Source organism: Agromyces allii (assembly GCF_009749385.1).
GTDB lineage: Bacteria > Actinomycetota > Actinomycetes > Actinomycetales > Microbacteriaceae > Agromyces > Agromyces allii.
Map to the genome: position 1 here is coordinate 230687 of NZ_WBIN01000001.1, position 57671 is coordinate 288357.

Here is a 57671-nt window from a genome sequence, read left to right on the forward strand (position 1 = left end):
CGGGCGCAGCGCCCCAGGCCTGACCCGGTCGATCGAACGACCCGCACGAAGGGGGCGGATGCCACGCGGCATCCGCCCCCTTCGTCGTCGGTCGCCTCGCCCGAGCGTCGGCTACGGCAGCACGGGCGCCGTGCCGGTGCCCTCGGCGAGGATGCGCGCCACCACGTCGGCGCGCGTGCGCTCCTCGCCGAGGCGGTTCGGCTTGCCGGTGCCGTGGTAGTCGCTCGAACCCGTGACGGCGAGGCCGAACTCGCGCGCGAGTGCGTGCAGTCGGGGCTTGGAGGCCGGGTCGTTCTCGGGGTGGTCGATCTCGAGGCCGAAGAGCCCGGCGTCGACGAGCTGCCGAAGACGCTCGGGCGACACGACGTACTCCTCGCCGCGGGCCCCGGGATGCGCGAGCACCGGAACCCCTCCGGCCGCGCGGATGAGGCGCACGCCCGTGAGCGGGTCGGGCGCGTAGTGCGGTCGGGCGTAGCCGTGACGCGGATGGAGGATGCCCGCGAAGGCGGCCGAGCGCGTGTTCGCGTGCCCACGAGCCACGAGCGCGTCGGCGATGTGGGGGCGGCCGACGGTCGCGCCGGCCGCGGTCTGGGCGACCACGTCGTCCCAGGTGAGCGGGTAGTCGCGCGAGATGCGCCGAACGATCTCCTCGGCCCGGGTGAGCCTCGACTCGCGGATGCGCGTCGTCTCGGCGAGCAGCGGCTCGTCGAACGGGTCGATGAGGTAGGCGAGCACGTGCACGCTCGTGTACTGCTCGCGCGTCGAGAGCTCCATGCCCGGAATGAGGGCGACGCCGGTGGCGGGCACGGCCGAGGCGGCCTCGGCCCACCCGGCCGTCGAGTCGTGGTCGGTGAGCGCGATGGCCGACAGGCCCGCCTCGGCCGCCTCGACGAGGAGTTCGGCCGGGGCCCCGGTGCCGTCGGAGACGGTCGAGTGCACATGCAGGTCGGCCTCGCCCATCACGAACCCGTGCGCGGATGCCGACGACGTAGCCATGCCCCCATGCTAGGCCGCGCCGCCGACCTACCAGACGCGTGCGACGCGCGATCGCCGACACGCGAACCACCCGCCGCCTCGCGGCCACGGCACAGAATCCTGCCCTAGCTTGGTGGGATGCTCCCCCGCATCCTCGGCTGGCTCGTCGTCATCGTGTCGGCGATCATCGCCGTCGTCCTGCTCTGGCCGCAGGGGTTCGGCCTGCAGAACCAGTGGATCGCCACGCACATCGTCGCGCTCCGCGGCTCCGCGGCGCTCGTCGGCATCCTCGCGGCCGCCCTCTTCGCCCTGCTGGCCATCCCCCGGCGCTCGCGCCGCTTCGCACTCGCGATGGTGATCGTGCTCGCGGTGTTCGCGGCGGGCAACGTCGCGGTGCTCGCCGTGCGCGGACTCGGAGGGTCGGATGCCGCGGCCGCCGCGTCATCCGACACGGTCACCGTGCTGTCGTGGAACACGCTCGGCGAGGTGCCCGATGCCTCGACCATCACCGAGCTCGCGCTCGCGGAGGGCGCCGACGTGGTCGTGCTGCCCGAGACGACCGAGCCGCTCGGCGAGGAGGTCGCGGTCGCGATGCGCGAGGGCGGCCGCCCGATGTGGGTGCACACCCGGGCGTTCGACGAGATCGCGAAGGCCCGTTCGACGACGATCCTCATCTCGCCCGAGCTCGGCGACTACGAGGTCGTGTCGGCCGAGGTGCCCGGCCCGCCCGGCAACACGAACACGCTGCCGTCGGTCGTCGCCGACCCCGTCTCGGGCGACGGCCCGCGCATCGTCGCGGTGCACGCCGTCGCGCCGATCCGCTGGGAGCTGCGCAACTGGCGCAGCGACCTCGACTGGCTCGCCGAGCAGTGCACGGGCGAGAACGTGATCATGGCGGGCGACTTCAACGCGACGGTCGACCACTTCGCGGGTCGCGGCATCGACGGCGGCGACCTCGGCCGGTGCGCGGACGCCGCGGTGCAGGGCGGTGCGGGCGGACTCGGCACCTGGCCGACCGACCTGCCCGAGATCCTGGGCAGCCCGATCGACCACGTGCTGGCCACGCCGGGTTGGCACGTCGACGCCTTCCGCGTGATCGGCGAGGTCGACGGCTCGGGCAGCGACCACCGCCCGGTCGTCGCGACCCTCTCGCGCACGGATTGAGGCGGGCCGCTCGACGACTCCGGTGAGAGAATGGAGCACATGGACACGAGCGACACCTCCACCACCGAGACGACGGCCGCGGCGACCTCCGCAGACGAGAGCGGGCGCAACGCGAACCGTTCGACGACGCCCGGTTCCGAGGGATTCAAGGACTTCATCAGCAACGGCTGGGCGGCGCGCGACGAGGCGCTGCCGTCGGCCCGCGAGCAGGCCTCGTTCGCCGCGGCACGTCGCAGCGCCGTCTCGGCGGCGTTCCCCGGCATCCGCCTGGTGATCCCGGCGGGCGACATGAAGCAGCGCGCCAACGACACCGACTACCCGTACCGGGCCCACTCGGCGTTCGCGCACCTCACGGGCTGGGGCTCCGACAGCGAGCCCGGCGCCGTGCTCGTCCTCGAGCCCGAGGGCGGCGAGGGCCACGTCGCCACCGTGTACTTCCGCGAGCGCGCGGGCCGCGACTCCGAGGAGTTCTACGCGAACCCGGCGATCGGCGAGTTCTGGATCGGCGCCCGCCCGTCGCTCGAGCACGTCTCGGCCGACCTGGCGATCGGCACGCGCGGGCTCGACGAGTTCGACGCCGTCGTCGGCAGGGTCGACACGTCGACGCTCGTGCTCCGCGAGGCCGACGCCGCGATCACCGAGCGCATCGACCACGCCCGCATCCGCTTCGCCGCAGAGGAGGCGCTGTCGACGAACGCGCAGGACGCGCCGTTCTCGCTCGAGTTCGGGGGCGACCACGAGCCCGACGCCGACCTCGCCCGCGTCCTCTCCGAGCTCCGCCTCGTGAAGGACGCGTTCGAGCTCGGCGAGATGCGCGCGGCCGTCGACGCGACGAAGCGCGGCTTCACCGAGGTCTTCGAGGAGCTCCCCCGCATCACGTCGGAGGTGCGCGGCGAGCGCGTGATCGAGGGCGTGTTCGCCACCCGCGCCCGCCTCGACGGCAACGACGTCGGCTACGGCTCGATCGCCGCCGCCGGCCCGCATGCGACGATCCTGCACTGGACCCGCAACGACGGCCCCGTCGTGCCCGGCGACCTCGTGCTGCTCGACGCGGGCGTCGAGATGGACTCGTACTACACGGCCGACATCACGCGCACGTTCCCGGTCAACGGCACGTTCTCCGACGTGCAGCGCCAGGTCTACGAGGCGGTGCTCGAGGCTGCGGATGCCGCGTTCGCCGTCGTGCGTCCCGGCGCGATCTTCCGCGAGGTGCACGCCGCCGCGATGGCCGTGATCGCGCGCAGGACCGCCGAGTGGGGCTTCCTGCCGGTCTCGGCCGAAGAGTCGCTGCAGCCCGAGAACCAGTTCCACCGCCGCTACATGGTGCACGGCACGAGCCACCACCTCGGCCTCGACGTGCACGACTGCGCGCAGGCCCGCCGCGAGATGTACATGGACGGCGTGCTCGAGGCCGGCATGGTCTTCACGATCGAGCCCGGGCTCTACTTCCAGCCCGACGACCTCACGGTGCCGGCGGAGTTCCGCGGCATCGGCGTGCGCATCGAGGATGACATCGTGGTCACGGCCGACGGCGCCGAGAACCTCTCGGCGGGCATCCCGCGCACGGTCGCCGAGGTCGAGGCCTGGGTGCAGGGGGCTCAGCGGGCCTGATCGCGACGGGCGGCGGCGCTCAGGCGGCGCCGCCCGCAGCGGCCTTGGCGGCACGCCGGGCCTGCCACCACGCCCAGAAGCGGGCGAGCTGGCGCTTGGCGAACACCGCGAGCCGTCGCGCCCACGCGAACTCGGAGCCGAGGATCGCGAGACCGAGGAACACGACGAGCCACCCCGGGCCGGGCAACGGCACGAGCGCGAGTCCGACGACGGCGATCGTGCCGCCGAGCACGCCGACGAGCACGCGGTAGGTGCGTCGCAGCACCGGGCGATCGTGGATGCGGCGGCGGAGTGCCCGCAGCCACCGTCGGATCGGGCGGTCGGGCCGTTCGGCCGCGACGATGTCGCGGGAGAGTTCCTGCTCGGTCACCATGCAAGACACGATATATCGCGAGTCGCCGGTCTGCGCTCGGACTCAGGGACCTCGCAGCAAGGGCGGGCACCCGTTCAGAATGCCGCGGTCAGGCGTCTCCACCCGACCGACGCCGCTCCCGCTCCTTGCGACGAGCCGCATCGAGCGCCTCGCCGTAGGTGAGCCCCTGCGGCTCGGCCGGCTCGGTCTCGGCCGGTGCGGCCTCCTCGCCGCCGGCATCGGTCGCGGCACCGTCGACCGCCGGGGCGGATGCCTCGTCGGCCCCGTCCTCGCCTGCCGGCGCCTCTGCCGCGGTCGTGGCATCCGGAGCCATCGCCCCGTACCGAGGCGCCGTCGGCGTCGAGGCCGTCGCGACCGGGACGCCGGGCGCGGGAGCCGACACGGGCGTCGGAATCGCCGGCGCCGGCGCCTCGGTCACGCCGAGCACCTGGCGCGCGCGCTCGACGTGCGCCGTCTCGGCGACGATCGAGTAGCTCGTGGCGAGCACCTGCGCGACCGACGTGAAGTCGCGGCGCCGACGGTTGACCGAGTAGGAGACGACGCTGAAGATCATGCCGAAGCCGGCGCCGATGAGCACGGCGGAGATCAGGATGCCGACCGACGACGTGGTCGGCGCGAAGATGAAGAAGAGCAGGCCGAGGAAGGTGCCGAACCACGCGCCCGAGAGCGCACCGGCGCCGGCGGCCCGACCCCACGTGAGCTTGCCCGTGATGCGCTCCACGCTCGTGAGCCCCGTGCCGACGATCGCGAGTTCCTTCAGGGGGAACTCGGCCTTGGCGAGCGCGTCGACTCCGGCCTGCGCCTCGGCGTAGGTCTCGAAGCTCGCGACCGTCTCGCCCTGCGGCAGCGTCGGGAAGACTCTGGACATGCGGCCGCCGAACGGCGATGGGGTGCTCACCCCCTCATCCTCCCACGGGCTAAGTTGGTACCGTGAGCGCAACGAGAGTCTTCGTCGCCCGTCTCGCCGGATGCGCCGTCTTCGACCCCGCCGGTGATCGGGTCGGAAAAGTGCGCGACGTTCTCGTCGTGTACCGACGCAACGACCCCCCGCGGGTCGTCGGACTCATCGTCGAGGTCCCCGGCAAACGCCGCGTGTTCCTGTCGATCGGTCGCGTGACGTCGATCGGCGGCGGGCAGATCATCACGACGGGCCTCATCAACCTGCGCCGCTTCGAGCAGCGCGGCGGCGAGGTGCGCGTGATCGCCGAGATGCTCGGCCGCAAGGTCTCCTTCAACGACGGCTCGGGCGTGGCCTCCATCGAGGACGTCTCGATCGAAGAACGCGAGCCCGGCGAGTGGGAGGTCGAGCAGCTCTTCGTGCGTCGCCCCAAGGGCGCCTCCCCGTTCTCGAAGGGCCAGTCGGCCTACGTCACGTGGCGCGAGGTGAGCGAGATCGCCGCCTCCGGCGAGGCCCAGTCGGCCGAACAGCTCATCGCGACCTACTCCGAGCTGAAGCCCGCCGACCTCGCGAACACGCTCCTCGACCTGCCCGTGGCGCGCCGCCAGGAGGTCGCCGAAGAGCTCTCCGACGACCGCCTCGCCGACGTGCTCGAAGAGATGCCCGAGTCCGACCAGGTCGAGATCCTCTCTGGCCTCGGCGACGACCGCGCCGCCGACGTGCTCGACCACATGCAGCCCGACGACGCCGCCGACCTCATCGCGCAGCTGCCCGAGGAGCGCGGCGAGCACCTCCTCGAGCTCATGGAGCCCGAAGAGGCCGAAGACGTGCGCATGCTGCTCTCGTACGGCCCCGACTCGGCCGGCGGGCTCATGACGACCGAACCGATCATCGTCTCGGCCGACGCCACCGTGGCCGAGGGGTTGGCGCTCATCCGCCGGCACGACCTGCCGCCGGCGCTCGGGGCCGCCGTGTGCGTCACCCTGCCGCCGTACGAGGCCCCCACCGGGCGGTTCCTCGGCGTCGTGCACTTCCAGCGCATGCTCCGCTACCCGCCGCACGAACGTCTCGGCACCCTGATCGACCAGGGCCTCGAACCGGTCGGAGCCGACACCTCGGCTGCCGAGGTGAGCCGCATCCTCGCGAGCTACGACCTCGTCTCGGTGCCGGTCATCGACGAGAAGCACCGACTCGTCGGCGTGGTCACGATCGACGACGTGCTCGACTACCTGCTGCCCGATGATTGGCGAAGTCATCCCGAAGACGACGACGAGGTGAGCAAACGCGCGACCGCCCGCGCACAACTGACGACGGGCAGCATCCCGATCCCGAGCAACGCAAGGAGGGCAGCAGATGGCACGCGTTAACACCGCCGACGAACGGCGCTTCGACACCCCGAAGGGCAGCCGTCGTGCACCCTTCCGCCGCGGCAACCCCGACAAGGACCGCTTCGGCCGCTTCACCGAATGGGTCGCGCGCGCGATGGGCACCCCCGCGTTCCTCGCCGGACTCTCGCTGTTCGTGCTCGCCTGGCTGCTCTGGAACACGTACGCCCCCGAGCAGTGGCGCTTCGACTCGCAGATCTACGGGTTCACGGTGCTCACGCTCGTGCTCAGTCTGCAGGCCTCGTACGCCGCACCCCTGATCCTGCTCGCGCAGAACCGTCAGGACGACCGCGACCGCGTGCAGATCGAACAGGACCGCCAGCGCGCCGAGCGCAACCTCGCCGACACCGAGTACCTCGCGCGCGAGGTCGTCGCCCTGCGGCTGGCCATGCGCGACCTCGCATCGAAGGAGTTCATCCGGTCCGAACTCCGCGCCGTGCTCGAAGAGCTCGATCGGAACCACGACGAGGATGCCGCGAATGCCGCCCCTCGCTCCTGACGAGCTCGAGGCGGCCGTGCGCCGTGCCCTCGAGTCCGTGATCGATCCCGAGATCCGCAAGCCCATCACCGAGCTCGACATGCTCGAGTCGGTGCAGGTTTCGGGCGATCGCGTGCAGGTCGTCGTGCGGCTCACGATCGTCGGCTGCCCGGCATCCGATCGCATCGAACGAGACGTGCGTCAGGCCGCAGAGACGGTCGCGGGCGAGGGCCTCGTCGACGTGACGCTCACGGTCATGACGCCAGCGCAGCGCACGGCACTGACCGAGCGCCTGCGCGGCGCCAAGGCGGGTCGTACCAACCCGTTCGGCCCCGGCACGCTGACGCGCGTCATCGCGGTCACGAGCGGCAAGGGCGGCGTCGGCAAGTCGACGCTCACGGCGAACCTCGCCGTGGCGCTCGCGGCGCGCGGGCTCTCGGTGGGGCTCATCGACGCCGACGTGCACGGGTTCTCGATCCCGGCCCTGCTCGGCCTCGTCGACGACGACGGCCTCGCGGCCCGGCCGACGCAGGTCAACGACATGATCCTGCCGCCCGTCGCGCACGGCGTGAAGGTCATCTCGATCGGCATGTTCGTCGAGCCGGCCGAACCCGGCGCCAGAGCGTCGTCGACCGCGGTCGCCTGGCGCGGGCCGATGCTGCATCGCACGCTGAACCAGTTCCTCACCGACGTGTACTTCGGCGACCTCGACGTGCTGCTCGTCGACCTGCCGCCGGGCACGGGCGACATCGCGATCTCGCTCGGGCAGCTGCTGCCGAACGCCGAGGTGCTCGTCGTCACGACCCCGCAGCCCGCCGCGGCCGACGTCGCCGAGCGGTCGGGCGTCGTCGCACGCCAGACCGGCCAGCGCATCATCGGCGTGGTCGAGAACATGGCCGGGCTCCCGGGCGCCGACGGCACCGTGCTCGACCTGTTCGGCTCCGGCGGCGGCGACGAGGTCGCGCGACGCCTGTCGGTCGGGCAGGCCGAGGCCGTGCCGCTCATCGCGAGCGTGCCGCTCAGCATCGCGCTGCGCCAGGGCGGCGACATCGGCACTCCGGTCGTGGCCGGCGCACCCGACGACCCCGCGGCCCGCGCCATCGAGCGCGTCGCCGAGGCCGTCGCGACCCGTCCGCGCCAGCTCTCGGGCCGACGGCTCGACGTCTCCGTGCGGTGATCCGGATGCCGCGCGCCGCCGTTCCCCGCACGGAGCGGCGTGTGCGCGGGCGGCTCGTGCTGCCGCGCCTGCTGTCGGCGGCGCTCGTGCTCGCCGGCGTCGCCGCGACCGCCGCCTGCACGGCGCAGCCGGGCGACCCCGCCGCATCCGGCCCGGCGGCCACCGCGGCCCTGCCCGACGGCATCACCGCGAGCGTCCTGCAGAGCCGGCAGGACGTCGTCGACGGCAAGCTCGTGGTGCAGCTCGACAACGGCACCGGCGCCGCACTGGAGTTCGGGTCGTTCGACGTCGAAGCGCCGGGCCTCGAACCCGGCCTGCACTTCGACGGCCCGCGCACCATTCCCGACGGGCGGTCGGTGCAGTACCGGGTCGAGCTGGGCGGCACCCGCTGCGAGGGCGAGGCCGGGCCGGCCGAGATCATGCTCGAAGCCGTCGTCGCCGACGGCGCCACCGCGGTCGGCACCGTCGAGGCCGACGATCCCTACGACACGCTCCCCCGGCTGCAGAACAGCGGATGCCTCGCGGGAGCCGTCGAAGACGTCGCCACGTTCACCCTCGCCGAACACCTGCGCTCGACCGGGTCGGGCACCGATCGCCGCGCCTTCCTCGACATCGCGGTCGAACCCACCGGTGCGGCATCCGGATCGGTGGATCTCTCGGAGGTGCTCGGCACGACGCTGCTGTCGGCCGAGGACGGCCTGAACTGGTCGACCACCACCGCCCACGTCGAGGCATCCGACGACCCGTCGACGTTCTCGCTCCCGGTTCGACCGGCGCGCTGCGACCCGCACGCGGGCGCGGAGGACAAGCGCGGCACGATCCTGCCGCTCGTCGTGACGACGAGCGAGGGCTGGTCGGGCCAGTACGAGGTGCGCGCGTCGGCGACGTTGAAGCAGGACCTGTTCGCGTACTTCACCGAGCGGTGCGGGCTGCCCAGCGCGCCGGTCGAATAGCGCAGCGTATCGAGACCCATCCGAGCGTCGGGCCCCGATACGGCGCTGCTGCGCCTACTCGACCGGCGAGACCGGCTCGACCACGCGCGCCAGCAGCTCCACGAGCAGGCGCCCGGTCAGCTCGGACGGCAGCGCCTCGACGAGGGCGAGCACCGGCGCGAGCTGCGACGGAAGCCCGCCGCCCTCGCCGCCGAGCAGGCCGATCGCGCCGAGGAGGCCCGCCGCGGTGTCGGAGTCGAGACCTCCGGATGCCGCGAGCAGGGGCTCGACGCCGCCGGGCAGTGCGTCGGCGAGGCCGGCCAGCACGAGCTGCCCGTCGACCTGCGGAACCCCGCGCACGGCGTCGGCCGCCGCGACGAGCGCGGTCGAGAGCTCGTCGACGACCTGCTCGGTCACGGGCGTGATCGTGAGGTGGGTGGTGTGCGGCAGCCGCGTGCCGTCGGGCTGGGCGAGCCCCGGCTGCAGCTGCAGGAACCAGCCGGAGCCGCGCGCGGCATCCGCCCAGTGATGCGGGTCGACCCGGCGCTCGGGCTCGACCGACGCATCGGTCGCGACCGCGAAGAGCGGACCGGTGGGCACGCCGACGACACGCAGGCCCTCGATGCCCTCGACGACCTCGCGCAGCGCCGTCGTGGCGCGGGCGGTCTTCGCCAAGAGCTCCGCGAATCCGTCCTCGCCGAGCACTTCGGTGATCGACCAGGCGGCCGCGAGCGGACCGGCGGGCTTCGAGCCGGTCATCGTGGGGTTGACGACCGGGTAGCCGGGCCAGCCCGTCGTGCGGAAGTACTGGTGGCGCTGACGGTCGCGCCCGCGCGTGAGGAGCACCGAGACGCCCTTCGGCGCGTACCCGTACTTGTGCAGGTCGGCCGAGAGGCTCGTGACGCCGGGCACGCGGAAGTCCCAGGCCGGCAGCTCGTCGGGCCAGAACCCGAGCGCGAAGCCGCCGATGCAGGCGTCGACGTGCAGGGCGATGCCGCGCGCACGGCAGACCGCCGCGACATCCGCGACGGGGTCGAGGCTCGCGAAGGGGTACGACGGCGCCGAGACGACGACGAGCGCGACGTCGTCGCCCAGTCGGTCCTCGATGGCGGAGGCCGCGAGCGTGCCCGTGGCCGGGTCGACGGGCACGAGGTCGAGCACGAGCCCGAAGTACTCGGCCGCCTTGTGGAACGCGGCGTGGACCGTGATCGGGGCGACGATGCGCGGCATGCGCGGGGTGCCTACGCGCGCGGCGCGCCACACGTCGCGCGCGGTCTTGACCGCGAGCAGGCAGCTCTCGGTGCCGCCCGAGGTGACCGTGCCGACGACGACCTCGGCCGAGTCCGAGCCGTCGGTCTCGCCGTGGAACACGCGTCGCGCGAAGCCCACGACTCCGGCCTCCATGGCGGCGACCGAGGTGAACGTGGTCGGGTCGAGGCCGTTCACGGGCTGCACGAGGCGCGCGGCCGCCGCGGACAGCTCGTCGAGTTCGGCCAGGCCCGAGTCGTACACGTACGAGAGCACCCGGCCGCCGTGCGTGGGCGCGTCGCCCTCGCGCAGAGCGGCGAGCTCGGCCAGCACCTCGGCGGGGTCGCGTCGGAAGTCGTTCATGGTCACACCGTCTCCTGCGTGTCGTTCCGGGGGTTCTGCGTCGACGGGGAGGCCGCCGCAGCGGGCGCGGCCGCGACATCCGCATCGATGTCGTGGCGGCGGAGCGCGTACCGCGAGAGCGGCACGAGGCTGAGAAACACGAGCAGCGCGGGCAGTGCGCTGAAGCTCACGGCGATGCCCGCGACCGCCGCCGCGGGCTGGATCACGACCGTCGACCCGGTCGACTCGAGGTAGCCGGTCAGCGCGAGCACGATCGTGAGCACGGTCGCACCAAGCGCCATGCCCGCGGTCTCCCCGGCCGTCCAGATGCCGCCGAAACTGCCGGCGCGCCCCTCGCCGTGCTCGCGGGCGTCGTGCGAGATGACGTCGGGCAGCATGGCCATGGGCAGCGTCTGCATGCCCGCGTAGGCGGCCCCCGCGAGCGCGACGGGCAGGTACACCCAGGCGCCGGGCGCCCAGATCATGCCGATCATGCTGAGCGAGGCCACTGCGAACAGCACGCTCGCCCACTGGAATGCGCGCTCCTTTCCGACCCGCCGCGAGATGCGGCTCCACAGGGGGGCGCAGAGCACGGCCGGGGCGATGAGCGCGACGAAGAGCAGCGTGAGCGCGTCTTCGCTGTCGAGCACCCAGACCGCCACGTAGTTCGCACCGGCGAGCATGACGCCCGTGGCGAGGCCCTGCAGCACGAACGTCGCGAGCAGCGCGCGGAACGGGGCGCTGCGCCGCAGTGCCGCGAATCCCTCGGCATAGGCCGCACGGATGCCGCGGCGCGGCGCCTGCACGCCCGGCAGGCCGCGCGGGGCCGTCGTGACCGCGACGAGCATGCCCGCCCCGATGACGAGGCCCGCCACGATCGCCATCACGAGGTAGCCGGTGGCCTCGTCGTCGCCCATGCGGCGCAGCATCGGACCGCCCGCGCCGAAGAGCAGGATGGCCAGGCTCAGCACCACGACGCGCCACGACAGCAGCCGCGTGCGGGCGTCGTAGTCGGAGGTCAGTTCGGCGGGCAGGGCGATGTAGGGCACCTGGAACAGGCTGAACGCCGTCGCCGTCGCGAGGAAGGCGAGGAACACCCAGACGCCGGATGCCGCGGGCGCGAGTCCGGCCGGAACCGCGAAGGTCAGCACGAACCCGACCGGCAGCGCGATGGCTCCGATGCGCATCCACGTGCGGCGCGACCCCGTACGGGCGAGCGCCCGGTCGCTGTGCTCCCCGATCCACGGATCGATGACGACGTCCCACACCTTCGCCGCCGTCACCACGAGACCGGCGAAGAGCGCGGTGACGCCGAGGGTGTCGGTCATGTAGAAGACGAGGACGAGTCCGGGCAGCGTCGCGAACCCACCGGTCCCGAGGGAACCGATGGCATACCGGGTGACGATGCCGCGGGAGAGGGGGCGCTCCAGTGCGGTCATGGAGGCATAGTGTAATCCGCTCGGCGAGACCGGTGGAACCAGAGTGGGTCAACTGTCCTAGACTGTGCCGCATGCGCGCCACCCTGGCCTCCCCCGACCTGTACGCCCGCCTCACCGCCGAGATCGTCGCTTCGGGCGACGCCACGGTCGAGGTGCCGACGCCGAGCACCGGCGAGACGCTGCACTCGCTGCCGCAGTCCAGTGCCGCCGACGTGCTCGACGCGACCGCGAGAGCCCGCATCGCCCAGCTCGCCTGGGCCCGCGCGGGCTTCGCCGAACGTCGCCGCATCCTGCTGCGCGCGCACGACCTCGTGCTCGAACGCCGCGAACTCCTGCTCGACCTCATCCAGCTCGAGAGCGGCAAGACGCGCGGGCAGGCGTTCGAGGAGGTGTTCCAGGCGGCCTCCGTCACGCGCTACAACGCGCTCGAGGCACGCCGGACGCTGCGCGGCGGCCCCCGCCGCGGCGGCATCCCGACCGTGCTCACCGCGAGCGTGCGGTACCGGCCGAAGGGCGTCGCGGGCGTCATCACCCCTTGGAACTACGCGCTCAGCCTGGCCGCCATGGACGTCGTGCCCGCGCTCGCGGCCGGCTGCGCGGTCGTGCAGAAGGCCGACGACCAGGGCGCACTGTCGATCCTCGCGCTGCGTCGGGCGTTCATCGACGCGGGTGTCCCCGAGGCGCTCTGGGCGGTCGTCACCGGCCCGGCGGCAGAGGTCGGCGAAGCGGTGACGGATGTCGCCGACTACATCTGCTTCACGGGTTCGACGGCCACCGGGCGCAAGGTCGCCGAGAAGGCCGGCCGCCGCCTCGTGGGCGCGTCGCTCGAACTCGGCGGCAAGAACGCCCTGCTCGTGCTCGACGACGCGGATCCCGTCGACGCCGCCCGCGGCGCCGCGCACGCCGCGTTCTCGGCCATGGGCCAGCTCTGCGTCTCGGTCGAGCGCCTCTACGTCGACCGCAAGGTCGCGGGCGAGTTCCAGCGCGAGCTCGTCACGCGTCTGCAGGGTGCCGCGCTCGGTTCCGCACTCGAGTTCGGGGCCGACTTCGGCTCGCTCACGAGCGCCGCGCAGCTCGCGCGCGTGCAGGCCCACCTCGACGACGCCGTCGCGAAGGGCGCGACCGTGCTCGTCGGCGGCCGGGCCCGCCCCGACCTCGGCCCGTGGTTCTTCGAGCCGACCGTGCTCACGGGCGTCACCCCCGAGATGAGCGTCTACGCCGACGAGACGTTCGGCGCCATCGCGTCGCTCTACCTCGTCGACGGCGATGCAGAGGCGATCGTCGCCGCGAACCAGAGCCAGTACGGCCTGAACGCGTCGATCTTCTCCGGTTCGCTGCGCCACGCCGGCCGCGTCGCAGACGCGCTCGAAGCCGGCAGCATCAACATCAACGAGGGCTACCGCGGCTCGTTCTCGGCCGTCTCGGCGCCCATGGGCGGCGTCAAGCAGTCGGGCGTCGGCCGTCGCAACGGCCGCGAGGGTCTGCTGCGCTTCGTCGAACCGATCACGGTCGCCCGCTCGACCGGCCTCATCCCGCTGCCGCGCACGGGCGCCGAGTACCGCACGCTCGTGCCGGTCATGGTGCTGGTGTCGCAGGCGCTCAAGGCCATCCGCCGCGCCTGACGGCTCCCCCGCGGCATCCGTCACGTTCTCAGGACGGATGCCGCGGCATCCGTCCTGCGCGAGCTCGGGTCACCGCGAGCTCAGGTCACCGCGAGCTCAGGTCGCCTCGGGGCTCAGGTCGCCTCTGAGTCGAACGGGGCCGCGTCGCCCGCGCCGAGGGCCTCGCGCTTGCGCTTGCGCTGCAGGTAGGCGGAGTTCTCGTTGACGGCGGCTCTGGCCACGACCGGCGTCGCCGGCTCGGCGAACGGGTCGGCGTCGCTCAGCGCGTCGCGGATGATGCGGCGCGGGTCGTACTGGCGCGGGTCGAGCTTCTGCCAGTCGACGTCGTCGAACTCGGGGCCCATCTCCTCGCGCATGCGGTCCTTCGCGCCATTCGCGAAGTCGCGCACCGAGCGCACGAACTTGCCGAGCATCGCTGCGTAATGCGGCAGGCGTTCGGGGCCGAGCAGGAACACGGCGATCACCCCGATGATGAGGAGTTTCTCGAACGTCAGACCGAACACCGTTACAGGATAGTCGGCGGCGAGGCGTACGAAACGCACGCTCGGCTGGCCGTAGGCTTGGCAGCTGAGAGAGTGCCGGGAGCCGCATCGTGTCCGAACGTGACCTGAACTGGAAGTACGTCGACGAATCCGTCGTCGAGAGCGAGGCCGTCGCCCGCGCGCGCCAGCAGTCCATCGAACTCGGCATCGAACCCGTCTCGCCCGCCGTCGGCGCGCAGCTCGCCGTCGTGTCCGCCGCTGCGCGGGCCGAATCGATCATCGAGATCGGCACGGGCGTCGGCGTCTCGGGCCTGTGGATGCTGCAGGCCGCCCGCGGCGCGCTGCTCACCTCGATCGACACCGAGAACGAATACCTCCAGGCCGCCCGCGAGAACTTCGCGGACGCCGGCGTGGCCGCCGCCCGCGTGCGGCTCATCGCGGGGCGTGCGAGCGAGGTCCTCCCCCGCATGAACGAGAACTCCTACGACGTCGTGTTCATCGACGCCGACGCCGGCTCCGTCATCGAGTACGTCGAGCACGGCCTGCGGCTCGCGAAGCCGACCGGCTCGGTGCTCGTGGCGCGGGCGCTCTGGCGCGGCCGCGTCGCCGACCCCGCGCGCCGCGACGACGAGGCGACGGCCTTCCGCGCCCTCATCTCCGAACTCTCCGCCTCGGCGGCCGTGGCCACGGCGGTCTCGCCGTCCGGCGACGGACTCCTGCAGATCGTCAAGCTCGGCGCCTGACCCGGAACGAACGCCCCACCGCGTTCCCGCTCGAACGCCTGCTCGCGCTCACGAGCGCCCGCGCCGCGGCATCCGGAACGCTCTGAGAACGACGGATGCCGCGTCACGACCTCGTGACGCGGCATCCGCCTTCTGCGTACTCGCCCGAGCGCCGAGGCGCTCGGCGGGCATGCCTCGAGCCGAGCACCGCACGCGGGCTCGGCTCGAAACTGGAACTGATCAGGCCGGGTTGACGACGCCGCCGAGCACGTCGTAGAGCTCCTTGGCCTCAGCATCGTTCACCGAGACGACAAGGCGTCCGCCGCCTTCGAGCGGTACCCGCACGATGATCAGACGACCCTCCTTCACAGCCTCCATAGGCCCGTCTCCGGTGCGTGGCTTCATGGCCGCCATTGAGCTACCCCTTTCGTGGCTGTATGCATCCATTATCGTTCATCGGAAGCAGTCCTGAGAAATCGCCGGGAGCCTGTGGATGACGCAGAGCGACCAACGACGCCTCGAGGCGACTCACGGCGGCGTCCAGTCGCTCCCGTCGATGCCCCACGCGATGAGGAGCCAGCCGACCTGCAGGGCCAGGAAGAGCACGACGACGCTCCAGCGGTACCACCTCGACCGCGGAATCGCCAACGCGCCCACGAGCGGGAACAACGGCGACGCGATGCGGAACACGCTCGACTGCGGGAAGAACACCGCGAGCAGGTACAGCGCGTAGCTCGCCGACCACAGCCGGATGTCGACGCCGAGCCGTCGCACGGCGGGCGTGAAGAGCAGGAGTGCGAACCCGAGCACGAGCGCCACGACGGCGATCGCGCCGAGCGGCTGCCCGAGCCACCATCCGCCCGACTCGAACCAGGCCGTGAACGGCACGAGTTCGCCGTACCCGATGTACGCGGCCCGCCAGGCGAGCTCGGTGTCGGTGTACGCGTGCAGGTCGCCGGTGCCGATCGCGGCCACGAGCAGCCAGCCGAAGCCGAAGAGCACCGCGAAGGCGGTGACGGATGCCGCGAGCACGCGTTCGCGCAGCGGGAACGGGTCGTCGCGCCGCCGCCACCAGCGCCAGAGCCAGTGCAGCCCCAGCGTCAACGCGAACGCGAGCGCACCCGGCCGGGTGAACGACCACAGTGCGATCACCGGGAACAGCCATCCGTAGCGCCGGTCGACGAGCAGCAGCAGGGCCGTGGCGAGCAGCAGGTAGCCGAGCGACTCGGCGTAGCCGAACTGCTTGATCGGCGACACCGGCGCGACGCAGAACAGCACGACGGCGAACATCGCCCGATCGGGTTCGAGGAACCGCGACATGAGGCGGTGCAGCACGAGCGCGGCCCCGAGGCCTGCGGCGAGGGAGACGACGACCGAGGCGATGTTCCACGGCACCTGGAACCAGGTGAGCATGCCGACGAACGCCGGATACACCGGCATGAACGCCCACGCGTTCTCGGCGACATGGCCGTCGACCGTCTGCGGCAGCACGCCCGGATACCCCGAGAGCAGGATGATCTGGTACCAGCGGGCGTCCCACATGTTCGCGAACTCGAAGTAGCCGGGCCTCGCGGCCGTCCAGGGGTTCGCGCCCTGCACGCTCGCGAGCGCGAGCACGAACACCGTCGTGATCGCGCGGGCGCCCACGAAGATGAGCACGACGCGCAGCCACCACGGCGCGAGACGCCACCGCACGCGCGGCGACCACCGCGTCGTCCGGAACGGGTCGGGCTCATGGCCGGGCTCCCGCTCGGGCCCGCGCTCGGTCTGCGCCGTCGTCATCGGCGGATCAGGCCCCGGTCAGCCACGACCGCAGGCCGATCTCGCACGCGAGGATCGCATCGAGGCGCACGCGCTCGTCATCTGTGTGCGCGAGGCTCGGGTCGCCCGGCCCGTAGTTGACCGCGGGCACGCCGAGGGCGCTGAAGCGCGCGACGTCCGTCCAGCCGTACTTGGGCCGCGCCTCGGCGCCCACCGCCGCGAGGAACCCCTGCACGAACGGGTCGTCGAGCCCCGGCCGGGCGCCCGCCGAGGCATCCGTCACCGTCACGTCGTACTCGGGGAACAGCGTGCGCATGGCCTGGATCGCCTCGTCGACCGTGCGGCTGGGGGCGAACCGGTAGTTGACCGTGAGCACGGCCTCGTCGGGCACGACGTTGCCGGCCACGCCGCCGCCGATGCCGACCGCGCTGAGCCCCTCGCGGTAGGCGAGCCCCTCGACGTCGACCGTCTCGGCCTCGAAGGCGGCGAGCCGCTCGAGCGCGGGGGCCAGCGCATGGATCGCGTTCACGCCCATCCACGGGCGCGAGGTGTGGGCGCGCGTGCCGGTCGCGCGGAGCTCGACGCGCAGCGTGCCGTTGCACCCGCCCTCGACCTGCCCGTTCGAGGATTCCCCGAGGATGGCGAAGTCGGCCTCGAACAGGTCGGGCCGCGCCTCGGCGAGGCGCTTCAACCCGTTCAGGTCGGCCGCGACCTCCTCGTGGTCGTAGAACATCCAGGTGACGTCGTAGACCGGGTCGGCGAGTTCGACGGCGAGCTTCAGCGCGACGGCGACGCCGCCCTTCATGTCGGTGGTGCCGCGGCCCCAGAGGTAGTCGACGCCGTCCTCGGTCTCGAACCGGGTCGGCACGTTGCCGTTGATCGGCACGGTGTCGAGGTGCCCGGCGATCACGACCCGGCGCTCGCGCCCGAGGTTCGTGCGCGCGACGATCGTGTCGCCGTCGCGGTGCAGCTCCAGGTGGGATGCCGCGGCGAGCGCCTGCTCGACGAGATCGGCGAGCACCGTCTCGTCGCCCGACACGCTCGGGATGTCGCAGATCGCCTTCGTGAGCGTCACCGAGTCGGCGGTCGGGTCGAGCGGGGCTGGCGTCTCGTCGGGCATTCCCCGAGTCTATTCGGGGCGCCCCCGTGACGCCGTGGCCGCGTCGCGAAGCCGCGCGCGTCGCCCCGCGTCATCCGCCCGCCCCGGTCGGTACCCTTGGAGCATGCCCGCGAACGAGACCGCCATCGCCCCTGCCCGCACCGCCGCCGCCACCGGTCTCACGACCGTCGCCGGCGACGGCACCGTGCTCGACGCCTGGTTCCCGGCGCCGCGCGTCGGCGCAGCGGCCGCACCGCTGGCGCCCGAGCACGCCGCGCTCGCGGGCGAGGACGCCCGCCGCAACGTCCGGATCGAGGCGATCGAGCTCGAGATCGACCTCGACGCCGCCCCGGCGAGCACGGCCGACGCGTACCTCCGCCTGCACGTGCTCTCGCACCTGCTCGCGGCGCCGAACACGATCAACCTCGACGGCGTCTTCGGGCACCTGCCCGCCGTGGTCTGGACGAACGCGGGCCCGGTGCACCCGGCCGACTTCGACCGTCTCCGCCCCGCCCTGCTGCGCGCGGGCATCCACGCGACGGGCCTCGACAAGTTCCCCCGCCTGCTCGACTACGTCACGCCCGAGCGCGTGCGCATCGCCGACGCCTCGCGCGTGCGCCTCGGCGCGCACCTCGCACCGGGCACCACGGTCATGCACGAGGGCTTCGTGAACTTCAACGCCGGCACGCTCGGCACCTCGATGGTCGAGGGGCGCGTGTCGCAGGGCGTCGTGGTCGGCGACGGCTCCGACATCGGCGGCGGCGCCTCGATCATGGGCACGCTCTCGGGCGGCGGCACCCAGCGCGTGTCGATCGGCGAGCGTGCGCTGCTCGGCGCGAACTCGGGCATCGGCATCTCGATCGGCGACGACACGGTCGTCGAGGCCGGCCTCTACGTCACCGCCGGCACGAAGGTCGCCGTGCTCGGAAGCGGCACCGACCGCACCGTCAAGGCGGTCGAGCTCTCGGGCGTCCCCAACCTGCTGTTCCGCCGCAACTCGGTCAACGGCCGGGTCGAGGTGCTCTCGCGCGACGGCCACGGCGTCACCCTGAACACGGCGCTCCACGCCTGAGTTCCGACGGGCCGTTCGCACGGCCCGCCCGCTCCATTACAGTTGTGCCTCAGGTCGCCGGGCGGCGGCCATCGCCGTGGGCGAGCACGAAGGAGTGACGTGGGCACCGACGCACCCAGAACCCGACACCACCGCTGGCTGAGAGCGCTCACCTGGACGCTCGCGGTCGTGCTGCTCCTCGTGCTCGCGGCAGGCGGCGTCGGGTGGTGGATCGTGCAGCGCTCGTTCCCCACGACGAGCGGGCGCATCGACGCTCCCGGCCTCATCGCGGCCGTGAGCGTGTACCGCGACGACGCGGGCATCCCCCAGATCGTCGCCGAGAACGACCACGACCTCTTCTACGCCCAGGGCTTCGTGCACGCGCAGGACCGGTTCTGGGAGATGGACTTCCGCCGCCACGTCACCGCCGGTCGGCTCGCCGAGCTCTTCGGGGCTTCGCAGGTCGGCACCGACACGTTCATCCGCACCCTGAACTGGCGCGGCGTCGCCGAGCAGGAGTACGAGCTGCTCGACGAATCCTCCCGCGCCTACTACGAGGCGTACGCGGCGGGCGTGAACGCCTACCTCGCCGAGCGCAGCGGCGCCGAGCTCTCCCTCGAGTACGCCGTGCTCGGTCTCCAGAACCCCGGCTACTCCCCCGAGCCCTGGACCCCCGTCGACTCGATCGCGTGGCTCAAGGCCATGGCCTGGGACCTGCGATCGAACCTCGGCGACGAGATCGACCGGGCCCTCCTCTCCTCCGCGCTGCCCGCCGAAGAGGTCGCGCGCCTGCATCCCGGCTTCGACTGGTCGACCGCGCCCACCATCATCGACGGGCTGCCCGCCGCGTCGGCGACGGCCTCGACGGGCGGTGCGACCCCCGTCGACCCCGCGCCCTCGGTGACGGATGCCGCGGACGGCGGTGCTGCGGCATCCGCGACGTCCGAGGCCACCGGGGCCAAGGCCGAGTACGTGGCCGCCCTCACTGCGCTGCGTGCGACGCTCGACGGCATCCCCGCCCTGCTCGGGCCGGAGGGCAACGACATCGGCTCCAACTCGTGGGTCGTCTCGGGAGAGCTGACCGCATCGGGCAAGCCGCTGCTCGCGAACGACCCGCACCTCGGCCCGGCGCTGCCGTCGATCTGGGCGCAGATGGGCCTGCACTGCGCCGCCCTCACCGACGCATGCACGTTCGACACCGCCGGCTACACGTTCGCGGGCCTTCCCGGCGTCATCATCGGCCACAACGAGCGCATCGCGTGGGGCTTCACGAACCTCGGACCCGATGTCGCCGACCTCTACCTCGAGCGCGTCACCGGCGACACCTACGAGCTCGACGGGGTGCAGCAGCCGCTGCAGGTGCGCGAGGAGACCATCCAGGTCGCCGGCGGTGCGCCTGTCACCGTGACGGTGCGCTCCACGGGTCGCGGGCCGATCGTCACCGACATCAGTCCGGACTTCACGGCCGTGGCCGATGAGTACCCCGCGGCATCCGGCGTCCTCGACGGCGCCTACGAACTGTCGCTGCAGTGGACCGCGCTCACCCCGGGCACGACCGCGCAGTCGATCTTCGCACTCGACCGCGCACGCGACTGGGACGAGTTCCGCGCCGCGGCGGCCCAGTTCGACGTGCCCTCGCAGAACCTGATCTACGCCGACGTCGACGGCAACATCGGCTATCAGGCGCCCGGAGCGGTGCCGATCCGGGCATCGGGCGACGGCACGCTGCCCCAGCCCGGATGGACGAGCGACGTCGGCTGGACCGGCGAGGTCGCGTTCGACGACCTGCCGAACGTGCTGAACCCGCCGCGCGGCTACCTCGTGACGGCGAACAACGCCGTGGTGAACGGCGGCCCCTTCCTCACCGCCGACTGGGACTACGGCTACCGCGCGACCGCCATCGAGCAGCTGCTGAAGGAGCGCATCGATGCCGGCGAGAAGCTCACCGCCGACGACTTCACGCGCATCCAGCTCGACACGAGTGACGCGAACGCCGCCGCGTTCCTCCCGGTCATCGCCGAGCTCGACCTCTCGGGCGACGCCGCGCGAGGTGCCGAGCTCCTCGCCGACTGGAACGGCCATGCCGACGCGAACAGCCCCGAGGCCGCGTACTTCGCCGTGTTCTGGAAGACCCTGCTCGCCGACATGTTCGAGACCCTCCCAGAGCAGACCCGCCCCACGGGCGGCGACCGCTGGTTCAGCGTCGTCGGAACCCTGCTCGGCGAACCCGACGCCGCCTGGTGGACGAACGACCGGCTCGGCGTCACCGGCCGCGACGCGATGATCGCCGATGCGCTCGGCGAGGCCTGGGGCGAGGCGACGAGCCGCATGGGCGGCAACGCCGACACGTGGCGCTGGGGTCGCCTGCACACGCTCACCCTCACCAACGCGAGCTTCGGCACCTCGGGCATCGCGCCCATCGAATGGCTCTTCAACCGCGGCCCCTACGAGCTCGGCGGCGGTTCGTCGATCGTGAACGCCATCGGCTGGGATGCGACGCTGGGCTACGGCGTCGACTGGGTGCCGTCGATGCGCATGGTCGTCGACCTGAACGACCTCGACGCCTCGACGTGGGTCAACCTCACCGGCGCATCGGGCCACGCGTTCCACCCGAACTACACCGACCAGGCGCCGCTCTGGCAGCACGGCGAGACCCGCGACTGGCCGTTCAGCCTCGACGCGGTCCGCGCTGCCACGACCGACACCCTCGATCTCCGGCCGGCGGCCGGATCCTCGCCGCCGGCCGCCACGGATCCGGCGTCGAGCGAGACGCCCGTGGCGGGGTGACCCGACCACGAGACGCACGAACGCCGAAGGGGCGCCACGCGAACGTGGCGCCCCTTCGGCGTCTCGGCGGCCGCGGCATCCGTCCGCCCGATTCAGGCGGACCGACGACGGGACCGGCGCTCAGGCGCCGGGGTAGCGGCGCTCGGGCTCGCCGATGTAGAGCTGCTGCGGGCGACCGATCTTGGTCTGCGGGTCGAGGTTCATCTCGCGCCAGTGCGCCATCCAGCCGGGCAGGCGGCCGATCGCGAACAGCACGGTGAACATGCGCGTCGGGAAGCCCATGGCCTTGTAGATCACGCCGGTGTAGAAGTCGACGTTCGGGTACAGGCGACGCTCCTTGAAGTAGTCGTCCTGCAGCGCGAACTGCTCGAGCTCCTTGGCGATGTCGAGCAGCGGGTCGGCCACGCCGAGGCCGGCGAGCACCTCGTCTGCCGACTGCTTGACGATCGTCGCACGCGGGTCGTAGTTCTTGTACACGCGGTGGCCGAAGCCCATGAGCTTGACGCCGTCTTCCTTGCGCTTCACGCGCTCGACGAACTTGCCCACGCCCTCGCCGGAGTCGCGGATCTGCGCGAGCATCTGCAGCACGGCCTCGTTGGCGCCGCCGTGCAGCGGGCCCGAGAGCGCCTGGATGCCGGCGGAGATCGACGCGTACAGGTTCGCACCGGTCGAGCCGACGAGGCGGACGGTCGAGGTCGAGGCGTTCTGCTCGTGGTCCTCGTGGAGGATCAGCAGGCGATCGAGCGCCTTCGAGAGCACCGGGTCGATCTCGTACGGCTCGGCCATGTTGCCGAAGTTCAGCCGCAGGAAGTTGTCGACGAAGCTCAGCGAGTTGTCGGGGTACAGGAACGCCTGCCCGAGGCTCTTCTTGTGCGCGTAGGCCGCGATGACCGGCAGCTTCGCGAGGAGGCGCACCATGGTGAGCTCGACGTCGTCGGGGTCCTGGCCCTCGTAGTACGTGGAGAGTGCCGAGACGGCGCTCGAGAGCACCGACATCGGGTGCGCGGTGTGCGGCAGCGCCGAGAAGAAACGCTTGAGGTCTTCGTGCAGCAGCGTGTGGCGACGGATCTTCTCGTCGAACTCGCCCAGCTCGTCGGCCGTCGGCAGCGACCCGTAGAGGAGCAGCCAGGCCACCTCGAGGTAGGTCGAGTGCTCGGCCAGCTGCTCGATCGGGTACCCGCGGTATCGCAGGATGCCCTGGTTGCCGTCGATGTACGTGATCTCGGACTGCGTCGAGGCCGTGTTCACGAAGCCGTAGTCGAGTGCGGTGAGCCCGGTCTGTCGCGTCAGCGTCGACAGGTCGATGCTCGAGGCGCCGTCGACGGCGGCACGAATGGGGAACTCCGCGGTACCACCCGGGAAGTTCAGGGTCGCCTGAAGGGGCTTCTGGCCTTCGGCTGCGTTCAGAGCGTCGCTCACGGCGCCTCCTGTGATCGTCATGTGCGGTCACCTGCTTTCCGTCTCGCGGCGTGGTTCGGCCGCGATCCGAACTACAGCCTAGACGTGGCCGGGGCACACTGTCGCATCCGCCAATACAACCGGCGAGCAGTTGCCGGATTCGACAGATGCGACCGCGATCGGGACCCCTCCGGCTGTGTCAGGCCACAGTCACGACCCGACCCGCGGACGATGCGCAGACGAGTCGGGCGCGAATCCGAGGTCGTCTCAGGCGACGGATGCCGCGAGTCGGCGTGCGGCGGCTGCGACGCGTTCGTCGGTGGCGGTCAGCGACAGCCGCACGTGCTCGGGGTAGTGGTCTCCGTAGAAGTGCCCCGGGCCGGCGACGATGCCGAGGTCGGCGAGCCGTCCGATGGACTCCCACGCGTCGCGCCCCTCGGTGGCCCAGAGGTAGAGTCCGGCCTCGCTGCGGTCGATGCGGAATCCGGCGGCCTCGAGAGCCGGCAGCAGCACGTCGCGGCGCGCGCGGTAGCGCTCCTTCTGCTCGGCCACGTGCGCGTCGTCGCCGAGCGCGGCCACCATGGCGGCCTGCAGCGGTGCCGGCAGCATGAGCCCGGCGTGCTTGCGCACGTTCGTGAGCTGCTCGATGAGGAGCCCGCAGCCGACGACGAACGCGGCACGGTAGCCGGCCATGTTCGACTGCTTGCTGAGAGAGTAGACGGCGAGCGTGCCGCTGCGGTTCTCGCCGCTCACGCGCGGGTCGAGGATGCTCGGCACGCGCTCGTCGTTCCAGGGGGCGTCCCAGCCGAGCTCGGCGTAGCACTCGTCGCTGACGATGGTCGCGCCGAGTTCGCGCGCCCGGGTCTGCGCGGCGCGCAGCTCGTCGACGTCGAGCACGCGCCCGTCGGGGTTGCCGGGGCTGTTCAGCCACACGAGCTTCGTCTCGGCCGGCCACTCGGCCGGGTCGTCGGAGGCGAGTGCGTCGGCTCCGGCGATGGCCGCGCCGATCGCATACGTCGGGTACGCGGCGCGGGGGTGGACGACGACGTCGCCCTCGCCGACGCCGAGCATCATCGGCAGCAACGCGACGAGTTCTTTGGAGCCGATCGTCGGCAGCACGTTGCGTTCGCCGAGGCCCGTGCCGACCACGCCTCGACGGCGTTCGAACCACTCGACGATCGCTCGGCGGAGTTCGGGCGTGCCCACGGTCTGCGGATAGGCGTGCGCATCGGTCGCGGCCGACAGCGCCTCGCGGATCACCGCGGGCGTCTCATCGACGGGCGAGCCGATCGAGAGGTCGACGACGCCGTCGGGATGCACGGCCGCGCGCTCCCGGTAGGGGGTCATCAGGTCCCACGGGTAGTCGGGCAGCGCGCCGAGCGCCATGTCAGTGCGCCTGCGGGGGCAGCACGGCGATGACGGGGTGGTCCTTCGCGATGACGCCGACCTTGGCGGCGCCGCCGGGCGAGCCGAGGTCGTCGAAGAACTCGACGTTGGCCTTGTAGTAGTCGGCCCACTCGTCGGGGAGGTCGTCTTCGTAGTAGATGGCCTCGACCGGGCAGACCGGTTCGCATGCGCCGCAGTCGACGCATTCGTCGGGGTGGATGTAGAGCGAGCGCTCGCCCTCGTAGATGCAGTCGACCGGGCACTCGTCGATGCAGGCGCGGTCTTTGACGTCGACACACGGAAGGGCGATGACGTAGGTCACGGTGGCTCGGAGTCCTTTCGGAAGACTGGAACTTCAGTCTATGCCGCGCCGAAGCCCGGCGAGGCCGCGCCCGAGGCCGAGCCGGCGACTACGGCGCCGGCGGGGCGCGTGCGCTGCGGCAGTCGCGGCCAGGCCACGACGAACACGGTCACGAGCGCCGGGCCGATCGACCAGATCGTGCCCGTGAGGTCGCCGACCACGAGCACGGAACCACCCGGACCGGGCAGCGTCAGCAGGCCCACCATGAGGATCACGCCGAGTCCGGCCACCGCGGCGACCAGCCGACCCCCGCCGATCGTGCGGAACGCGACGAGCAGCGCCGCGACGCCGATGAGCGCCACGACGAGACCCCACGGCAGGCTCACCTCGCCGATCCGCCAGACCTGGCGATGACCGACCGTGCCGAGCGTGCCGTAGATCGCGCCGACGAGGAGCGCGAGCACGAGCGTCGCGACGCGGCTCCAGAGGCTCGTCTCGCCGAGGTCGTTCACTTCGGCGTCACCGTGTACGAGACCGTGGAGTCCTGCACGGTGAGGAGCACCAGGTACGTGCCGTTCGAGTAGACGTTCGCGTCGAGCTGCCCTCCGGTGAGCGCGTCGCGCTGCTCCTGGGTCATCGAGGTGTCTTCGGCGAAGCCCGCCTCCTCGAGTGCCGACGCGGCCGCCGCCGCGGGGTCGGCCGCGGTCGAGTCCACGACCACGACCCAGCCGTTCGCGTCGCCCGTGCCGATGCCGACCGTGATCTGGCCCTCGACCACCGGGATCTCGGCCGGGAAACCCTCGGGCAGTTCGCCGCCGAGGCTCACGTCGCCGCCCGTAGCGCCCTCGATCGCGTCTTCGACGCCGTTCTGCACGAGATCCTCGACGGGGTTGACGCAGCCCGTGAGCAGCCCTGCGGCGAGGCCCGCCGCCGCGACGGCGAGGGCGGCGCGAACCGCCGTGCGCGGCATCCGGACCCTGGACGAAGGTGATGACATCGTGACTCCTCGATGGATTCGGTGTCCTCGGATTCTACCGGCGCGCATGCCGTAGCGTGGAGCCCCAGCCACCCGAGAGGATCGACGACGATGACGACACCCGAGCCCGAGCCCGCCCGCCCCGAGGTCGACCTGGCGTTCGACGGCGACGTCGCGATCGTGACGATCGACCGTCCGAAGGCGCTCAACGCACTCTCGTCCTCGGTCCTCGAAGCACTCGACGACGCCTTCGCGCGCATCGCGGATGCCGCGGCATCCGTTCGAGGCGTGCTCGTCGTCGGTGCCGGCGGGCGTGCGTTCGTCGCGGGCGCCGACATCGCCGGCATGGCCGGTGCGACACCCGAGGAGGGGCGACGCTCGGCCGAGCTCGGCCACCGTGTCGCGGCGCGCATCGAGGCCTGCGACGCGCCCGTGATCGCCTGCGTCGACGGGTTCGCGCTCGGCGGTGGCCTCGAGCTCGCGCTCGCCTGCGACTTCATCTACGCGACGGATGCCTCGAGCTTCGGCCAGCCCGAGGTGCGCCTCGGACTCATCCCCGGGTTCGGGGGCACCGTGCGCCTGCCGCGCGTCGTCGGCCCCGCCCGCGCGAAGGAACTCATCTACAGCGGACGCCGCATCGGCATCGACGAAGCGGTCGAGGCGGGGCTCGTGGTGCGCCGCTTCGCCGACCGCGAGGCGCTGCTCGCCGGAGCCCGCGAGACGGTCGCGCAGATCGCGCAGAACTCCCCCGTCGCCGTCGCGAACGCCAAGCGCGTGCTCGTGGGCGCCGCAGGCCGGTCGACCGACGAGGCCGTCGCGATCGAGGTCGGCGGGTTCGCCGAGGCCTTCGGCACCGACGACATGCGCGAAGGCGTCGCGGCGTTCCTCGAGAAGCGCTCCCCCGGGTTCAGCAGCTGAGTCGGAGAGATGTCGTGCTCCTCGGGCCCGACGGAGGACCGGCGCCGGTCGAGCGTTGACGGTCAGGCGATGGCCGTCAGGCGATGACGGTCAGGCAGCGATGAGGTCAGCCGGTCACGCGCATCGCCAGCCAGGCGAAGCCGTCGAACCGAACGCCGTCGGCGCCGAACATCTCGAGGTGCAGGTGGGGGCCCGTCGACTGACCGGTGGTGCCGACGACGCCGATCTGCTGGCCGGCCGTGACGTGGTCGCCCACGCCCACCGTCATCGAGCCGCTCTGCATGTGGGCGTACGACGAGGTCACGAGCGTGCCGCCGATGTTGTGCTGCACCTCGATGTTCACGCCGAGACCGCCGCCGTTCTCGGTCGCGAGCACGACGACGCCGTCGGCGATCGACACGATCGGCGAACCGTTGCCCGGGTTGAAGTCGACGCCGTCGTGCACCGTCGAGCAGCCGGCGCAGGGAGCCGAGCGGGGGCCGAACCCGTCGCTCTGGCGCTCGGGGGTGAGCACGGGCCACACGATGCGGTCGGTCTCGATGAGCGAGACCGAGCCGACGCTCGCGACCTGCGACACCAGAGGCGGCGGGGCGGCCTCGACCGCGTAGGTGCTCGCACCCGCGACCGCTGCCGGCATGACCACGTCGCTCGCGACCTCGATGGTCTGCGGCTCGAGCTCGACCGTGTCGCCGGTGTACGGCGCCGGCGCGTAGACCGAGGCGGTCGTGTCGCTCGCGCTCACGGCGAGGGCCGGAACACTCGAGCTGATCACCATGGCCCCGACGAAGCCGAGTCCGAGCAGCACGAGACCGGCCCGTCGTGGGAGCAGGTCGCGCATGGGCGGCACCGAGGCGATCGCGGCGCGGAAGGCCTGGTTCGCGGGAAGGACACGGGCATGGGTGCCGCGGACGGCCGCACGGGATCGCGCAGCGGCTCGGCGGCCGAAGTGGGGGAAGGTCATGGGTGGAGCAGGTATTTCTGGTCGGGGGCGTCCAGGTGAATCATTCCAACGTATGAAACGTTTCTGTACAAACCCTCAACTTCGCCTGCGCAACCCGTGTGCGCCGGTGCACTCCAGCCCCGTGGAGACGCCGAAAGGGGCGGATGTCGCAGGCTTGCAACCCGTGACATCCGCCCCTCTCGAAGCGGCCTAGCCCTGCTTCTTCAGGCGCGAGGTCGTGCGAGCGCGCGCCGTGGCGTCGAGCTCGACCTTGCGGATGCGCACGGCGGCCGGGGTGACCTCGACGCACTCGTCTTCACGCGCGAACTCGAGGCACTCCTCGAGCGAGAGCTGGCGCGACGGAGTCATCGACTCGAAGTTGTCGGCCGTCGACTGACGCATGTTCGTCAGCTTCTTCTCCTTGGTGATGTTGACGTCCATGTCGTCGTTGCGCGAGTTCTCGCCGATGACCATGCCCTCGTAGACCTCTTCGGTCGGGTTCACGAAGAACGTCATGCGCTCCTGGAGCGCGATGATCGCGAACGGCGTCACGACGCCGGAGCGGTCGGCGACGATCGAGCCGTTGTTGCGGGTGACGATCTGGCCGGCCCACGCGTCGTAGCCGTGCGAGATCGCGTTCGCGATGCCGGTGCCGCGCGTGGTCGTCATGAACTCGGTGCGGAAGCCGATGAGGCCGCGGCTCGGGACGATGAACTCCATGCGCACCCAGCCGGTGCCGTGGTTCGACATGTTGTCCATGCGGCCCTTGCGCGACGCGAGCAGCTGCGTGATCGCGCCGAGGTACTCCTCGGGTGCGTCGATCGTGAGGTGCTCGTAGGGCTCGTGCGTCTTGCCGTCGACCTGCTTGGTGACCACCTGGGGCTTGCCGACGGTGAGCTCGTAGCCCTCGCGGCGCATCTGCTCGACGAGGATCGCGAGCGCGAGCTCGCCACGGCCCTGGACCTCCCACGCGTCGGGGCGTCCGATGTCGACGACCTTGAGCGAGACGTTGCCGACGAGTTCGCGGTCGAGGCGGTCCTTGACCATGCGCGCGGTGAGCTTGTGGCCCTTGACCTTGCCGACGAGCGGCGAGGTGTTGGTGCCGATGGTCATCGAGATGGCCGGCTCGTCGACCGCGATGATCGGGAGCGGGCGCACGTCTTCGGGGTCGGCGAGCGTGTCGCCGATCATGATGTCCTCGAAGCCCGCGACCACGGCGATGTCACCGGGGCCGGCGCTCTCGGCGGGGTAGCGGTCGAGCGCCTTCGTCAGGAAGAGCTCGGTCACGCGCACGTTCTGAACCGTGCCGTCGTGCTTGACCCACGCGACGGTCTGGCCCTTCTTGATGGTGCCCTGGAAGACGCGGAGCAGCGCGAGGCGGCCGAGGAACGGCGATGCGTCGAGGTTGGTGACGTGCGCCTGCAGCGGGTGCTCGTCGTCGTAGGTCGGAGCCGGGATGTGTTCGAGGATGGCCTCGAAGAGGGGCTCGAGGTCGTCGTTGTCGGGCAGTTCGCCGTTCTCGGGCTTGGTGTGGCTCGCGGCGCCGTTGCGGCCCGAGGCGTAGACGACGGGCACGTCGAGGATCGCGTCGAGGTCGAGGTCGGGCACGTCGTCGGCCAGGTCGGAGGCGAGACCGAGCAGGAGGTCCTGGCTCTCGGCGACGACCTCGTCGATGCGCGCGTCGGGGCGGTCGGTCTTGTTCACGAGGAGGATGACCGGCATGCGGGCCTCGAGGGCCTTGCGGAGCACGAAGCGGGTCTGGGGCAGCGGACCCTCGCTCGCGTCGACGAGCAGCACGACGCCGTCGACCATGGAGAGGCCGCGCTCGACCTCGCCGCCGAAGTCGGCGTGACCCGGGGTGTCGATGACGTTGATCGTGATGGGGGTGCCGCCCGCGTGGACGCCGTTGTACGAGATCGCCGTGTTCTTGGCGAGGATCGTGATGCCCTTCTCGCGCTCGAGCTCGTTGGAGTCCATCGCACGCTCTTCGACGTGCGCGTGCTCGGCGAACGAGTGCGTCTGGTTGAGCATCGCGTCGACGAGCGTGGTCTTGCCGTGGTCGACGTGAGCGACGATCGCGACATTGCGCAGGTCGTTGCGGGTGGCGTTCGCCATGTTCGGTCCTCTGGGCTGGTGGGCTTCGGATGCCGCGCCCCTCGGCCGCGAGGGCGGCACGACGGAGAACGCGGGAAGCGCTTTGGTGAAGGTCTGGGGATGCACGACCGAGATCGACGGCTCGCGCCCGACAAGCCTACCGTGCCGAGGCCGTGTTCACCTGAGAACCGAGAACGCCCGGCATCCGAAGATCGGATGCCGGGCGTTCGCGGGTGCGCGGCGAGCCGCGCCGAGCCGGTTCGGGGCTACGCCCCGAGCTCGATGTTCGCGCCCGGAATGGCCGCGAGCAGGTCTTGCGTGTACTGCTGCCGGGGGTTCTCGAACACCTCGTCGGTGGTCGCGGCCTCGACGATGCGACCGCGCTGCATGACGCTCACGTGGTCGGCGATCACCCGGACGACCGCGAGGTCGTGCGTGATGAACAGGTACGTGAGGCCGAGTTCGCCCTGCAGATCGGCGAGCAGGCGCAGGATCTGGGCCTGCACGAGCACGTCGAGCGCCGAGACGGCCTCGTCGAGCACGACGATCTCGGGCTTCAGCGCGAGCGCACGCGCGATCGCGATGCGCTGACGCTGACCGCCGGAGAGCTCGTTCGGGTAGCGACCGACCAGGGTGCGCGGAAGCGACACCTGGTCGAGCAGCTCGAAGACGCGCTCGCGACGCGAGGCGCGGTCGCCCACGCCGTGCGTCGAGAGCGGCTCGGAGATCGTGTTGCCGATGTTGCGCAGCGGGTTCAACGAACCGTACGGGTCCTGGAAGACCGGCTGCATGCGGCTTCGCAGGTCGAAGAGCTGCTTGCCCGTGACGCTGGCCAGGTCTTGACCGCCGACGACGATCTTGCCCGACGTGGCGTCTTCGAGCTTCAGGAGCATCTTCGCGACGGTCGACTTGCCCGAGCCCGACTCGCCCACGAGCGCCATGGTCGTGCCCTTGGGGATCTGGAACGACACGTCGTCGACCGCGGTGAAGTCGCCCGCACCACGGATCTTGTAGACCTTGGTGAGGTGCTCGACCGTGATCGCCGGCGGCGCCGACTCGGCCGCCGCGAGCAGCTCGGCTCGCGCCTCGGCCGTCGCGAGCAGGTCGATCTCGTCGCCCGCCGCCGTCTCGGCGTCGGACTGCATCGCGGCCTCGGCCGCGGCGATGCTGCCCGTGGCCTGGATGCGCCGCGACGCGAGGCTCGGGGCCGCGGCCACGAGACGCTGCGTGTACGGGTGCTGCGGGTTCTGCAGGATCTCGACCGACGGGCCGGACTCGACCACGCGGCCCTTGTACATGACCACGAGCTGCTCGGCGCGCTCGGCCGCGAGGCCGAGGTCGTGCGTGATGAACAGCAGGGTCGTGCCGAGCTCGCGGGTCAGCGACTCGAGGTGGTCGAGGATCACGCGCTGCACGGTGACGTCGAGCGCCGAGGTGGGCTCGTCGGCGATGAGCAGCTGCGGGTCTGCGGCCAGGCCCATGCCGATGAGCACGCGCTGGCGCATGCCGCCCGAGAACTGGTGCGGGAACTGCTTGAGGCGACGGTCGGCGTCTTGGAGGCCGGCCTGCTTCAGCACCTCGATCGCGCGCTTCTTGATCTCCTTGCGGCCGGTCGCGATGCCGTTGGCCTTGATGGCCTCCTCGACCTGGAAGCCGATCGACCAGACCGGGTTCAGGTTGGACATCGGGTCCTGGGGGACGAAGCCGATCTTGCGACCGCGGACGACCTCCATCTCCTTCTTCGACGCCTTGGTCAGGTCTTGGCCGTCGAGGAGGATCTGGCCGCCCGTGACCTGGCCGGTGCCGGGGAGCAGGTTGATGATCGCGTGCGCGGTCGTCGACTTGCCGGAGCCGGACTCGCCGACGATCGCGAGGCTCTGGCCGCGGTAGAGCGTGATGTTCACGCCGTCGACGGCCTTGACCAGGCCGTTCTGGGTGTTGAACCCGACCTCGAGGTTCTTGATCTCGAGGATCGGACGCTCGGAGCCGTCGCGGCGCACGGCCGATTCGGTTGCCTTCGTGGTGTCGGTCATCGACGTGCCCTCGCCTTCGGGTCGAGCGCGTCGCGGACGACCTCGCCGAGCATGATGAAGCTGAGCACCGTGATCGACAGCGCGATCGACGGGAGGATCAGCACCTGCGGGGCGGTGCGGAGGTCGAGCTGCGCGGCGCTGATGTCATTGCCCCACGACATGGTGCTCGACGGCAGTCCGACGCCGAGGAACGACAGGGTCGCCTCCGCGACGATCGCCGAGGCGAGCGAGATCGTGGTGATGACGATCACGGGCGCGATCGAGTTCGGGAGCACGTGACGGAGCAGGATGCGGAAGCGCGACACGCCGAGGGCGGTGGCCGCCATGACGTAGTCGGCGTTCTTCACCCTCAGGATCTCGGCTCTCAGCACACGTGCTGTCGCCGGCCACGCGAATATGCCGATGGCGAGCGAGATCACCCACACGTTCGCGTACTTCGAGAACACCGACATGATGACCACGGCCGCGAGGATGTAGGGGATCGAGAAGAAGATGTCGCCGAGGCGCGAGAGCACCGAGTCGATCCATCCGCCGTAGAAGCCCGCGAACGCGCCGAACGTGATGCCGAGCACGGCCACGAGCACGGTCACGATGATGCCGACCGAGAGCGACGTCGACGTGCCGTGGATGATGCGCGAGTAGATGTCGCAACCCTGCTTGGTGAAGCCGAGCGGGTGGCCGTCTGCCGGGCCGCCGTTGCTGTTCGAGAGCTGGCAGTCGTTGTTCGGCGGAACCTGCGTGAACAGGCCCGGGAACAGGGCGACGATCACGACGAGCACGATGAGCGCCGACGAGATCCAGAACATCGGACGGCCTCGGACGTCGGCCCAGGCGTCGGTCCAGAGGTTGGTGGGCTTGCCCTCGGCCTTGACCTTGTCGATCGCGACGAGAGGGGTCTCTTCGAGCGGTGCGACGAAGTGCTGCTGATCGGGTCTGGTGTTACTTGGCATAGCGGATCCTCGGGTCGAGAACGGCGTACAGAAGATCGACCAGCAGGTTCACCACGAGGTAGATCAGCACCATCACGGTCACGAACGAGACGACCGTGGGGCCCTCGCCGCGAATGATCGCCTGGTAGAGCGTGCGTCCCACACCGGGGACGTTGAAGATGCCCTCGGTGACGGTCGCACCGACCATGAGCACGCCGAAGTCGACGGCCAGGTAAGTCACCACCGGGATGAGGGAGTTGCGCAGGATGTGCACGGGGACGATACGGCTGCGGGAGAGGCCCTTGCTCGCGGCGGTGCGAACGAAGTCCTGTCCGTCGGTCTCGATGACTGACGCCCTCGTCAGTCGCGTGATCTGCGCGAAGCTGATCGTCGCCAGCACGATCGCCGGGAGTATCAGGTCTTGGGTCGGTGCGCCTGGCCCGACCGTGGTTCTGAACCACCCGAGCTGGATGCCGAAGATGAACTGGGCGACGAAGGCGACCACGAACACCGGCAGCGAGATGAGGATGAGGCTCACGACGAGCGCGCTGGCGTCGAAGATGCCGCCCTTGCGGAGACCCGAGATGAGACCGACGGCGATGCCGAACACCATCTCGATGATGACCGCCATGAGGGCCAGTCGCAGCGTCACCGGGAACGTCTCGGCGAGGATCTCGGAGACCGGCTGCCCGGAGAAGGACGTGCCGAGATCTCCGCGGAAGATGTTGCCGAGGAAGATGAAGTACTGGACGATGAACGGCTGGTCGAGGTTGTACCGCTCACGGAGCTGTTCGAGCACCTGGGGCGGCGGGGTCTTGTCGCCGAACAGGGCGACGATCGGGTCGCCCGGCATGGCGAAGACCATGAAGTAGATCAGGAACGTTGTTCCGAGCAGTACAGGGATCGCCTGCAGCAGTCGGCGCGCGATGTATCCGGCCATCGATCAGGCCTCGCGCTTCGGATTAGTGGACATGTGGAAGAAACCTCACCCTTATGCGAGTTCGACCCCACGATGCTACGCCGATCAGACGTGCACCGGAGGATACGTGAGTGTGGGGCGGCAGCCGATGGCTGCCGCCCCACGGGCGCCTCAGAGTCTAACCCCGAGACATCCCAGATCGAGAATTACTCGCTCTTGGTGATCTCGTAGTACAGCGGCACGGAGTTCCAGCCGAACTGCACGTCCTCGACCGTCTGGCCCCAAGCACCGTTGACCGTGGAGTACCACAGCGGGATCGCGGGGAGGTCCTGGAAGAGGATCTCCTGCGCCTGCTGGAACTTCTCGTTCGCGGAAGCGAGGTCGGTGTCGGCACGGCCCTCCTGGAGGAGAGCGTCGAAGTCGGCGTTCGAGTAGTCGCCGTCGTTCGAGCCTGCGCCGGTCGCGTAGATCGGGCCGAGGAAGTTGAACAGCGCCGGGTAGTCGGCCTGCCAACCGGTACGGAAGCCGGTCTCGATCGTGCGGTCGGTGATCGCGGTGCGGACCTCGGCGAAGGTCGGGTACGGAGCGCCCGACGCGTCGATGCCGAGGTTGTTCTTCAGCTGGTTCGCGACTGCGTCGACCCAGGCCTGGTGGCCGCCGTCGGCGTTGTACGCGATCTGGAAGGTGCCGCTCCACGGGGAGATGGCGTCAGCCTGGGCCCACAGGTCCTTGGCTGCGTCGGCGTCGAAGTCGAGGACCTCGGATCCGGGGATGTCCTCGGAGTAGCCGTCGATGACCGGCGACGTGAAGTCGTGGGCCGGCGTGCGGGTGCCCGAGAAGATCACGTCGGTGATCTCTTCGCGGTCGATCGCCTTCGAGATGGCGGCGCGACGCAGCTTGCCCTCTTCGCCACCGAAGTGCGCGAGGCGGTCGGGAACCGTGAACGACTGGAAGATCGCTGCGGCCTGCGTGACGGCACGGTCGCCGAACTCGTCCTGGAAGGTCGAGAGAGCGCCGTCGGGGATGGCGTCGAGGACGTCGAGGTTGCCGCCCTGGAGGTCGGCGTACGCCGCTTCCTGCGTGGCGTAGAAGACGATGTCGAGGCCGCCGTTCTTCGGGGCACGAGGACCGTCGTAGTCGGGGTTCGCGACGAGGCTGATGCGCTCGTTGTGCTTCCAGGCGCCTTCACCGTCGAGCATGTACGGGCCGTTGCCGATCGGGTTCTCACCGAATGCGTCGATGTCGTCGAACGCCGAGGCGGGCAGCGGGTAGAAGGCCGAGTAGCCGAGGCTGAGCGGGAAGTCCGACTCGGGCTGGATCAGGGCGACCGTGAAGGTCGTGTCGTCGACGACCTTGAGGCCGGGGAGCTCTGCGACGTCCTCATCGTAGGAGAAGCCCTCGATGTCGGCGAAGAAGTACTGCGAGAGCTGCGGGCCGTTGGCCGTGTTCGCGCCGTAGTTCCATGCGTCGACGAACGAGCTCGCGGTCACGTCTTCACCGTTGGTGAACTTCAGACCCGGCTTGATCTTGATCGTGTAGTTCTGCGCGTCTTCGGTGTCGATGGACTCCGCGACGTCGTTGTGCACGGCGCCGTCTGCGTCGTAGTAGACCAGACCCGCGAAGATCGAGTCGATGATCTTGCCGCCACCGGTCTCGTTGGTGTTGGTGGGAACCAGCGGGTTCTGGGGCTCGGAGCCGTTGGTGGTGACGACTGCGGAAGTGCTCGCGCCGTCGGTCGCCTCGGGCGAGCCGCTCGTGCAACCGGTGAGCACGAGCACTCCGGCCGCAGCAAGAGCAATGGCTGCAACGCCGATTCTCTTGATCTTCAATGTTCCTCCTGTAGACGTGCGTCGGCAGTGCGGCTTCTGGCCGCCCTGGAGCGCGGGATGAGTCGAGACTATGAATCGCCAACCCTCGAAGCAAACTCCTGCGCAAACTGTTACCGACGCGCAACCTTGCGAACGCAACGTGCGACGGATTCCGGCGTGGCGCGCAGGATCTTTGCACACACGGCTCGTATGCGAGGATCAGTGCATGTCGGCTGCTCGTTTGCGCATCGAGATCATCATCGTGCTGGGCCTCTCGCTCGGCGCCTCGGCGGTGTACTCGGTCGTCTCGATCATCGCGAAGCTCACGGCCGCGCAGGCGCTCGGAGACCAGTCGGTCGCCCTCAACCCGAGCCGGTCGCAGCGCGAGTGGCTCGACTTCACGTACCAGTTCCTCGACGTGTTCTTCGGCCTGTTCGCGGTCGCGCTCGTGCTGTACCTGCTGTGGCAGCCGGGGCGCAGCCCGTTCCGTCGCATCGGCTTCGACCTGACCCGGCCGGGGCGCGACGCGGCATCCGGCCTGCTCCTCGTGCTGGTGATCGGCGTGCCGGGGCTCGCGCTGTACGCGGCAGGCCGTGCGCTCGGCATCACGGTCGCGGTGCAGGCGTCACCGGCCGACTGGCTGTGGTGGACCGTGCCGATCCTGGTCCTGCGCGCGCTCGAGGCCGCGCTCACCGAGGAGCTCATCGTCGTCGGCTACCTGTTCACGCGACTGCGCGAGCTCGGCGTCGGCCCGTGGGCGACGATCGTCTCGAGCGCACTGCTGCGCGGCAGCTACCACCTGTACCAGGGCTTCGGTCCGTTCGTCGGCAACGCGGCGATGGGCATCGTCTTCGGCTGGTGCTACCAGCGGTGGGGGCGCACGATGCCGCTCGTCGTCGCGCACTTCGTGCTCGACGTCGTGTCGTTCGTGGGCTACCCCCTGGCCGTCGCCTGGTGGCCCGGGCTGTTCGCCGCGCCGGCCTCCTGAGGCTCGCGCTCGGGTTGCGGATGCCGCGGCTCGGGCAGCGGGTGCCGCGGCCGGGTCCTCGGGGCGAGGTGCGACCCGCTCGCGAGCGCGAGCACCGTGGCCGGCATCGGCGGCAGCGCCTCCTCGGGCGGCTCGACGCGGAGGTCCGAGTCGCTCGCGCGCACACGGGCCATCTCGAGCCAGCTGTGCCGCGACGGCGTGCAGGCGGCCGAGATGCCGTCGACGCCGTAGACGCCCGACTGCGCGAGCGCGCTCAACGAGTCGGCGCGCCGCAACGCCTCGGCGAGACCGGGATCTCGTCGCTCCAGGAGGCCGGCCCGCTGCTCGAGCCCGAACACGCGCGACGCCGCCGCGCTGCAGACGACCATCGCCGCGACGAACCCGACGCCGCCGACGATCGAGACCAGATCCATGAGCATCTTGCGCACCCCCTCGTGAGAGTGCCCCCAGTGTAGACCTGAGGTCACCTCACGTACAGGGTTCGAGGACGCGTCGGCGCGGTCGGCCGGCGCGCGGGCGACGGATGCCGCAGGCGGCCGCCCGCGGCATCCGTCGCCCTGCTCTGCTCGTTACGCGAACGCCTCGATCGGCGGGCAGGCGCACACCAGGTTGCGGTCGCCGTAGGCCTGGTCGATGCGGCGCACGGGCGCCCAGTACTTGTTGCGCACGAGGGAGTGCACCGGGTAGACGGCCTGCTCGCGCGTGTAGGGGTGGGTCCACTCCCCCGCGATGACGGACTCCGCCGTGTGCGGTGCGCCGCGGAGCGGGTTGTCGTCGACCGGCCACTCGCCGCGTCCGACGGCGTCGGCCTCGGCCTTGATCGCGATCATGGCCTCGACGAAGCGCTCGAGCTCGGCCAGGTCCTCGGACTCGGTCGGCTCGACCATGAGCGTGCCCGCGACCGGGAACGACATGGTGGGTGCATGGAAGCCGTAGTCGATGAGGCGCTTGGCCACGTCGTCGACGCTCACGCCCGTCTCGGCCGTGAGCGGCCGCAGGTCGAGGATGCACTCGTGCGCGACGAGGCCGTTCTCGCCCGTGTAGAGCACCGGGAAGTGCTCGCGCAGGCGGGAGGCCACGAAGTTCGCCGCGAGCACGGCCGAGGCGGTCGACTGCGCGAGCCCCTCCGCGCCCATCATGCGCACGTACGCCCACGAGATCGGCAGGATCGACGGGCTGCCGTACGGAGCCGCCGAGACCGGTCCGCCGCCGTGCACGAAGCCGCCCGCGTGGTCGGTGCGCTGCGCCATGGGGTGGCCCGGCAGGAAGGGCGCGAGGTGCGCCTTGGCCGCCACGGGGCCGACACCGGGCCCGCCGCCGCCGTGCGGGATGCAGAACGTCTTGTGCAGGTTCAGGTGCGACACGTCGCCGCCGAAGTCGCCGAAGCGCGCGAACCCGAGCAGGGCGTTGAGGTTGGCGCCGTCGACGTAGACCTGTCCGCCGGCGTCGTGCACGGCCTGGCAGATCTCGCGCACGTCGTGCTCGTAGACGCCGTGCGTCGACGGGTACGTGATCATGAGCGCCGCGATGGATGCCGCGTGCTCGGCGATCTTGGCCCGCAGGTCGGCGAGGTCGACGTTGCCGAGCTCGTCGCAGGCCACGACGACCACGCGCATGCCCGCGAGCACCGCGGACGCCGCGTTGGTGCCGTGCGCACTCGACGGGATGAGGCACAGGTCGCGCTCGGCCTCGCCGTTGGCGAGGTGGTAGCCGCGGATCGCGAGGAGGCCCGCGAGCTCGCCCTGGCTGCCCGCGTTCGGCTGCAGCGACACGGTGTCGTAGCCGGTGACCTCGGCGAGCCAGCTCTCGAGCTGCTCGACGAGCCCGAGCGAGCCGACGACGTCGGCCTCGGGCGCGAACGGGTGCAGGTTCGCGAACTCTGGCCAGGTCACGGCCTGCATCTCGGTCGCCGCGTTCAGCTTCATCGTGCACGAGCCGAGCGGGATCATGCCCCGGTCGAGCGCGTAGTCGCGATCCGCGAGGGTCTTCAGGTAGCGCATCATCTGCGTCTCGGACTGGTGCGTGTTGAACACCGGGTGCTCGAGGTACGCGCTCGTGCGGCGCAGCGCCACGGGCAGGCTGTCGGGCAGGGCGGACAGCGACACCGGGACATCCGCCCGCTCGCCAAGGCGGAACGCCTCGACGACGAGCGAGAGCTCGTGCTCGGTGGTCGTCTCGTCGACCGCGATGTGCACGGTTGCCTCGTCGGCCTCCCACACGTTCAGGCCGAGGTCGTGCGCCTTCGCGACGACGTTCTTCGCGAGACCGGGCACGTGCACGCGGATCGTGTCGAAGTAGTGGTCGTGCGCGAGCGTGAGGCCGAAGCCCGTGAGCGCGTCGGCGAGCGCCTTGGCCTTGGCCGCGGTCGTCACCGCGATGTGGCGGATGCCGCGGGGCCCGTGGTACACGGCGTACATCGACGCCATGACGGCCAGCAGCACCTGCGCCGTGCAGATGTTCGAGGTCGCCTTCTCGCGGCGGATGTGCTGCTCGCGCGCCTGGAGGCTGAGCCGGTAGGCGGGGTGGCCCGCGGCGTCCTGCGAGACGCCCACGAGTCGGCCGGGAAGCTGGCGCTCGAGGCCCTTGCGCACGGCCATGTAGCCCGCGTGCGGCCCGCCGAAGCCCATGGGCACGCCGAAGCGCTGGCTCGTGCCGACCGCGACGTCGGCGCCGAGCTCGCCGGGGCTCGTCAGCAGCGACAGCGCGAGCAGGTCGGCGGCGACGACCGCGAGCGCGCCCTGCGCCTTCGACGCGGCGATGACGGATGCCGGGTTCCACACGCGGCCCGAGGCGCCCGGGTACTGCACGAAGACGCCGAAGTGCTCGCCGAGGGCGGAGACGTCGGTCTGCTCGTCGAGCGAGGCGACGACGAGCTCGATGCCGACGGCCTCGGCCCGGGAGACGAGCAGCGCGTGCGTCTGCGGCAGCGCGTCGGCGTCGACCACGAAGCGGTTCGACGTCGACTTGCTCCCGCGGCGGGCGAGGAGCATGCCCTCGACGACCGCGGTGCCCTCGTCGAGCATCGACGCGTTGGCCGTGTCGAGCCCGGTGAGGTCGGTGACCATCGTCTGGAAGTTGATGAGCGCCTCGAGGCGACCCTGCGAGATCTCGGGCTGGTACGGCGTGTAGGCCGTGTACCAGCTCGGGTTCTCGAGCACGTTGCGCTGGATCACGGCGGGCGTGATCGTGCCGGAGTAGCCGAGGCCGATCATCGACGTGCGGACCGTGTTCTGGTCGGCCAGCGCGGCGAGCTCGGCGAGCGCCTCGCGCTCGGTCGCGGCGGCGGGGATCGCCGAGTTCAACACCTCGCCCATGCGGATGGACGTCGGCACCGCGGCAGTCATGAGCGCCTCGAGCGAGTCGTAGCCGAGCTCGGCGAGCATGATCGCGTGGTCGCTCGGCGTGGTGCCGATGTGGCGGCGCCCGAAGGCGTCGAGGTCGAACGTTGAGGAGGTGCTCATCGGGTGCGGTTCCTTACTCGGGGGTCACTCGCCCGTGAGGGCGCGGTACTCGTCGTGGCTCAGCAGCTTCGGCAGCTCGGGGGCGGTGATCTTCAGCAGCCAGCCCTCGCCGAACGGGTCGGAGTTCACGAGCTCGGGCGAGTCGACGACGGCCTGGTTGGCCTCGACGACCTCGCCGTTCACGGGGGCGAAGAGCTCGCCGACCGACTTCGTCGACTCGATCTCGCCGACGACGGTGCCCTCGGTGACGGCCGTTCCTGCTCCGGGCAGGTCGACGTAGACGATGTCGCCGAGCTTCTCGGCGGCATAGTCGGTGATGCCGATGGTGACGGTGTCGCCGTCGACCAGCACCCACTCGTGCTCTTCGGTGTACTGCAGTGCGGTCTGATCGGTCATGGTGTGCTCCTCGAGATCGGGGTCGTGTGCGGTGTCGTGCGGTGTCTGGGTGGATGCGGATGCGCGGCGCCGTGGCCGCGGGTGGCGGATCGCCGCCGCGTGGGGCACGCGGGGCGGGCGCCCGTCAGGACTGGCGCTTGTAGAAGGGCAGGGCGACGACGGATGCCGCGATGCGCGTTCCTCGGACGTCGACGTGCAGGCCGCCGCCCTCGACGGCCGTGGGCGCGACGAACGCCATGGCCACGGGGTGGCCGAGCGTCGGCGACAGCGCGCCGCTCGTGACGACGCCGACGAGCTCGGCATCCGCCCCGTCGCCGTCGTAGACCTCGTAGTCGGCGCGGGGCGCGCGACGGCCCTCGGTCGTGAGCCCGACGAGCACGCGGGCGTCGTCGGCGGGGCCTTCGGCGGTCGCGGCGCGGCCGATGAACTCGCCTTCCTTGGCGTGCGCGACGACCCGGCCGAGGCCGGCCTGGACGGGCAGGATGTCGCGGCCGAGCTCGTGCCCGTACAGGGGCATGCCGGCCTCGAGGCGGAGCGTGTCGCGGCTGGCGAGCCCGCACAGCGTGACGCGCGGACCGCCGGTCTCGACGATGGCGGCCCACAGCGTCGGCGCGTGCTCGGGCGCGACGTACAGCTCGAAGCCGTCTTCGCCCGTGTAGCCGGTGCGCGCGACGAGCACGGGCTGCCCCTCGAAGGTGGCCGGGAACGCGCGGTAGTACTTCAGCGCCGCGATGCTCGCGTCGAAGTCCTCCTCGTCGTTGCCCGGGCCCGCGACACCGAAGCCGGGCGTCTCGAGCAGCACGGCGCGGGCGTCGGGGCCCTGCAGCGCGATGAGCGCGATGTCGTCGCTCTCGTCTTCGACGATGGTGTCGAATCCGGCGGCCCGGGTGCGCAGCTCGTCGGCGACGACCGCCGCGTTCGACGCGTTGGCGACCACCATGAAGCGGTCGTCGCCCGTGCGGTACACGACGAGGTCGTCGATGATGCCGCCGTCGTCGGCGAGCAGGAGCGAGTACTTCGCCTGGCCGATCTCGATGGCCGAGAGCTTTCCGGCGAGCGCGTAGTCGAGGGCCGCCGCGGACTCTGGGCCGATGAGCACGATCTCGCCCATGTGCGACAGGTCGAACAGGCCCGACGTCGTGCGCACCGCGTGGTGCTCGGCCAGGTCGCTCGAGTAGCGCACGGGCATCTGCCATCCGGCGAAGTCCGTGAAGCTCGCGCCGGCTGCGCGGTGCACGGCGTCGAGCGGGCTGAGCCGTTCGCGCGTCGCGCTCGCGTCGGCGGGCGCGGCCGCGGGGCTGGTGGTACCGGGATCGAGGGTCACGAGTTCTCCTGAATGGTGCGTTCGTCGCATCGAACGGCGAATGCCGCTTGAGAACTCCCCCTCTGTCATGAGCCTGAGAGTTTCACGCGATCGCGCTTTCACCGTGGGCGGGACGCCGCAGCGTGCGGCTTCCACTTTTCAGAGCGGCCGTGTTCATCGCGGTGTGATACCTGAGAGATTGGCGGGGAGGCTTGCTCCTTCGGTGCCGGCCCGGCTCTGCGTCAACAGAACGTCTCCGGCTCTCCCGCGATGCGTCGATGGCCCGGTATGTGATTGTGCGCCGATTCTAACAGCGCTGTGCGCGCCCCGCCGAGAGCGCGCCGCTTCGTCGGCTGTGTCAAGGGGTGTCGCGCCGATTTGGCGAGAACGACGGCATCGAGGATGCTTCAAGTGCCGTCCGACGGCGTGAGCCCTGCTCCGCCTCGTGACGCGCACCACGGGGTGCATCGGATGGGGGTCCGGTGCACCCCTCTTCTCGCCCGCCGCAGGCCACGGGCCGCGAATTGACGCGCCGCGACATCCGGATTTCTGTTCGTGTCAGTTCGACTGTAAGATGATCGCGTACTTAGAGTCACGGTGACACGAAGGGGGCGACGGATGTCTCGCACGATCGAGCTCGCCGAAGCACGCCTCGCCGTGTCGACCGTGATCTTCGCGCGCGAACCCGGCGTCGCCCACGGCGAGCAGCCCGTGCAGGCGCTCCAGCCGGCCGACCGGTCGCTGTGGATCCCGCTCGTGCGGCGCCTGCGCGAACCGGGCGAGGGCCGCTGGGCGCTCCCCGGAGGCTGGCTCGGCGCGGCCGAGAGCCTCGAGGGCGCCGCCGCGCGAACCCTCGACGAGACGACGGGCGTCACGCCCCGCTACCTCGAGCAGCTGTACACGTTCGGCGCGCCCGACCGCTCCCCCGACGAGCGCGTCGTCTCGGTCGTCTACTGGGCGCTCGTGCGACCCGAGGAGACGAGCGGCGCCATCGAGGATCCGAACGTGCGCTGGTTCGACGCCGACGACCTGCCCGAACTCGCGTTCGACCACAACGAGATCGTCGCCTACGCGCTCGGGCGCCTGCGCACCAAGCTCGGCTACTCGCAGATCGCGCACGCGTTCCTCGACGAGACGTTCACGCTCGCCGAGCTGCGCGAGGTCTACGAGACCGTGATGCGGCGCCCCCTCGACCCGGCGAACTTCCGTCGCACGGTCGAGGCGTCGGGCGCCCTCGTCGAGACCGGCGAGGTGCGCACCGGCACCCCGCACCGCCCGCCCAAGCTGTACCGCCCCGCCGATCCCGCAGAGGCGGGCATCCAGGGCGCGTTCCGAATCCCCATCGCACCGCACCTGAGGAGACACCCATGACGCTCGTCCAGCCCGCCGACACGCGGCTCGCGGCATCCGTCGACCGTTCGATCCAGCTGATCCAGACCGGCAAGGCGGCGGGCAGCACCTGCTCGCCCGAGCTCGCGAAGGGGCCGTGGGAGTTCGACGCGGGTCCCGTGGCGTACGGGCCCGGCTCCTCCATGGGCGACGTGATCCCCACGGGGTCGCCGCGTCAGGGCGCGCTGCCCGAGTCGTACAAGACGGCCTCCGAGGCCGAGCTGCACGACCGCATCCGCGCCGCGAAGGCGACCCTCGGCGAGCGCGTCGTCGTGCTCGGCCACTTCTACCAGCGCGACGAGGTCGTCGAGCACGCCGACTTCGTGGGCGACTCGTTCCAGCTCGCGAACGCGGCGCTCACGCGCCCCGATGCCGAGGCCATCGTCTTCTGCGGCGTGCACTTCATGGCCGAGACCGCCGACCTGCTCTCGACGCCCGAACAGGCCGTGATCCTGCCGAACCTGGCCGCGGGCTGCTCGATGGCCGACATGGCCGACGAGGAGTCGGTCGAGGCGTGCTGGGCCCAGCTCGAAGAGGTCTACGGCGATCTGACGGCGACGGATGCCTCGGGGCGCGTGCCCGTGATCCCTGTCACCTACATGAACTCGTCGGCCGCCCTGAAGGGTTTCGTGGGGCGCCACGGCGGCATCGTCTGCACGTCGTCGAACGCGAAGACGGTGCTCGAGTGGGCGTTCGAGCGCGGGCGGCGCGTGCTGTTCTTCCCCGACCAGCACCTCGGCCGCAACACCGCGAAGGCGCTCGGCGTGCCGCTCGAGCAGATGCCGATGTGGAACCCGCGCAAGGCGCTCGGCGGCTCGACCGCCGACGAGCTCGACGACGCTCGGGTCATCCTCTGGCACGGCTTCTGCTCGGTGCACCGGCGCTTCACGGTCGAGCAGATCGCGCAGGCGCGCATCGACCACCCCGGCGTGCAGGTCATCGTGCACCCCGAGTGCCCCATGCCCGTCGTCGACGCGGCGGATTCCGCGGGCTCGACGGACTTCATCGTGAAGGCGATCCAGGCCGCCCCCGCCGGCTCGACCTTCGCGATCGGCACCGAGATCAACCTCGTGCAGCGCCTCGCCGCCGAGTACCCGCAGCACGAGATCTTCTGCCTCGACCCCGTGGTCTGCCCGTGCTCGACGATGTACCGCATCCACCCCGGCTACCTCGCGTGGGTGCTCGAAGAACTGGTCGCCGGGCGCGTCGTGAACCGGATCACGGTCAGCGACGACGTCGCGGAGCCCGCGCGCGTCGCCCTCGAGCGCATGCTCGCGGCGAAGCCGCCGGCCTCCGTCGCCCCGGTGGCGGTCGACGCCGTTCCCGGTGACGCCGCGCAAGCCGACGCCGCGCAAGCCGACGCCGTGCCGACCGGGGCCTGACCATGGCGCACGTGCTCGTCGTCGGCGGCGGCATCGGGGGGCTCTGGACCGCGGTGCGCGCGGCCGACGCCGGCCACGACGTCGAGCTCGTCACGAAGACCGAACTCGCCGACGGCAACACCCGCCACGCGCAGGGCGGCATCGCCGCGGCGCTGTTCCCCGACGACTCGGCCGAGCGGCACTACGCCGACACGCTGGCCGCCGGTGCCGGGCTCTGCGACCCCGAAGCGGTGCGCGTGCTCTGCGACGAGGGTCCGGCACGCGTTCGCGACCTGATCCGGTTCGGGGTCGCGTTCGACCACGGCGACTCCGGGCTCGCGCGCGGGCTCGAGGCCGCGCACTCGCGGGCGCGCATCCTGCACGCCGGCGGCGACGCCACTGGCGCGGCCATCGAGCGCGCGCTCGTGACGACCGTGCGCCGGCGGGCGGTGCGCATCCACGAGCAGACGATGCTCGTCGACCTGCTCACCGAGGCCGGCGACGGCCGAGCCGGAGCCGAGGACGGCAAGGTGCGACCGGCCGATTCGGCCGGCACCGCCGGTGTGCGCGTCGTCGGCGCCCGCCTGCTCGCGGCATCCGGAGAACTGATCGACGTGCGAGCCGACGTCGTGGTGCTCGCCACGGGCGGTGCCGGGCAGCTGTTCCAGCACACGACGAACCCCGACGTGGCCACGGGCGACGGCGTGGCGGCCGCCTGGCGCGCCGGCGCCGAGATCGCCGACCTGGAGTTCGTGCAGTTCCACCCGACGGCGCTCGCGGCTCCGGGCACGCCCCTCATCTCCGAGGCCGTGCGCGGCGAGGGCGCGGTGCTGCGCGATCGCGACGGGCATCGCTTCATGACAGAGGTCTCCGAGCAGGCCGAGCTCGCGCCCCGCGACGTCGTCGCCCGCGCCGTCTGGCGGCAGAGCCTCGAGCAGGGCGGCGAACCCGTCACGCTCGACGCGACCGCCCTCGGCCGGGAGTTCCTCGACCGCAGGTTCCCGGGGCTGGGCGCGGCCTGCCGCGACGCCGGCTACGACTGGGCCGCCGAACCCGTGCCCGTCACCCCCGCCGCGCACTACGCCATGGGCGGCGTCGTCACCGACCTCGACGGACGCACGAGCCTGCCCGGCCTCTTCGCCGTCGGCGAGACCGCGCGCACGGGCGTGCACGGTGCGAACCGGCTCGCCTCGAACTCGCTGCTCGAGGCGGCCGTGTTCGCCGACCGGGCGGCCCGGGCGATCGACGCGGACGCCGACGCCGGCGCTGACGCTGCTGCGCTCACGCCGCCGAACTCCGGAGACGGGCGACGACGTGCCGACGAGGTGGGTGCCGCCATCGGCGCGTCGCAAGCGGGCTCCGGAGTTGCGCCGACGACGGGCGCACACGGGCTCGAAGAACGGACGGACGGCACTGCCGTCGACCGGGCCGCCCTCCAGAGCCTCATGTGGGAGCACGTCGGGCTCGAGCGCACGGCCGACGGCCTGGCCGCGGCATCCGACGCCCTCGAGGCGTGGCGGGCATCCGAGGTGCACGACCGCCGCAGCGCCGAGGACCGCAACCTGCTCGACCTCGCACGCCTGACCGTCGCCGCTTCGGCCGCACGCACCGAGAGCCGAGGCGCGCACTTCCGGGCGGATGCCGCGGCGAACGCGGCGGGCGCCCTCGACGTGCTCGGTGCCGCCGGGGCCGACGGCCTGCGTGCGACATCCGTCCCGCTCCCCCTGCACGAGCTCGTGCACCTCACCCCCGAAGCCGAGGAGGCAGCGTGAGCACCGACCGCCGCGAGATCGACCGCATCGTCACCGCCGCACTCGACGAGGACGCGCCATGGGGCGACCTCACCAGCGAGACCCTCATCCCGGCGGATGCCACGGCCACCGCCGCGCTCGTCGCGCGCGAGCCGGGCGTGCTCAGCGGCATCGAGGTGTTCGCCGCGGCGTTCCGCATCGTCGACCCGGCGATCGAGGTCGAGCGGCTCGCCGTCGACGGCGACCGGTTCGCCGCCGGCGACGTGCTCGCCCGCGTGCACGGGCCTGCCCGCGGCATCCTCACCGCCGAGCGCGTCGCGCTGAACCTCGGCCAGCGCATGTCGGGCGTCGCGACGCTGACCGCCGCCTACGTCGCCGCGGCGGCGGGGGCCGTCGGCGCGCACGCGCGCATCGTCGACACCCGCAAGACCACGCCCGGCCTGCGCAGCCTCGAGCGGCAGGCCGTGCGCGACGGCGGCGGGCGCAACCACCGCCGCTCGCTGTCCGACGCGATCATGGCGAAGGACAACCACCTCGCGGTGCTCACCGCAGGCGGGGTCGACCTCGCATCGGCGCTCCGATCGGCACGCGAACGGATGCCGCACACGGCGCACCTCGAGGTCGAGATCGACCGCCTCGACCAGCTCGACGCCGTGCTCGCAGGCGGCGCCGACACGATCATGCTCGACAACTTCGGTCTCGACGACCTGCGCGAGGGCGTTCGTCGCATCGGCGGCCGGGCGGTCGTCGAGGCATCCGGCGGTGTGAACCTCGACACGGTCGCCGCGATCGCCGCGACCGGCGTCGACGTGATCTCGGTCGGTGCGCTCACGCACTCGGCGCGTGCGCTCGACCTCGGGCTCGACATCGACATCGCGCTGGCGGGGGCCGCCGAAGCCGGCGCCCCTGCAGAGACCTCGGCTCTCGGCGAGCCGGGAGACGACGCGGGCCGACCATGATCTACCTCGACCACGCCGCGACGACCCCGGTGCGCCGCGAGGCGATCGAGGCGATGTGGCCGTACCTCACGGGCTCGTTCGGCAACCCCTCGAGCCGCCACGAGCTCGGCGAGGAGGCGGCCCGTGCGCTCGCGTGGGCGCGCTCCGAGGTGGCCGCGGTGATCGGATGCCGCCCTGGCGAGGTCGTGTTCACGAGCGGCGGCACCGAGGCCGACAACCTCGCGATCAAGGGCATGTCGCTCGCCCGACCGCGCGGACGCCACCTCGTGATCTCCCCGATCGAGCACGAGGCCGTGCTCGAGTCGGCCGCGTACCTGGTGCGTCACCACGGCTTCACGGTGACCGAGGTCGCCGTCGACCGCGGCGGGCTCGTGCATCCGTCGGCGCTCGCGTCGGCGATCAGACCCGATACCTCGCTCGTCTCCGTGCAGCTCGTGAACAACGAGATCGGCGCGATCCAGCCGATCGCCGAGCTCGCGGCCGTCGCGCACGAGGCCGGCGCACTCATGCACACCGATGCCGTGCAGGCCGCCGGGCACCTCGACCTGCGCCTCGACGGGCCGGGCGGCGCCGGCAGCCCGGGCGGGCTGGGCGTCGATGCGCTCTCGCTCGCCGGCCACAAGGTCGGCGCCCCGAAGGGCACGGGCGTGCTCGTCGCGCGCGGTCGCGTCGCGCTCGAACCCGTGCTGCACGGCGGCGGTCAGGAGCGCGGGCGTCGCTCCGGCACCGAGAACGTGGCCGGGGCGGTCGCCTTCGCCACGGCGCTGCGCCTCGCCGAGTCCGAGCGGGCGGATGCCACGGCGCAGGCCGCGCGCCAGGGGCTCGAGTTGCGGGCGCGCATCCTCGCGGGAGTCGAGGGGGCGCAGCTCACGGGCGACGCCGACCGTCGCCTGCCCGGGACCGTCTCGTTCGTCTTCCCCGGCACGAGCGGTGAGGCCGTGCTGCTCGAGCTCGACCGGCTCGGCGTGACGTGCTCGAGCGGCTCGGCGTGCGCGGCCGGCAGCAGCGACCCCTCGCACGTGCTCACGGCCGTCGGCATCCCGGCCGACCTCGCACTCACCGCCGTTCGCTTCACGCTCGGCCCGACGACGACCGACGAGGAGATCGCGGATGCCGCTGCGGCCGTCATCCGCGCGGTGTCGGCCGTGCGCGGTATCGTCGGAGCATGACCGACGCAAACGCTCCAGAGAACGACGCCGTCGAGGCTGCCGAGGCCGCGGCGGCGAACCCCGAGCTCGAAGAGCGACTGCGCTCCGAGCTCGCGCCCGAAGAGTCGATGTTCAAGGACTGGCTCCCCCGTCCGACCCCGATCGACGGGCCCGCTCCCGCTCCCTGAGCGCCCTCGCACACGCCGATTCCATACGTTGCAATTCATCGTGCGGATCGGGAATAGCCCGGTGCCCCGCTCGGGTTGTCCCTGTGGTCGGTGACTTCCGTCACAGCTGACGAACCTTCTTGCGCGCCGCTGCGCGACGTCCACTTTCTGCCGATTGGATCCGCTCCGTGACCGAACGCGCCCTTCCAGAGGTCTCCACCACCGATTCCGGCCCTGTCGCCTCGACGGACCAGCACCACACCGACGCCGAGGCGCTGCACGGCGCCCGCAACTCCCGGGTGATCTGGCTGCTGCTGGCCGCAGCCTTCGTCGTGATCCTCAACGAGACGATCATGGGCGTGGCGATCCCGCACCTCGTCACCGATCTCGGCATCACGATCTCCGAGGCGCAGTGGCTCACCACCGCGTTCATGCTCACGATGGCCGTCGTCATCCCGATCACCGGGTTCCTTCTGCAGCGGTTCTCGACGCGGGCCGTCTTCATCGCCGCGATGGGCCTGTTCTCGACCGGCACGCTCATCTCGGCCCTCGCACCGGGCTTCGAGATGCTGCTCGGCGGTCGCGTGGTGCAGGCAACCGGCACCGCGATCATGATGCCGCTGCTCATGACCACCCTCATGGAGCTCGTGGCGCCCTCCGACCGCGGCCGCTTCATGGGCCGCGTGTCGACCGTGATCTCGGTGGCCCCGGCCATCGGGCCCACGATCTCGGGCCTGATCCTCAGCTTCCTGTCGTGGCGCTTCATGTTCTGGCTCGTGCTGCCGATCGCCGTGGTCATGCTGATCATCGGCATCCGGCGCGTCGAGAACGTCAACACGCCCAAGCGCCTCCCGCTCGACGTGTTCTCGGTCGTGCTCTCGGCGATCGGCTTCGGCGGGCTCGTCTACGGGCTCAGCCTCATCGGCGGCGAGGCCGCCGGCACGGCGACGCCCGCGCAGATGTGGATCTCGCTCGGCGCCGGCGCCCTCGGCATCCTCGCGTTCGTCGTCCGGCAGCTGCTGCTGCAGCGTCGCGACCGCGCCCTGCTCGACCTGCGTCCGTTCAAGTCCGGCAACTTCGCCGTCTCGATCGCGCTCATGACCGTCATGATGGCGGCGCTGTTCGGCACGATCATCCTGCTGCCGATCTACCTCCAGAACGTGCTGCACCTCGAGCCGATCATGACGGGCCTGCTGCTCCTGCCCGGCGGTCTCGTCATGGGCCTGCTCGGGCCCACCGTCGGCCGCCTCTACGACCGCTTCGGACCGCGACCGCTGCTCGTGCCCGGCAGCATCGTCGTGAGCGGCGTGCTCTGGGGGCTCACGCTCGTGTCGGAGCAGACCTCGCCGTGGTTGCTGCTGCTCGCGCACGTCGTGCTCTCGGCGGGGCTCGCGTTCATGTTCACCCCGCTCTTCACGACCGCACTCGGTTCGGTCGAACCGCGCTTCTACTCGCACGGCTCGGCGATCGTCGGCACCGTGCAGCAGGTCGGCGGCGCGGCGGGCACGGCGCTGTTCATCACCGTCATGGCCGCCGCGAGCGCCGCCGCGGCGCCCACCGCGAGCTCGGCCGAGGCGGCCCAGGCCGCCGGCATCCACACGGCATTCCTCGTGGGGGCGATCCTGTCGCTCTTCGCGATCGTCGGCAGCGCCTTCGTGCGGCGGCCGGCCGACAGCGGGGGCGAGTTCATCGCGCACTGATCAGGTGCTCCGCACCTGAGAACCAACCGGCCCGCCCGGCGCAGCAGCGCCGGGCGGGCCGGTTGGTTCTCATCCAGGTCGCGGTTCGATGCGCGACGGGCGATGTTCAGCCGCAGTCGGGGCGGCAGCTGCGCTGCGAGAGCGCATCGACGAGCACGATGCCGAGGTCTTCGGGCTTGGAGGCGGAGTAGGCGCCGCCCTTCGTGACCTTGGCGATCTTCTGCATGGCCTCGAGGTCGGTGTCGGGACCGAAGCCGATCATGATCACCGGCACGGGCTGCGAGCCCTCCTCGCCCTTCGCCAGCTCGGAGATGAGCGTGTCGAGGTCGATGCCGTTCTCGTCCTCGTTCTTGCCGTCGGTGATGAGCAGCACGGCGTTGACCTTCTCGGGGTCGTAGCCCTCGCGCACCCGGCCCACGGCGGCGAGCACGGTGTCGTAGAGGCCGGTCGCCCCGCCGAGGCGGCCGGGAAGGGACTGGATGATGCCCGCGATCTGCTGCGTGTGCGCCGCATCGCCGAGCGGCGCGATCGCGGCGAGCTCCTCGTAGTCGAGGTCGCCGTTGCGCATCGTCGAGAACGCCCACACGCCGAGGTCGACCTCGCCCGAGAACTTCGAGACCGCGTTCATGGCCGCCTGCTGGAAGATGTCGATGCGACGCAGGCCGTTCTCTGCGGGCTCCTCCATGGAACCGGAGACGTCGATGACGGAGAGGTAGCGGGCACGAAGCGACAGCACGCCCCACGTGCGGAGCAGCGTGAGCGCGGTGGCCGAGTCGACGGGCAGCACCTGAGCCGCGGGGCCCTCGGGCGCGATGCCGAGCGTGTCGATCTTGCCGGCTCCGAGCGCCGTGCGGAATCCGGCAGCGGTGAGGCGGTCGTACGAGGCGGTCGCGGCCTTCTCGAAGGCGGCGAGCAGGCGCCCCCGTTCGGTGAGCGCCCGCGTGACATCGGAGGCGCCGGCTTCGGCGCTCCCGGTCGACGCGGAGACGGTCTGCACCCGTGCCGTCGACCCGTCGGAGACGGAGGTCTCGGCGCTGGGCTCGGCGGAATCGCCGCCGGCCTCGCCCTCGGCTGCGAGCGCGGCCTCGTCGGCGGCATCGCCGACGCGGACGAGCGGGTAGTCGAGCATCAGCGTGCCGTCGGTGGGGTACCCCGCCGTGAGCGTCTCACTCGGCTCGTCGCCGTTGTACTCGGCGACCTGCGCCTCGCTCGTGAGCACCACGCTCGGCTGCGCCGCCGAGGAGAGGGCTCCGAACGCCGCGCTCGTCGACGCGGGAATCGACTTTCCGAGCGCGATCATGGCCGCGGCCAGCGGGCGGGGGTCGTCGGCCGGCGCGTGGGCGCCGAGCCCGACGAGGCTCGTGAGGCTCGCCGCCGAGGCCTCGGGGTCGGGCAGGATCGCCGGCAGCGACCCGTCGAGCACGCGGGCCCAGGTCAGCGGTTCGCCGGCGATCTCGGTCGCGTCGGACGAGGCGGCGGCGAACACGACGGGCGTGACCGCGATCGTCTGGCCCACGCGCGCATTCGGGGTGGCCCGTCCGAGCGACGTGGCCGTGGCCGCGGCCCGGTCGACCCACACCGACGACTGCGGCACCCAGGCATCGACGTCGAGGCCGCCCGAGGCGAGCACCGCGGAGGTGTCGGCGGACTCCTGCGAGGTGATCTGGGTGCTGACGCAGCCGTCGTTGGCCGCATCGAAGTCGGCCGCGATGTCGGAGAGCACCGGCGCGATCGTCGTGTCGGCGACGATGCGCAGCTCTTCGACGCTCTCGCACGCCGACCCGGCTGCGGCCTGGTTCGGGTCGAGATGGCCGCCGATCCAGAGGTAGACGCCGGACGCGACGACGCCGATGACGACGACTGCGGCGATGACGGACAGGTAGAGACCGCGTCTCGACTTCTTCGTCGTCGATGCGGTGACGCTGTGACGCCCCACGGACACTCCAAGCCCGACGGCAGCAAGGGCACCGTCGCATCCTTCGATTCGGGTTCCCCCCGGGTAAAGGGGGAAGGATTTGGTTCAGTGTAGGTGACGCACCGCCTGAGACGAAAAATACTCGTCTTCACAGTGCGTGATCGCCGGCGTCGCCGGTGCGCGCTTGACGCCCCCGCCCCGCGGGAGTAGGCCGGTCGGCAGGTGCCGTGATGATGCAACGAGTGTTCGAGGACCGCCGCGACGCGGGTCGCCGCCTGGCGATCCTGCTCCGCGAGCGCGGGCAGGACGACGGGCAGGGCGAGTGGTCGCGGCCGGTGGTGCTCGGGCTTCCGCGCGGCGGGGTGCCGGTCGCGGCCGAGGTCGCCGACGCCCTCGCGGCACCGCTCGACGTGCTCGTCGTGCGCAAGCTCGGGCTCCCCCACCGCGAGGAGGTGGCCATGGGTGCGATCGGCGAGCAGGGAGCGCGCGTGCTGAACGACGACGTGATCGCGCTCGGCGGCGTCGACGCCCGCACGCTCGCGGCGGTCGAACGGCACGAGCGCGCGGAGCTCGAGGCTCGCGTGCGCCGGTTCCGCGGCGACGCCCCGCCGATCGAGCTCGCGGGGCGCACGGCGATCGTGGTCGACGACGGGGTGGCGACGGGCGCGACCGCCCGGGTCGCATGCCTCGTCGCGCGGGCGCGGGCCGCGTCATCCGTCGTGCTCGCTGTGCCGGTGTCCGCCCCCGACGCGGCCGTCGACCTCGTGGCCGCACCCGAGATCGACGAGCTCGTGTGCCTCGCGACGCCCGCCGGCTTCATGGCCGTCGGGCAGTACTACCTCGACTTCACGCAGACGACGGATGCCGAGGTGCAGGCGCTGCTCGCCGCGAACCGCTGACACGGGTGCCGACGACGATCGTGCCGCCGCGTTCGTCGTCGCGCACGATCCCGGCCTGGAGCCCGCCCGCCTCGACGAGCGCCGCCGTGGCCGCGGCCTGCTGCCGACTGGTCTCGATGAGCAGTCGGCCGCCCGGCGCGAGCCATTCGAGGGCGGATGCCGCGACCCACCGGTGCACGTCGAGGCCGTCGGCCCCGCCGTCGAGTGCGACGAGCGCCTCGTGGTCGCGCGCCTCGGGCGGCATCATGGCGATCTCGTCGGTGGGCACGTAGGGCGCGTTCACGGCGAGCACGTCGACCCGTCCGCGGAGGTCGGTCGGCAGCGGCGCGAAGAGGTCGCCCTCGACGACGCGCGCGCCGCGCGGCTCGAGGTTGCGGCGGGCGGCTCGGACGGCCGCCGGATCGAGGTCGGCCGCGACGAGCTCGACCGGCCCCGCGGCATCCGCGATCACGGCTCCGATCGCCCCCGCGCCGCAGCAGAGGTCGACGACGACGGGCACCCGGCCGGATGCCGCGACCGCCGTCGCGAGGCCCGACGCCGACTCGGCGAGCAGCTCGGTGCGGCGCCGCGGCACGAACACGCCCGGTTCGAGCAGGATGCGGAGTCCGCCGAACTCCGCCCAGCCCAGCAGTTGCTCGAGCGGATCGCCGGCCACGCGCCGCGCGACCAGTCGCTCGAGCTCGGCCGCGGCATCCGGGGCACGGTCGCCCGCGCCGGCGCCCGCGCCGGCACCGAACCGCTCGGCGACCGCGGCTTCGAGCAGCGCCGCCTCGTCCTCGGCGAACACGCAGCCCGCGGCGCGCAGGCGTGCGACGAGCGCGGGGTCGGGCTCGGGTGCAGGCACAGCGGCATCGATCACCCGGGAATGCTAGCCCCGGGCGCCGTGTGACGCACCGAGGATGCACGCGTCGCGCGGATGCCCTAACATCGAGCCCATGACCACGTCGACCTGCAGCTGGTGGCCCGCCTCCTAGGCGGACTCCACGTTTCGACGTACGACGACCGCCCGAGGGCGGTCGTTTCGCGTTCTGCGGAAGGTTCCGGCCCGAGGGCCAGAAGACCACCGGAGACCTCATGACCGCACCGCACCCGGCCATCTCGAACGCGGCCGCGCACCCCGCCGAGCAGTCGCGCGACCGGCCGACCGCGCTGCTCGCCTCGCTGCTCGACGCGGGCGCCGACGCACCGCCGTTCGCCGTGATCCGACGCGAGCACGACGCGACGCTCGACGTGCTCGTCGGCGAGGTGGTCGACGTCGACCTGCTCGCCGACATCCCGCTCGACGGCGACGAGGTGCTCGCGCTCGTGCCGTTCCGGCAGGTGCGGGAGCGCGGGTTCGAGGCGCACGACGACGGCGCGCCGATCCGCTGCCTCGTCGTGCGCGAGCGTGCCGTGCTCCCGGTCGCGGAGGCGATCGAGCTGCTGCCGCGGCATCCGATCGCCGTCGACCTCGACGTCGATGTGAGCGACGAGGCGTACGCCGACATCGTGCGTCGCGTGATCCAGGAGGAGATCGGGCGAGGCGAGGGTGCGAACTTCGTGATCCGCCGCGAGTTCGTGGGCGAGGTCGACGTGCCGCCGTCGACCGCGGTGCTCGGCTGGCTTCGAGCGCTGCTCGAGCACGAGCAGGGCGCGTTCTGGACGTTCGCGGTGCACACGCCCGGGCTCGCGGCGGTCGGGGCGACGCCCGAGCGCCACGTCTCGTCGATCGACGGGCTCGTCTCGATGAACCCGATCAGCGGCACGTTCCGCCACGACGTGCTGACCGAGGCCGATGCCGAGACCTCCGTCGACGAGCGCCTGCTCGCGTTCCTGCACGACGTCAAGGAGCGCGAGGAGCTCGTGATGGTCGTCGACGAGGAGCTGAAGATGATGAGCGCGGTCTGCCCAGAGGGCGGCCGCATCCGCGGACCCTTCCTCAAGCGGATGTCGCGCCTCACCCATACCGAGTACCTGCTCGAGGGGCACTCCGACCTCGACCCGCGCGAGGTGCTCCGCCGCACGATGTTCGCCCCGACCGTCACGGGATCGCCGATGGGCAACGCCTGCTCGGTCATCGCCAGGCACGAGCCGACCGCGCGCGGCTACTACGCGGGCGTGTTCGCCCGGTTCACGCCGACGGCCGCCGGCTACGACGTCGACGCGCCGATCCTCATCCGCACCGCGTACCTGCGCGACGGCCGCGTGAGTGTGCCCGTCGGTGCGACGCTCGTGCGACACTCCGACCCCGTCGGCGAGGTCGCCGAGACGCGCGCGAAGGCGGCCGGCATGCTCACGGCGCTCGGCGCGATTCCGCGGGCGGATGCCGCAGCACGGCCGACCGCGCCGGGTACGGCCGCGCCGGGCACCGCCGCGCCGAGCGTCGGGCCGAACGCCGCACCCGACGCCGGTGCAACGGCCACCGCCACGGCCACGGCCGTCGACCCGCACGCCGAGCTGCTCGCGGCACGCAACGACCAGCTCGCCGCGTTCTGGAGGTCGCCGCAGCACGCGCACGAGCCGCGCGGGCGCTCGGCGCTCGTGATCGACGCGAACGACGACTTCACGACGATGCTCGCGCACCAGCTGCGGCATCTCGGGCTCGACGTGCGGCTCGTGCCGTGGCACGAGGCGCCCGACGCGGCCTCCGAGGATCTCGTGGTGTTCGGCCCCGGGCCGGGCGACCCCCGCGACGCGGCCGACCCGCGCATCGCGCGCCTGCGCGAGCTCATCGCGGCGCGGCTCGAGGCCGACCGACCGCTCCTGGCGGTGTGCCTCAGCCATCAGGTGCTCTCGGATCTCGCAGGCCTCGAGCTCGCGCCTCTGCCGACGCCCCGCCAGGGCGTGCAGCTGCCGATCGAGGTGTTCGGCGAGACCGCGGCGATCGGCTTCTACAACACGTTCTCGGCGCTCGCGCCCGACGGTTCGACAACGCGTCGTCTCGACCTCGAGGTCGCCTCGGATGCGACGACGGGCGTCGTGCACGCCCTGCGCGGCCGTGGCGTCGCATCCGTCCAGGGGCACCTCGAGTCGGTGACCTCGCCCGACGGCCTCGCGCTGCTCGAGCGGCTGGTCGACGGGGTGCTGGCCGGCGCGAAGGTCTGAGGAGCGCGATCAGCCGAGCGCGATGACCGCCTCCAGCGTCTCGGCGTCGAGCTCGCGGTCGGCGAAGACGACTCGTTCGAGGTGGGTCGTGACGGCGGCGGACGGCGCCGCGCTCGATGCGCCGCGCCACAGGAGCCGGAGACCGAGTCGCTCGAGCACGCGCACCGAAGCCGGGTTGTTCGCGAGCGCCCGCGCCGTGACCGGGGCATCGGGCTGCGCCCTGCGCGCCGCGTCGAGCGAGATCGCCGCGGCCTCGCCGGCGAGACCGTGCCCCCAGGCCTCCGGCGCGAACCGGTACCCGAGGTTCCATGCGCCGAACGGGAGCATCGCGGCTCCCGCGGACCCGATGAACGACCCCGGCGCGAGGGCCCCGATCGGTTCGCGAAGCACCACGGCGCACTGCCCGAACCCGAACTCTCGCCGGCTCTGCATCGAGCGCTCGATCGCACGCGCCGAGTCGCCCCGGCTCGTGTGCACGCCGCTCGGCAGGTGCGCCCAGGTGCGCGGGTCGCCGTAGACGGCGAAGTGGTCGTCGACGTGGTCGAGGGTGAGCGGGGTGAGCAGTAGGCGGTCGGTGCGCAGTTCGTCGATCATCACGCGCAAGTGTGGCAGCGGCATCCGACATCCCGACCCCGCTAGCCTTCGGGCATGGGTGACGGGCGCTCGCGCGAGGTCGAGCTCGTGCTGTGCCTGCCTTCGGGCGAGGTGCTCGGCACGAGCCCGCGGTTCTCGGCCGACCAGCCGTGGACCATGCTCGCGCAGGAGGTCGTGGTCGCCGCTCGCGCGTCGCTCGGACTCGAGGCGATCGTCCTGCGGCTGCTCGAGGTCGTTCGACGCCCCGACGGCGAGCCCGACCTCGTGCGGTACCTCGCCGAGGTCGACGCCGTGCCGCCGATCCGGTTGACGGATGCCGGGGCGAGCGTCGCGGCATCCGAACCGCTCAGAATGGCGTGGGCCGAGCCCGGCGGCCCGACCCGCGCGCTGCGCTGGTCCGTGCACGAACTCGCCGGGCAGGGCGTCGCGCTCACCGGTCCCGCGCAGCAGGTGCGCACGTGGAACCTCTCGAGCGTGTGGCGGCTGCCGACCGACCGGGGCGACGTGTGGCTCAAGCAGGTGCCGCCGTTCTTCGCGCACGAGGGCGCGATCATCGAGCGGCTCGGGCGGCAGGGGCGGCACGGCCGCCACGCGGTGCCGCACGTCATCGCTCGCGCCGTCGACCGGGTGCTGCTCGCGGACATCCGGGGCGAGGACCTCTACGACGGCTCGACCGCCGAGCAGCAGCGCGCCATGATCGACCTGCTCATCGGCATCCAGCTCGACGAGGCCGGCAGCCTCGACGACCTGCTCGCGCTCGGACTGCCCGACTGGCGCATGCCCGCCCTCGCCGCGCCGGGCGCGCACGCCCTCGAGGCGACCGCCGACCGTCTCGACCGTGCCCAACGCGCCGCCGTGGCATCGCTCGTCGACGGCCTCGACGTGCGCGCCGCCCGGATCGCCGCGTGCGGACTGCCCGACACGCTCGTGCACGGCGACTTCGCCCCCGGCAACGTACGCGGACGCGGGCTCCACCTGACGCTGCTCGACTGGGGCGACTCGGGCGTCGGGCACCCGTTGCTCGACGCGGCCGCCTTCACCGACCGGGTCGACGCCGAGCACGCGGAGCTCGCCCGCCGGCACTGGACCGAGGCGTGGGAGGCGGCTGTGCCCGGCTCCGACCCCGGGCGGGCGGCGATGCTGCTCGCACCCGTGGCCGCGCTGCGGCAGGCGGTCATCTACCAGGGGTTCCTCGATCGCATCGAGCCCGACGAGCGGGTCTACCACCGCGACGACCCCGAGGTCTGGCTCGGTCGCGCGGCCCGACTGTTCGACGGCGAGGCCGCCTGACCCTGCCGGTGCTGATGG

At 71.6% G+C, this 57671-nt stretch carries 50 protein-coding genes and 1 riboswitch (1 of these 51 cut by a window edge); of the genes, 23 read left to right on the plus strand and 27 right to left on the minus strand.

The features are described from left to right. Positions 1–23, plus strand: partial view of a DEAD/DEAH box helicase gene (locus tag GQR16_RS00995; protein ID WP_157413284.1) — the end only. It extends 1516 nt beyond the left edge of the window; only the last 23 of its 1539 coding nucleotides appear in the window; the start codon falls outside the window, past its left edge; it ends in the stop codon at positions 21–23. An 88-nt stretch (positions 24–111) separates the two neighbouring features. On the opposite strand, the gene GQR16_RS01000 is transcribed toward GQR16_RS00995, so the two are convergent. Continuing rightward, positions 112–996: a PHP domain-containing protein gene (locus tag GQR16_RS01000; RefSeq protein ID WP_246200382.1), complete on the minus strand. Its 885-nt coding sequence runs from the start codon at positions 994–996 to the stop codon at positions 112–114. 117 nt (positions 997–1113) lie between these two features. Here GQR16_RS01000 and GQR16_RS01005 point away from each other — a divergent pair, with 117 nt between their 5' ends. Together GQR16_RS01005 and GQR16_RS01010 are read left to right on the plus strand one after the other, a co-directional pair. Beyond that, complete coding sequence (locus GQR16_RS01005; RefSeq protein WP_157413285.1) at positions 1114–2139, plus strand: endonuclease/exonuclease/phosphatase family protein; 1026 nt, start codon at positions 1114–1116, stop codon at positions 2137–2139. A 39-nt stretch (positions 2140–2178) separates the two neighbouring features. Beyond that, on the plus strand, positions 2179–3750 hold the full coding sequence (locus GQR16_RS01010; protein ID WP_425482599.1) for an aminopeptidase P family protein: 1572 nt from the start codon (positions 2179–2181) through the stop codon (positions 3748–3750). Positions 3751–3769: 19 nt separating this feature from the next. On the opposite strand, the gene GQR16_RS01015 is transcribed toward GQR16_RS01010, so the two are convergent. Both GQR16_RS01015 and GQR16_RS01020 read right to left on the minus strand, forming a co-directional pair. Then, the gene (locus GQR16_RS01015) at positions 3770–4123 is read right to left on the minus strand and encodes a TIGR02611 family protein (RefSeq protein ID WP_157413287.1); all 354 of its coding nucleotides are present in this window, start codon (positions 4121–4123) and stop codon (positions 3770–3772) included. A gap of 88 nt (positions 4124–4211) precedes the next feature. After that, positions 4212–5021, minus strand: a complete 810-nt coding sequence (locus GQR16_RS01020) for a YflT domain-containing protein (RefSeq protein WP_211373403.1) — start codon at positions 5019–5021, stop codon at positions 4212–4214. A gap of 32 nt (positions 5022–5053) precedes the next feature. On the opposite strand from GQR16_RS01020, the gene GQR16_RS01025 reads away from it, so the two are divergent. Genes GQR16_RS01025 through GQR16_RS01040 form a run of 4 tightly spaced genes read left to right on the plus strand, consistent with a single transcriptional unit; the run spans position 5054 to position 9014 of the window. Continuing rightward, entirely contained in the window at positions 5054–6388 is a 1335-nt protein-coding gene (locus GQR16_RS01025) for a magnesium transporter MgtE N-terminal domain-containing protein (protein ID WP_157413288.1), read from the plus strand. After that, positions 6375–6905 carry a DUF1003 domain-containing protein gene (locus GQR16_RS01030; RefSeq protein ID WP_157413289.1) on the plus strand — a complete coding sequence of 177 codons (531 nt, stop codon included), beginning with the start codon at positions 6375–6377 and terminating at the stop codon, positions 6903–6905. Before GQR16_RS01025 ends, GQR16_RS01030 begins: the two co-directional genes overlap by 14 nt. Beyond that, positions 6886–8061, plus strand: coding sequence for an Mrp/NBP35 family ATP-binding protein (locus tag GQR16_RS01035; protein WP_425482600.1), 1176 nt, complete (start codon positions 6886–6888; stop codon positions 8059–8061). Before GQR16_RS01030 ends, GQR16_RS01035 begins: the two co-directional genes overlap by 20 nt. Positions 8062–8102: 41 nt before the next feature. Next, positions 8103–9014, plus strand: coding sequence for a hypothetical protein (locus tag GQR16_RS01040; RefSeq protein ID WP_157413291.1), 912 nt, complete (start codon positions 8103–8105; stop codon positions 9012–9014). 54 nt (positions 9015–9068) lie between these two features. On the opposite strand, the gene GQR16_RS01045 is transcribed toward GQR16_RS01040, so the two are convergent. Next, positions 9069–10604 (minus strand): pyridoxal phosphate-dependent decarboxylase family protein, encoded by a 1536-nt coding sequence (locus GQR16_RS01045; protein WP_157413292.1) that lies wholly within the window; start codon positions 10602–10604, stop codon positions 9069–9071. Positions 10605–10606: 2 nt separating this feature from the next. Next, a complete protein-coding gene (locus tag GQR16_RS01050; protein WP_157413293.1) occupies positions 10607–12022 on the minus strand; it encodes an MFS transporter in 1416 nt (471 codons plus the stop codon). A gap of 71 nt (positions 12023–12093) precedes the next feature. On the opposite strand from GQR16_RS01050, the gene GQR16_RS01055 reads away from it, so the two are divergent. Next, positions 12094–13644: a succinic semialdehyde dehydrogenase gene (locus GQR16_RS01055; protein WP_157413294.1), complete on the plus strand. Its 1551-nt coding sequence runs from the start codon at positions 12094–12096 to the stop codon at positions 13642–13644. A gap of 113 nt (positions 13645–13757) precedes the next feature. Here GQR16_RS01055 and GQR16_RS01060 read toward each other — a convergent pair whose 3' ends face one another. Next, the gene (locus tag GQR16_RS01060) at positions 13758–14147 is read right to left on the minus strand and encodes a twin-arginine translocase TatA/TatE family subunit (RefSeq protein ID WP_157413295.1); all 390 of its coding nucleotides are present in this window, start codon (positions 14145–14147) and stop codon (positions 13758–13760) included. 89 nt (positions 14148–14236) lie between these two features. Between GQR16_RS01060 and GQR16_RS01065 the strand changes: the two genes are divergently transcribed. Further along, on the plus strand, positions 14237–14869 hold the full coding sequence (locus GQR16_RS01065; RefSeq protein WP_157413296.1) for an O-methyltransferase: 633 nt from the start codon (positions 14237–14239) through the stop codon (positions 14867–14869). Positions 14870–15088: 219 nt separating this feature from the next. Here GQR16_RS01065 and GQR16_RS01070 read toward each other — a convergent pair whose 3' ends face one another. The 3 genes from GQR16_RS01070 to dapE all read right to left on the minus strand — a co-directional run bounded on the left by GQR16_RS01070 (position 15089) and on the right by dapE (position 17729). Next, a complete protein-coding gene (locus tag GQR16_RS01070) occupies positions 15089–15262 on the minus strand; it encodes a DUF3117 domain-containing protein (RefSeq protein ID WP_067875042.1) in 174 nt (57 codons plus the stop codon). Between the two features lie 114 nt (positions 15263–15376). Further along, positions 15377–16630, minus strand: a complete 1254-nt coding sequence (locus GQR16_RS01075) for a hypothetical protein (RefSeq protein ID WP_246200384.1) — start codon at positions 16628–16630, stop codon at positions 15377–15379. A gap of 7 nt (positions 16631–16637) precedes the next feature. Continuing rightward, positions 16638–17729 (minus strand): succinyl-diaminopimelate desuccinylase, encoded by a 1092-nt coding sequence (dapE, locus tag GQR16_RS01080; RefSeq protein WP_157413297.1) that lies wholly within the window; start codon positions 17727–17729, stop codon positions 16638–16640. A gap of 103 nt (positions 17730–17832) precedes the next feature. Here dapE and dapD point away from each other — a divergent pair, with 103 nt between their 5' ends. Further along, complete coding sequence (gene dapD / locus GQR16_RS01085) at positions 17833–18780, plus strand: 2,3,4,5-tetrahydropyridine-2,6-dicarboxylate N-succinyltransferase (protein ID WP_157413298.1); 948 nt, start codon at positions 17833–17835, stop codon at positions 18778–18780. Between the two features lie 99 nt (positions 18781–18879). Next, complete coding sequence (locus GQR16_RS01090; RefSeq protein WP_157413299.1) at positions 18880–21546, plus strand: penicillin acylase family protein; 2667 nt, start codon at positions 18880–18882, stop codon at positions 21544–21546. A 120-nt stretch (positions 21547–21666) separates the two neighbouring features. Here the strand turns inward: GQR16_RS01090 and GQR16_RS01095 are convergent, their stop codons facing one another. From GQR16_RS01095 to GQR16_RS01115, 5 genes are all read right to left on the minus strand, one after another. Next, on the minus strand, positions 21667–22953 hold the full coding sequence (locus tag GQR16_RS01095; RefSeq protein ID WP_246200421.1) for a citrate synthase: 1287 nt from the start codon (positions 22951–22953) through the stop codon (positions 21667–21669). Positions 22954–23211: 258 nt separating this feature from the next. Further along, a complete protein-coding gene (gene dapC, locus GQR16_RS01100) occupies positions 23212–24330 on the minus strand; it encodes a succinyldiaminopimelate transaminase (protein WP_157413301.1) in 1119 nt (372 codons plus the stop codon). 1 nt (position 24331) lies between these two features. Then, complete coding sequence (gene fdxA, locus GQR16_RS01105; RefSeq protein ID WP_116081304.1) at positions 24332–24652, minus strand: ferredoxin; 321 nt, start codon at positions 24650–24652, stop codon at positions 24332–24334. Between the two features lie 38 nt (positions 24653–24690). After that, positions 24691–25143: a hypothetical protein gene (locus GQR16_RS01110; RefSeq protein ID WP_157413302.1), complete on the minus strand. Its 453-nt coding sequence runs from the start codon at positions 25141–25143 to the stop codon at positions 24691–24693. Then, entirely contained in the window at positions 25140–25628 is a 489-nt protein-coding gene (locus GQR16_RS01115) for a hypothetical protein (RefSeq protein ID WP_157413303.1), read from the minus strand. The genes GQR16_RS01110 and GQR16_RS01115 overlap by 4 nt, the downstream gene beginning before the upstream one ends. A gap of 90 nt (positions 25629–25718) precedes the next feature. Between GQR16_RS01115 and GQR16_RS01120 the strand changes: the two genes are divergently transcribed. Continuing rightward, positions 25719–26525, plus strand: coding sequence for an enoyl-CoA hydratase/isomerase family protein (locus GQR16_RS01120; protein ID WP_157413304.1), 807 nt, complete (start codon positions 25719–25721; stop codon positions 26523–26525). A gap of 106 nt (positions 26526–26631) precedes the next feature. Here GQR16_RS01120 and GQR16_RS01125 read toward each other — a convergent pair whose 3' ends face one another. The 6 genes from GQR16_RS01125 to GQR16_RS01150 all read right to left on the minus strand — a co-directional run bounded on the left by GQR16_RS01125 (position 26632) and on the right by GQR16_RS01150 (position 35269). Further along, the gene (locus GQR16_RS01125; RefSeq protein WP_157413305.1) at positions 26632–27486 is read right to left on the minus strand and encodes a M23 family metallopeptidase; all 855 of its coding nucleotides are present in this window, start codon (positions 27484–27486) and stop codon (positions 26632–26634) included. 189 nt (positions 27487–27675) lie between these two features. After that, a complete protein-coding gene (gene typA, locus GQR16_RS01130) occupies positions 27676–29580 on the minus strand; it encodes a translational GTPase TypA (RefSeq protein ID WP_157413306.1) in 1905 nt (634 codons plus the stop codon). 245 nt (positions 29581–29825) lie between these two features. Further along, a complete protein-coding gene (locus GQR16_RS01135; protein WP_157413307.1) occupies positions 29826–31592 on the minus strand; it encodes a dipeptide ABC transporter ATP-binding protein in 1767 nt (588 codons plus the stop codon). Next, entirely contained in the window at positions 31589–32542 is a 954-nt protein-coding gene (locus GQR16_RS01140) for an ABC transporter permease (RefSeq protein WP_157413308.1), read from the minus strand. The genes GQR16_RS01135 and GQR16_RS01140 overlap by 4 nt, the downstream gene beginning before the upstream one ends. Next, the gene (locus tag GQR16_RS01145; protein ID WP_157413309.1) at positions 32532–33461 is read right to left on the minus strand and encodes an ABC transporter permease; all 930 of its coding nucleotides are present in this window, start codon (positions 33459–33461) and stop codon (positions 32532–32534) included. Before GQR16_RS01145 ends, GQR16_RS01140 begins: the two co-directional genes overlap by 11 nt. 185 nt (positions 33462–33646) lie before the next feature. Then, on the minus strand, positions 33647–35269 hold the full coding sequence (locus tag GQR16_RS01150; RefSeq protein ID WP_157413310.1) for a peptide ABC transporter substrate-binding protein: 1623 nt from the start codon (positions 35267–35269) through the stop codon (positions 33647–33649). 205 nt (positions 35270–35474) lie between these two features. Here GQR16_RS01150 and GQR16_RS01155 point away from each other — a divergent pair, with 205 nt between their 5' ends. Continuing rightward, positions 35475–36236 carry a CPBP family intramembrane glutamic endopeptidase gene (locus tag GQR16_RS01155; RefSeq protein ID WP_157413311.1) on the plus strand — a complete coding sequence of 254 codons (762 nt, stop codon included), beginning with the start codon at positions 35475–35477 and terminating at the stop codon, positions 36234–36236. On the opposite strand, the gene GQR16_RS01160 is transcribed toward GQR16_RS01155, so the two are convergent. From GQR16_RS01160 to gcvT, 4 genes are all read right to left on the minus strand, one after another. Continuing rightward, positions 36182–36655, minus strand: coding sequence for a hypothetical protein (locus tag GQR16_RS01160; RefSeq protein WP_157413312.1), 474 nt, complete (start codon positions 36653–36655; stop codon positions 36182–36184). The genes GQR16_RS01155 and GQR16_RS01160 overlap by 55 nt on opposite strands. 150 nt (positions 36656–36805) lie before the next feature. Further along, positions 36806–39697 carry an aminomethyl-transferring glycine dehydrogenase gene (gene gcvP / locus GQR16_RS01165; protein WP_157413313.1) on the minus strand — a complete coding sequence of 964 codons (2892 nt, stop codon included), beginning with the start codon at positions 39695–39697 and terminating at the stop codon, positions 36806–36808. Between the two features lie 24 nt (positions 39698–39721). Further along, positions 39722–40093 (minus strand): glycine cleavage system protein GcvH, encoded by a 372-nt coding sequence (gene gcvH / locus GQR16_RS01170; RefSeq protein ID WP_157413314.1) that lies wholly within the window; start codon positions 40091–40093, stop codon positions 39722–39724. A gap of 124 nt (positions 40094–40217) precedes the next feature. Beyond that, positions 40218–41417: a glycine cleavage system aminomethyltransferase GcvT gene (gene gcvT / locus GQR16_RS01175; RefSeq protein ID WP_281351365.1), complete on the minus strand. Its 1200-nt coding sequence runs from the start codon at positions 41415–41417 to the stop codon at positions 40218–40220. 149 nt (positions 41418–41566) lie between these two features. Then, a riboswitch (glycine riboswitch) is annotated at positions 41567–41674 on the minus strand. A gap of 340 nt (positions 41675–42014) precedes the next feature. Here gcvT and GQR16_RS01180 point away from each other — a divergent pair. The 7 genes from GQR16_RS01180 (at position 42015) to GQR16_RS01210 (ending at position 49871) form a co-directional block, all read left to right on the plus strand. After that, on the plus strand, positions 42015–42767 hold the full coding sequence (locus GQR16_RS01180; RefSeq protein ID WP_157413316.1) for an NUDIX hydrolase: 753 nt from the start codon (positions 42015–42017) through the stop codon (positions 42765–42767). Beyond that, on the plus strand, positions 42764–44167 hold the full coding sequence (nadA, locus tag GQR16_RS01185; protein WP_157413317.1) for a quinolinate synthase NadA: 1404 nt from the start codon (positions 42764–42766) through the stop codon (positions 44165–44167). The genes GQR16_RS01180 and nadA overlap by 4 nt, the downstream gene beginning before the upstream one ends. 2 nt (positions 44168–44169) lie before the next feature. Further along, on the plus strand, positions 44170–45918 hold the full coding sequence (locus GQR16_RS01190; RefSeq protein WP_157413318.1) for an L-aspartate oxidase: 1749 nt from the start codon (positions 44170–44172) through the stop codon (positions 45916–45918). Further along, on the plus strand, positions 45915–46856 hold the full coding sequence (gene nadC / locus GQR16_RS01195) for a carboxylating nicotinate-nucleotide diphosphorylase (RefSeq protein WP_211373404.1): 942 nt from the start codon (positions 45915–45917) through the stop codon (positions 46854–46856). Before GQR16_RS01190 ends, nadC begins: the two co-directional genes overlap by 4 nt. Further along, positions 46853–48025 carry a cysteine desulfurase family protein gene (locus GQR16_RS01200; RefSeq protein WP_157413319.1) on the plus strand — a complete coding sequence of 391 codons (1173 nt, stop codon included), beginning with the start codon at positions 46853–46855 and terminating at the stop codon, positions 48023–48025. The genes nadC and GQR16_RS01200 overlap by 4 nt, the downstream gene beginning before the upstream one ends. Next, positions 48022–48192 carry a hypothetical protein gene (locus GQR16_RS01205; protein WP_157413320.1) on the plus strand — a complete coding sequence of 57 codons (171 nt, stop codon included), beginning with the start codon at positions 48022–48024 and terminating at the stop codon, positions 48190–48192. The genes GQR16_RS01200 and GQR16_RS01205 overlap by 4 nt, the downstream gene beginning before the upstream one ends. Before the next feature lie 167 nt (positions 48193–48359). Beyond that, positions 48360–49871, plus strand: coding sequence for an MDR family MFS transporter (locus GQR16_RS01210; RefSeq protein ID WP_425482601.1), 1512 nt, complete (start codon positions 48360–48362; stop codon positions 49869–49871). A gap of 106 nt (positions 49872–49977) precedes the next feature. Here the strand turns inward: GQR16_RS01210 and GQR16_RS01215 are convergent, their stop codons facing one another. After that, complete coding sequence (locus tag GQR16_RS01215; protein WP_157413321.1) at positions 49978–51807, minus strand: VWA domain-containing protein; 1830 nt, start codon at positions 51805–51807, stop codon at positions 49978–49980. 209 nt (positions 51808–52016) lie between these two features. On the opposite strand from GQR16_RS01215, the gene GQR16_RS01220 reads away from it, so the two are divergent. Next, positions 52017–52685, plus strand: a complete 669-nt coding sequence (locus GQR16_RS01220; protein ID WP_246200386.1) for a phosphoribosyltransferase — start codon at positions 52017–52019, stop codon at positions 52683–52685. Here GQR16_RS01220 and GQR16_RS01225 read toward each other — a convergent pair. Continuing rightward, complete coding sequence (locus tag GQR16_RS01225) at positions 52633–53541, minus strand: putative protein N(5)-glutamine methyltransferase (protein WP_211373413.1); 909 nt, start codon at positions 53539–53541, stop codon at positions 52633–52635. The two genes, GQR16_RS01220 and GQR16_RS01225, sit on opposite strands and share 53 nt — an antisense overlap. A 218-nt stretch (positions 53542–53759) precedes the next feature. On the opposite strand from GQR16_RS01225, the gene GQR16_RS01230 reads away from it, so the two are divergent. Then, entirely contained in the window at positions 53760–55769 is a 2010-nt protein-coding gene (locus GQR16_RS01230) for an anthranilate synthase family protein (RefSeq protein ID WP_157413322.1), read from the plus strand. Positions 55770–55778: 9 nt separating this feature from the next. Here the strand turns inward: GQR16_RS01230 and GQR16_RS01235 are convergent, their stop codons facing one another. Further along, complete coding sequence (locus GQR16_RS01235; RefSeq protein WP_170298387.1) at positions 55779–56363, minus strand: GNAT family N-acetyltransferase; 585 nt, start codon at positions 56361–56363, stop codon at positions 55779–55781. Positions 56364–56417: 54 nt separating this feature from the next. On the opposite strand from GQR16_RS01235, the gene GQR16_RS01240 reads away from it, so the two are divergent. Continuing rightward, on the plus strand, positions 56418–57653 hold the full coding sequence (locus GQR16_RS01240) for a phosphotransferase (protein ID WP_157413324.1): 1236 nt from the start codon (positions 56418–56420) through the stop codon (positions 57651–57653). Positions 57654–57671: the final 18 nt, after the last annotated feature.

Excerpts from the sequence above, each read along its gene's own strand:
- GQR16_RS01125 (WP_157413305.1), bottom strand. The coding sequence starts at position 27,486 with ATGACCTTCCCCCACTTCGGCCGCCGAGCCGCTGCGCGATCCCGTGCG.
- dapC (WP_157413301.1), bottom strand. The coding sequence starts at position 24,330 with ATGGCGCTCGGCGCGCTGCCCGACTACCCGTGGGACCTGATGACCCCC.
- GQR16_RS01240 (WP_157413324.1), top strand. The coding sequence starts at position 56,418 with ATGGGTGACGGGCGCTCGCGCGAGGTCGAGCTCGTGCTGTGCCTGCCT.
- GQR16_RS01145 (WP_157413309.1), bottom strand. The coding sequence starts at position 33,461 with ATGGCCGGATACATCGCGCGCCGACTGCTGCAGGCGATCCCTGTACTG.
- GQR16_RS01010 (WP_425482599.1), top strand. The coding sequence starts at position 2,179 with ATGGACACGAGCGACACCTCCACCACCGAGACGACGGCCGCGGCGACC.
- dapE (WP_157413297.1), bottom strand. The coding sequence starts at position 17,729 with ATGCCCGACGAGACGCCAGCCCCGCTCGACCCGACCGCCGACTCGGTG.
- typA (WP_157413306.1), bottom strand. The coding sequence starts at position 29,580 with ATGGCGAACGCCACCCGCAACGACCTGCGCAATGTCGCGATCGTCGCT.
- GQR16_RS01075 (WP_246200384.1), bottom strand. The coding sequence starts at position 16,630 with ATGACGACGGCGCAGACCGAGCGCGGGCCCGAGCGGGAGCCCGGCCAT.
- nadA (WP_157413317.1), top strand. The coding sequence starts at position 42,764 with ATGACGCTCGTCCAGCCCGCCGACACGCGGCTCGCGGCATCCGTCGAC.
- GQR16_RS01005 (WP_157413285.1), top strand. The coding sequence starts at position 1,114 with ATGCTCCCCCGCATCCTCGGCTGGCTCGTCGTCATCGTGTCGGCGATC.
- GQR16_RS01205 (WP_157413320.1), top strand. The coding sequence starts at position 48,022 with ATGACCGACGCAAACGCTCCAGAGAACGACGCCGTCGAGGCTGCCGAG.
- GQR16_RS01045 (WP_157413292.1), bottom strand. The coding sequence starts at position 10,604 with ATGAACGACTTCCGACGCGACCCCGCCGAGGTGCTGGCCGAGCTCGCC.
- GQR16_RS01180 (WP_157413316.1), top strand. The coding sequence starts at position 42,015 with ATGTCTCGCACGATCGAGCTCGCCGAAGCACGCCTCGCCGTGTCGACC.
- GQR16_RS01120 (WP_157413304.1), top strand. The coding sequence starts at position 25,719 with ATGACGACACCCGAGCCCGAGCCCGCCCGCCCCGAGGTCGACCTGGCG.
- GQR16_RS01050 (WP_157413293.1), bottom strand. The coding sequence starts at position 12,022 with ATGACCGCACTGGAGCGCCCCCTCTCCCGCGGCATCGTCACCCGGTAT.
- GQR16_RS01190 (WP_157413318.1), top strand. The coding sequence starts at position 44,170 with ATGGCGCACGTGCTCGTCGTCGGCGGCGGCATCGGGGGGCTCTGGACC.
- GQR16_RS01115 (WP_157413303.1), bottom strand. The coding sequence starts at position 25,628 with ATGTCATCACCTTCGTCCAGGGTCCGGATGCCGCGCACGGCGGTTCGC.
- GQR16_RS01035 (WP_425482600.1), top strand. The coding sequence starts at position 6,886 with ATGCCGCCCCTCGCTCCTGACGAGCTCGAGGCGGCCGTGCGCCGTGCC.
- GQR16_RS01070 (WP_067875042.1), bottom strand. The coding sequence starts at position 15,262 with ATGGCGGCCATGAAGCCACGCACCGGAGACGGGCCTATGGAGGCTGTG.
- GQR16_RS01235 (WP_170298387.1), bottom strand. The coding sequence starts at position 56,363 with ATGATCGACGAACTGCGCACCGACCGCCTACTGCTCACCCCGCTCACC.
- dapD (WP_157413298.1), top strand. The coding sequence starts at position 17,833 with ATGCCCGCGAACGAGACCGCCATCGCCCCTGCCCGCACCGCCGCCGCC.
- GQR16_RS01015 (WP_157413287.1), bottom strand. The coding sequence starts at position 4,123 with ATGGTGACCGAGCAGGAACTCTCCCGCGACATCGTCGCGGCCGAACGG.
- GQR16_RS01055 (WP_157413294.1), top strand. The coding sequence starts at position 12,094 with ATGCGCGCCACCCTGGCCTCCCCCGACCTGTACGCCCGCCTCACCGCC.
- GQR16_RS01000 (WP_246200382.1), bottom strand. The coding sequence starts at position 996 with ATGGCTACGTCGTCGGCATCCGCGCACGGGTTCGTGATGGGCGAGGCC.
- GQR16_RS01140 (WP_157413308.1), bottom strand. The coding sequence starts at position 32,542 with ATGCCAAGTAACACCAGACCCGATCAGCAGCACTTCGTCGCACCGCTC.
- GQR16_RS01220 (WP_246200386.1), top strand. The coding sequence starts at position 52,017 with ATGATGCAACGAGTGTTCGAGGACCGCCGCGACGCGGGTCGCCGCCTG.
- gcvP (WP_157413313.1), bottom strand. The coding sequence starts at position 39,697 with ATGAGCACCTCCTCAACGTTCGACCTCGACGCCTTCGGGCGCCGCCAC.
- GQR16_RS01030 (WP_157413289.1), top strand. The coding sequence starts at position 6,375 with ATGGCACGCGTTAACACCGCCGACGAACGGCGCTTCGACACCCCGAAG.
- GQR16_RS01155 (WP_157413311.1), top strand. The coding sequence starts at position 35,475 with ATGTCGGCTGCTCGTTTGCGCATCGAGATCATCATCGTGCTGGGCCTC.
- GQR16_RS01200 (WP_157413319.1), top strand. The coding sequence starts at position 46,853 with ATGATCTACCTCGACCACGCCGCGACGACCCCGGTGCGCCGCGAGGCG.
- gcvH (WP_157413314.1), bottom strand. The coding sequence starts at position 40,093 with ATGACCGATCAGACCGCACTGCAGTACACCGAAGAGCACGAGTGGGTG.
- GQR16_RS01135 (WP_157413307.1), bottom strand. The coding sequence starts at position 31,592 with ATGACCGACACCACGAAGGCAACCGAATCGGCCGTGCGCCGCGACGGC.
- GQR16_RS01230 (WP_157413322.1), top strand. The coding sequence starts at position 53,760 with ATGACCGCACCGCACCCGGCCATCTCGAACGCGGCCGCGCACCCCGCC.
- GQR16_RS01160 (WP_157413312.1), bottom strand. The coding sequence starts at position 36,655 with ATGCTCATGGATCTGGTCTCGATCGTCGGCGGCGTCGGGTTCGTCGCG.